Raw genomic sequence first — 57,671 nt, 5'->3', positions numbered from 1 at the left:
AAACTTGGAGTATTCTTTGCATTAATTGGCTCTGACATATGGTGGTTAGCTGTTGTATTAGTAATAATGAGTATTATTTCTGCAGGATATTATTTAAGGGTAGTATCTGTAATGTATATGTATGAGCCTTTAAAGAAGTTTGATTTTAATATAAACTTTACAGAAAAAACTATTCTTTTTGTAATGGCAATAATAGTGTTAATTCTTGGAATATATCCAACTCTATTTTGGTCATTCTCTACAAATCTAAGCACAATGTTAATAGCTCATGTAGGAATGTAATGAAAGGAGAAGTTTTTATAATATCTGCTCCAGCAGGTGGTGGAAAAACAACCATCACCTCTCTTCTATTAAAAGAAATACCAAATCTAACAAGGGTTATTACCTGTACAACTAGAAAGCCAAGAGAAGGCGAAAAAAATGGTGTAGATTATATCTTTTTATCAAAAGAAGAGTTTGAAAACTGGATAAAAGAAGGAAAACTCTTAGAATATGCAGTAGTTCATGGAAATTATTATGGAACTCCTAAGGAAGAAGTAGAAAAACTTTTAAAGGAAGGAAAAGATGTAATACTTGTTATAGATGTCCAAGGTATGAGACAAGTTAAAGGTAAAATAAAGCCTTTAACTACTATCTTTATAATTCCTCCATCTATAGATGAACTTATAAACAGAATGAAAAAAAGAGGAGATTCAGAGGAAGAGATAAATAAAAGGCTTAATACTGCTAAACAAGAGTTTAAACACTGGAAAGAGTATGATTATATAGTAATAAATGATATTTTAGAAGATGCAAAAGAAAAAATTAAAAACATTATACTAGCCCATAGAAACAAAACTTGTAGATTTGATTTAAATAAAGTCAAAGATGAAAAATTAAAAGATTTAATGGAAAATGGATAAATTATTAAAAATAATTTTCGTAGTTTATACATTAATAATATGTTTTTTATCTTTCTATCCAATAGAAGAAACACCTACTTCTGATAAACTAAATCATTTTATAGCATTTTTTGTATTTTCAGTTTTATTAAAAGTTTCTTTTAAAACAGGATATTTTGCTACTTTCTTTTATTCTTTAATATTTGGAACTTTTATAGAATTTGTTCAGTATTTTTTACCTTATAGAAGCTGTGAATTTGCTGATATAGTAGCAGATTCTTTTGGAGCTTTATCTGGACTTTTTTCTTACTTTTTTATTGTTTTTGGTAAAGAAAGTTTGGTAGAATTTGAAAAATAATAAATAGGGCAAAAGCAATGAAAATTTCAGAAAAATTAAAACAGGTAAATACAAGTATATCTTTTGAGTTTTTTCCTCCTAAAAATGAGGAAGGTGAAAAACAGCTATTTAATACAATTAAAGATTTAGAAAAGTTAAATCCAACTTTTGTATCTGTAACATATGGAGCAGGTGGTTCAACAAGAGATAGAACAAGAAATATAGTAAAAAAAATCCATGAAGAAACTTCTTTAACTGTTATGGCTCATCTTACTTGTATAGGTCATACTAAAAAAGAGTTAATAGAAATCCTTTCTGATTATAAAAATATTGGAATTCAAAATATTCTTGCTTTAAGAGGAGATATTCCTTTAGGACAAGAAGAGTCAGAAATTTATAAAAAAGATGGATGTAGATTTGCAAATGAACTTGTAAAGCTAATAAGAACTGAGTTTAAAGATTGGTTTAGTATAGGAGTTGCTGCTTATCCTGAAGGACATCCTGAAAGTCCAAATCTTGAAAGGGATATATTATATTTTAAGAAAAAGGTTGAAGCAGGTGCAGATTTTGCTATAACTCAGATGTTTTTTGATAATAGATATTTTTATGAATATCTAAATTTGTGTGAAAAAGAAGGAATAAATATTCCAATTATTCCTGGTATAATGCCTATTACTAATTTTAAGCAGATAAGAAAGTTTGCTTTAATGTGCGGTGCTACTATTCCTGAAGATTTAGTAAAAAAACTTGAAAAAGTTGAAGATAAACCTGAAGAGGTTGAAAAAATAGGAATAGAATTTGCTACAAAACAATGTGAAGATTTATTAAAACATGGAGTAAAAGGACTTCATTTTTATACCCTAAATAAATCAAAAGCTACAATAGAAATTTATAACAATATAAAACATTTAGTAAAATGAAAAAGGGCTAAAGCCCTTTTTAGCTTTTTAAAATCTGGAATGTTATTCCAGATTCAACATATCCAATAAGTCCACTTAATATTAAATATAAAATTATTAAAAGTATAATAAATTGGAAATTCTTAGAACCTTCTGAAGGTATTCCTAATATTTTTTCTGCTGCTATAAATATTAAATAAAAAGTATAAAAAGAAGCTAAAAATAAAACAAACATGGAGATTGGAGAGTTAACAGCATAAAATGCACCAGCTGCCCATGAAGGTATTAATGAAAATATAGCAACTGTAAAAGCTTTATTAGGATTTTTTATGCCACCAAAAGCACCAGATAAAAACATTATTAAAATAGCAACTACTACTGGCTTAAAAAGTTCAAAACCATAAGTTACAAGCATTACCATTATTTCTTTTGTTAAGTCATTATCTTGCAATGTATGTAAAAGAGCTTTCATATACTCTACTGTTTGAGGATTTTGTTGAGTATCTTTTTCTGCCATTTCAAGGAAATTTTTTATTCCTTGTATATAAACATTTTTAAAAACAGTAAAACCAATAAAATGACTTATTGCTGGTATAAAAGCAAATACTATGGCAAACCTTAGATAAAGTTCTTTAATTGTAAAATTTTCCTTAGCTAACTTTTCCCATCCTTGTTTTGGCTTAAAATAAAGTTCAAAAAAATAAGGTATCATCTCTTCCTCCATTTATAATGATTTAAAATTATTATATACTTAATTGACTAAAAATATTATTGGAGGTTAGATTTTGGAAGAGTTAAAAAGTTTAATAGTAGAAGTTTGGGAAAATAGAGAGCTTTTAAAAGAAAAAAAGTATCAAGATGCTGTAAGGGAAACTATAGATTTACTTGATAAAGGTAAAATTAGAGTTGCAGAAAAAAAAGATGGAGATTGGATAGTTAATGAATGGGTTAAACAAGCAATATTGCTTTATTTCCCTATCCAAGATATGCAAGTAATGGAAGTAGGTCCTTTTGAGTATTACGATAAAATTCCTTTAAAGAAAAATTGGCAAGATGCAGGTGTTAGAGTTGTACCTCCTGCAACAGCAAGATATGGCTCTTTTATTGAAAAAGGTGCAATTTTAATGCCTTCTTATGTAAATATTGGAGCTTATGTAGGTAGTGGTACTCTTGTTGATACTTGGGCAACTGTTGGTTCTTGTGCTCAGGTGGGAAAAAATGTACATCTTTCTGGTGGTGTTGGCCTTGGTGGTGTATTAGAGCCTCCTTCTGCTAGACCTGTAATTATAGAAGATAACTGTTTTATTGGCTCAAGATGTATTATTGTTGAAGGTGCAGTTATTGAAGAAGAAGCTGTTATTGGTGCAGGAGTTATTATTACAGGTTCAACAAGAATTATTGATGTATCTGGAGATGAGCCTATTGAATATAGAGGAAGAGTTCCTGCAAGAAGTGTTGTAATACCTGGTGTTATGAATAAAAAATTCCCTGCTGGTGAGTATGGAGTTCCGGTAGCTTTAATTATAGGAAAAAGAAAAGAAAGTACAGATAAAAAAGTTTCTTTAAATGAAGCTTTAAGAGAATTTGGTGTAGAGGGTTAATGTATTCCTCTTCTATAATAAATAATGTAATATTAGCTGGATTATTTATTTGGTTTACTACCAGCTTAGGTGCTATTGTTGCTGTAATTTTTAAAAGATTTCCATCTTCTTGGCTTTATATATCCTTAGCTTTTAGTGGAGGCATAATGCTTGTTGCCTCCTTTACATCTCTTATCTTGCCTGCCATAGATAAAGGTTCTATATACATTGTTTTATTGGGTATTATTTTAGGTTTTGTTATGATTTATATATTAGAAAAGTTTTTACCTCATGAAGAGCATTTTCTTAAATATAAAATTGCTACTGCTTATAAAGATAAAGTTAGAAGTATAGTACTTATAGTTTTAGCAATAATCATACATAACTTTCCTGAAGGAATGGCTGTAGGGGTTTCTATTGTTAATGATATACATAAAGGATGGGCTACAGCAATAGCTATTGGTATTCAAGATATTCCTGAAGGTCTTGCTGTATCTTTACCTTTAATTTTCTTAACAAACAGAGTATTTATTCCTATTTTTATAGGAATTTTAAGTGGTTTTTCTGAATTTGTTTTTGCTTTAGCAGGAGGATTAATATTTAGTTATTTAGATTTTTTCTTACCTTTAGGTATGTCCATTGCTGGTGGAGCAATGATATATGTAACAGTAAAAGAAGTATTTCCTCAGGTTTATTCAGAAAATAAAGAAGGGCTTGTTACTATAGGATTTTTAATTGGGTTTTTAACAATGCTTTATTTAGATACAGTTTTAGGTTAATCTAAATCCCTTCTAAATATGATAAAATAATACTCTTAAACAAGTTTAACGAGGTTATCCTAAATGTCTGAAATTTTTCAAAAACCTATAGAAGAAGAAGCAAAATCAGCATATCTAGATTATGCAATGTCTGTTATTGTCGGAAGGGCAATACCAGATGTTAGAGATGGTTTAAAACCTGTTCAAAGAAGAATTTTACACTCAATGAATGAACTTGGTCTTTATCCAAATAAACCATATAAAAAATCTGCAAGAATTGTTGGTGAATGTCTTGGTAAATATCACCCTCATGGAGATACATCTGTTTATGATGCTTTAGTTAGAATGGCTCAAGACTTTACATTAAGATATCCATTAATACAAGGACAAGGTAATTTTGGTTCAATAGATGGCGATCCTCCTGCAGCAATGAGATATACAGAAGCTCGTTTAACAAAACTTGCTATGGAAATGCTTGCAGATATAGATAAAAACACTGTAGATATGAAAGAAAACTTTGATGCATCTTTACTGGAGCCAGAAGTTTTACCTGCAAAATTTCCAAACCTTATATGTAATGGAGCATCAGGTATAGCAGTTGGTCTTTCTACAAATATTCCACCACATAATTTTACTGAGGTTGCAGAAGCTTTAAAATATCTTGCACAATTTCCAAATGCAACAGTAGAAGAGTTATGTCAGTTTATAAAAGGTCCAGATTTTCCAACAGGTGGAATTTTAACAACTTCTCATAAAGATATTATAAAAATTTATGAAGATGGTAGAGGCTCTGTAAAACTTAAAGGAAAAGCAAGAATAGAAAGACTTGCAGGAAATAGACATAGAATTGTTATTTATGAAATACCATATCAAGTAAACAAAGTAGAACTTATTAAAAGAATTGCAGAACTTGTAAGGACAGGAAAAGAAAAAGGAATCTCTGATCTTAGAGATGAATCTGATAGAGATGGAATAAGAATTATAGTAGAGTTAAAAAGAGAAGCAAATCCAGAAAAAGTATTAAAGAAACTTTATAAAAGAACACCATTAGAAAAATCAATTCCTATAAACTTAACTGTTTTAGTAGGTAAACAGCCTAAAACATTAGACTTAAAAGGTGTTTTATGGGAATTTATAAAACATAGAATTGAAGTAATTACAAGAAGAACATTATTTGAACTTGAAAAAGCAGAAAAAAGACTTCATATAATAGAAGGTCTTTTAAAAGCATTAGAAAATGCAGATAGAGTAATAGAGATAGTTAGAGGTTCTAAAGATACAAAAGAAGCAAAAGAAAAATTAACTGCAGAATTTGAGCTTTCAGAGGAGCAGGCACAAGCTATTTTAGATATGAGACTTGCAAGATTTACATCTTTAGAAAGTGAAAAACTTTATGAAGAGGCAAATGAGTTAAAAGTTCAAATAGAAAGATATAATCAAATATTATCTTCAGAAGAAGAAAAAATAAATGTTTTCATTGAAGAAATAGATGAACTTTTAGAAAAATATGGAGATGAAAGAAAAACAGTAGTAGCTACATATACAGGATTAACTTTTGAAGAAAATCATATATTAGCAGTATTAAGTAGTGGAAAAATCTTTAATTATAGAGTTGATAATATAGAAGATAAAGAAGAAGTCGATAAAATTTACAATAAAATAATAAATCAGATTTCATCTTCTTTAAATTATGGAGAAAAATTAATATCTATCCAAGAATTAACAAGTTCAACACCAATAGCATTTATTACAAATGATGGTAGAAGTATATGGTCTTTAGTATCAGATCTTCCAAAAGGTGAAGGAAAAATAAAATATATAGATGAAAATTATATTGTAGGAACTGCTTTTAAAGGTGAAGGTGATGAAGATAGATTATTTATTCTTACAAAAAATGGAATAATTAAAAGAATGACTTTTGAAGATATATTTTATAAATCTGTAAATCAAGAGATAATTCCTTTACAAGAGGATGATGAAGTTGTAATAGCTTTTGCAGACGATCATCCTTCACATATAGCTATATATACAGAAAAAGCAGACTTATTAATTTTTGAAAGAAATCAAGTAAGAATTACAGGGCCTAAAGCAAAAGGAGTAGAAGCTATAGATTTAGATGAAGGCGATAAAGTAAAAGGTGGATTTTTATTAAATAGTGAAGATTATATCCTTACAATTACAGAAAATGGGTATATTAAGCTAACTTCAAAAAAAGAGTTTCCAATTAAGAAAAGAGCCCAAAAAGGATTAATGGCAGTAAAACTTCAAAAAGGTGATAAATTATCAGTAGCTACATCTGTAAATATTGGAGACAATGTAATTTTAACAACTGATACTGGAAAAATTATGAAGCTTGAAATAGATGATAAAAGAATTCCTATATCAAAAAGAACTGCTATGGGAGAAAAACTTATAAATGAAAAAGTAATAGGAATTGTAAAGCCAAAAATAAATATAACTAAAGAAGGTCAAACAGAAGATAATGGATAATGAAAAATTTGTAATATGGGGTAGAAACCCGGTAATTGAAGCAATAAAATCAGGGAGAAATTTAGAAAAGATACTTATAGCCCATGATAGTAAATTCCCAAAATCTTTATTTAAACTTGCAGAAGAAAATAATATAAAAATACAAAAAGTACCAAGAAAAAAAGTAGAAGAGCTTGCAGGTACAAAAAAAACACAAGGAATAGTAGCATTAGTTTCACCTATTACATACTGGGAAATTAATAAACTTTTACAAAAAACAATTGATGAAAAAGGATTTTTAGTGTTTTTGGATCATATCACAGATCCTCAAAATGTAGGAAATATAATAAGAACATCAGAAGTTTTAGGAGCATCAGGAGTAGTCATTCCAAAAGAAAGATCAGCACCTATAAATGAAGTAGTTGTAAAAGGTTCTGCAGGAGCAGTTTTCCATATACCTATTTCTAAAGTTGGAAGTTTAAGAGATACATTAGAAAAATTTCAGAAACTTGGCGGATGGGTTGTAGCAATAGAAAAAGGTGGAAAACCTATACATAAATTAAAATTTCCTTTTCCAGTTGCTATTGTTCTTGGTTCAGAAGGAAAAGGGACATCAAAATCAATAATAAAGATGGCCGATATCATAGCAACAATACCAATGAAAGGTAAAATAACATCTTTAAATGTAGCTTCAGCAGGAGCTATAGGAATTTGGGAAATAGCAAAACAAAACTGGATAGAGGTAGAAAAATGAGCCGATTTGATGAACTTGCAAAACAATGGGATGAAAAACCTTTAAGAGTAGAAAATGCTAAAAAAATAGGACAAGCTATACTTGATAATATACCTGTTTCTACAGATTGGAATGTTATGGATTTTGGAGCAGGAACTGGTCTTTTAACATTTTACATTCAACCATTTGTAAAAAATATAGATGCCATAGATAACTCTACAGGAATGCTTGAAGTATTAAAAGAAAAAGCAGAAAAAGCTAATGTAAAAAATATAAATCCAGTTTTAAAAGATTTGGAAAAAGATGATTTAGGAGAAAATAAATATGAACTTATAATAAGCAGTATGACACTTCATCATATAAAAGATATAGAAAGTTTTTTAAAAAAACTTTATAAAGCATTAAAAAAAGATGGATATATTGCAATAGCAGACCTTGAAGAAGAAGATGGAACTTTCCATTCTGATAATGAAGGAGTTCATCATTTTGGATTTAATAAAGAAAATCTTAAAAAGATTTTAGAAAAAGTAGGCTTTAAAGATATAAATATATTAACTGTAAATTTTATAAATAAAAATGGAAAAGATTATCCAGTATTTTTAGCAATAGCAAGAAAATGAAAATTTCCCAAATTGCAGAAATAACAGAAGCAAAAGTAATAAATTTAAAAGATAAAGATATAAATCGTTTTATTATTAATTCAAAAGAAACTCAAGAAGGAGATTTTTTTGTACCACTAAAAGGAACAAAAACTGATGGACATAACTTTATAGAAGATGCATTAAAAAAAGGAGCTTATGGTAGTTTTTCAATAAAAGATTTAAATCTTGATAATATCCTACTTGTGGATAATCCATTAAAAGCACTTACAAAAATAGCAAAATATAATAAACAAAAAATAAAAACTAAAATAGCAATTACAGGAACGGCAGGAAAAACAACAACAAAAGAGATTTTATCTTTCTTACTTTCCCAATTTGAAGATATTTATTACACTAAAGGAAATTATAATAATCATATAGGTCTTCCTTTAACCTTAGCAAACATAGATAAAAATTATAATTATGGTATTTTTGAACTTGGAGCAAGCCAAAAAGGAGATATTGAATATCTTTCTGATATTCTAAATCAAGATATTGCAGTTATTACAAATGTTGGATATGGTCATACAGAAGGATTTGGAGGATATGAAGGAGTTTTAGAAGAAAAAACAAAAATATTAAATAATGCAAAGTTTAAGATTATTCCAGAGTATATAAATATAAATGATAAAAATACTAAAAGTTTTGGCTATAAAAATGCAGATATTTTAATAAAAGACATCAATCTAACTATGGAAGGTACTGAAGGTATCTTAAGTTATAAAGGAGAAAATATTAAAGTATTTGTTCCTGTATTTAATAAAAAGATTTTAGAAAATGTAGCTATTTCAGTGCTTATACTTGATTATTTAGGATTTGATTATAAAAATGCTTTAAAAAGATTAAATGAGTTTACAGTCTTAAAAGGAAGAGGAAATATTATAAAACATAAAAATCTTACAATAATTGATGATACATACAATGCAAATCCTATTTCTACAAAAAATGCTATTGAAACTTTATCTAATTTAAAAGGAAGAAAAATTCTTGTTTTAGCAGATATGAAAGAACTTGGAAAGTTTTCAAAAGAAAAGCATGAAGAAATTGGAAGATATATTTTAAACTCAGATATAGATAAAATATTCCTTTTTGGAGAAGAAGTTAAATATATTTATGATATTTTAAAAGAAAAAAAAGATGTTTTTATCTTACCAAAAGAAAAAATAGCAGAAAAAATAAAGGAAGAAAAACAACCAGCTTTTGTATGGATAAAAGGTTCAAGAAGCACAAAAATGGAAGAAGTTATTGATTTAATTACTGAGTAAAAATTTATAAATTGCCATTCTTGTAAATAATCCATTTTCAACCTGTTCAAGAATTAAACTTCTATTTCCATAAACAAGTTCACTTTCTATTTCAACACCTCTATTTACAGGTCCCGGATGCATAATTACTGCATCTTCTTTCAGCATATTTATTCTATTTTGATTTAATCCATACTTTATAGAATACTCATTTAATGTAGAAAAAAATGGTTTTGATTGTCTTTCAAGTTGAATTCTTAAGAAGATTACAACATCTTTATCTTTAATAGCAGAATCTAAATCGGTATATATATCTTCCAGTTCAAAAACATCTATATGCCTTGGCAACATTGTTTGAGGTCCACAGATTGAAATCTTCGCACCAAGTTTTTTAAATAATTTAATATCAGACCTAGCAACTCTACTATGAAGAATATCCCCAACTAATAATATATTTAATCCTTCTATTTTCCCTTTTTCTTCTAAAATAGTAAAAGCGTCAAGTAAAGCTTGAGATGGATGCTCATTTGCACCATCACCAGCATTTATTACATGTGATTTAACTTGTTTAGCAATTAAGGCAGCAGCACCTGACATATAATGTCTTATTACAATAAAATCAGACTGCATAGCTTCAAGGGTTTTTATAGTATCGTATAAAGTTTCCCCTTTTTTTACAGAAGAAGATGAGGAAGAAATATTAATAGTATCAGCTCCTAAAATCTTACCTGCAAGTTCAAAAGACGTTCTTGTTCTAGTTGAGTTTTCAAAGAATGGAAGAAGAACTGAATATCCTCTTAAATCTGAAAACTTTGTTTCACCATTTTTATATTTATTTTTATAATCTTTAAAAATTTCATAAATCTCATAAAAAGATTTTTCATTTATCTGATTTACAGATATTAAATCTTTCAATCTTTACTCCATAAATCTTTGATTTATTTTTAATTTTAAAATATTAAAATAAAAATCGTTGCTTTTTAGGATAAATAATCATATCATACTTCATATATCTGATACAAAATTAAAGGTTCTATGAAATGAAAATTACTAAGGTTTTCTGGATTGTTTTTATAGTATTTATAGTTGTTAGTATCATATTAATTATCAAGTATTATACGAATAATTATAGTGGCAAACCTCAATATTATAAAGGTAATATAAAAAATACTCCTAATTATTATCAAGGAGATATAAAAAACACACCGAGCTATTATAAACCGAATCCAAATAAAATTCCAAATTATTATAAGCCTCCTGAAAGTAAAACTACAACTAGTCCAAAAGGTAAATCAAAAGATGTCATGAAAGCTCTTGAAAAAGGATTTAAATGATAGTTTTGCTTTAACTAAGACTAGTTAAGATGTTTTCCAATACTATTTATGATGTGAAAAAACTTATAATTCAAAATAAAACTGAATATTTAGAAAAAATTTAAATTAACATATTTAGCTTAATCTGAAAGATGATAGTATATAAATAACTTAAAAAATTTTTTATAAACTTGATATTTAAAATTTTTCTGTTATATTAAAATTGAATAAATATTCATTGGAGGATAATAATAATGTGCAAAGATTGTGGTTGTTCTATAACCGATCATCACCATGAACATAATTATCAGAGTTATAATGAAAATCACATACATAATAATCCTACTCTTGAAGATAAAAAAACTGTAGAAGTTTTAACAAAAATTTTAGATGCAAATGATAAGCAAGCTGAAAGCAATAGAAAACATTTTGATGAAAATAAAATTCTTGCTATAAATCTTATGAGTTCTCCAGGTGCAGGAAAAACAACATTACTTGAAAAAACTATAGAGACTTTAAAAGATGAAATTAAAATTGGAGTTATAGAAGGTGATCTTGAAACAAACAAAGATGCTGAAAGAATTAAAGCAAAAGGGGTACCTGCTTATCAAATAACAACAGGCCAAGCTTGCCATTTAGATGCTTTTATGGTTCACGATGGTTTACATCATTTGCCATTAGAAAAACTTGATTTAGTTTTTGTTGAAAATGTTGGGAATCTAGTTTGTCCTGCTTCATATGATATAGGTACACATTTCAATGTTGTTTTACTTTCTGTACCAGAAGGAGATGATAAACCTGCTAAATATCCAGTAATGTTTAGAAGTGCTGATTTAGTTATTATTACTAAAATAGATTTAATTGAACATTTTGATTTTGATATAAACAAAGCAGTAGAAGAGTCAAGAAAATTAAATCCAAAGGTAGATATAATTTTATTGTCAACAAAAACTGGAGAAGGCTTTGAAAATTGGATTAATTTTATTAAAATGAAATTAAATCTTAGAAATTTTAAAAATATACAAAGAGGTAAGCAATTAAGTGAAAGTCTCTAAAATATCAAAGGAGCAAAAAAAAGAGGAGATAGTAAAAACTGCATGTAAATTATTTGCTAAAAATGGATATTACAATACAACTATTCCAGATATAGCTGAAGCATTAGGAATGAGTGTAGGAAATTTATATAACTATTTTAAAAGTAAAGAAGAACTTGCAAAATATATAATGCAATATTCTTCTAAATTATTAGGAGAAGAAATAAGAAATATTAATGAAATGGATTTACCAACTAAAGAGAAAATTTTTCTTTTAGTCAAAAGATTTATAGAAATTGCTGAAGAAAACCCAGAATTAATAGATTACTTTTTGAGAGTTTTCTTGTCTAATAGAGAAGTTTTTTCAAAAGGCTGTGAAGGATTTTTATGTGTCCAAGAAGTAGTAACAGAAATAATGTTATTTTTAGAAGAAGGAGTTAAAAAAGGAGATTTAAGGAATCAAGATTTATTTACTGCATTTGTAACAATAATGGGACCTCTTGGTGGGTTGGTTTTCTTAAAAGGTGAAAATATCTTAATGGATAATCCATTAAAATATTCAGAAGAACTTGCTGAAAATATATGGAGAGCGTTAAAAGCTTAATAAAAAATCATGAAAACTTTACTCTGGATTCAAGGATTAACATGTAATGGAAATACACATTCTTTATTAAATGCAGAAAATCCTTCTTTTTATGATATTTTTTCAAAAATAAAACTTTTATTTCATCCAGCAATCTCTTCTGATGAAGATTTAATTAAGATAATAAAAGATATAACTCAAAATAAAATTTCATTAACCTTTTTAGTTGTTGAAGGTTCTATTACAAAAAATAAAAGTTTCTGTAGAGTAGGAGATTTTTCTATAGCAGAAATAATAGATCAACTAAAAGATAAAGCTGAATTTATAATTGCAGTAGGGAATTGCGCCAGTTTTGGAAATATTCCAGCTTTATATAAAGAAAATACTAATGTAGTTGGTCTTCAATATATATTCACAGAAAAAAAGGGTCTTTTACCTCCAAATTTTAAAACAAAATCAGGATACCCAGTAATTAATATTAGCGGTTGCCCTATCCATCCTGCATGGTTTATGCAAACAATTTTAGCTTTATACTATGAAAAACCTCTTATTTTAGATGCTTTTAATAGACCAAAAGAGATATATATGTATTTACCCCATGATGGTTGTATAAGAAATGAATATTTCGAATGGAAGGAAGAATCAGAAGAATTTGGACATAAAGAAGGATGTTTATTTTATAACTTAGGCTGTAAAGGACCTTTAACACATGCACCTTGCAATAAAATACTATGGAATAGAACTTCTTCTAAAACACGAGCAGGTATGCCTTGTTTAGGATGTACAGAGTTTAACTTCCCTTTAAGGGAAAATTATTTTGAAACAAAAAAGAATATAGGTATCCCAGAAGAAGTTCCCTTAGGTGTAAGTAAAAGGGCTTACATAACAATTTCAGGGGTTGCAAAAAGTTTGAGAAACGAAAGAGTAAAAAAGAAATTAGAAGAAACTGATTAAAATGGTAAAAATTCAAAAGACAATATTAAGCAGAGTAGAAGGCGAAATAGAATTAAAATTAATATGGGAAAAAGGAATCATAAAAGATGCTTTTATCATAGCTCCTAATTTTAGAGGATTTGAATTTATACTTGAAGGAAAACCGATTTTAGATTCTCTTATAATAACTCCAAGAGTATGTGGTATTTGTGGACATGCTCATTTGATGGCTACAGTTAACGCTTTAGAAAATTTATATAAAAATGCAGGATATAATATTGAAATTTCTAAAAAAGCTAATTTAATTAGATTAATTACTCTTTCAGCAGAAATAGTACAAAATCATTTAAGGTGGTTTTATTTATTTGTTTTTCCTGATCTTTTAAAGTTAGAAACTTATACAGAAGATTTATCTGAATACATACCCATTAAAGGAAAACAATGGCAAAAGGCAATAGATTTTAGTTCTAAAATAGTCAAAGTTATAGCAATATTTGGAGGGCAATGGCCTCATACTTCATATTCTATTCCTGGAGGTGTAGTTTGTGATCCAACAACTTTTGATATAACAGAATCTATTTCAATAGTAGATAGTATGATTAAATATTATGAAGAAAATATTATCGGAATGAAATATGAAAATTATTTATCAATAGAAGATTATAAAGAATTCATTGAAAAATCAGATAAAGATTTAAGTAAATTTCTAAAGTTATGCTTTAAACATAATCTTCATAAAATAGGAAAAGCTTATAATAGATTTTTAACAGTATCTAATATATATCCTATTTTTTCTCAAGGAGCAACAAAAAGAAAAAAATACAACTTTAATATAAAAAAACTAGAAGAAATAGATACATATTCCTTTTTAACAAAAAAAGGGATAGATTTTAATGGAAAAAAATATTCGTGGGCTAAAGCAGTTAGATATGAAGGGTTTCCCTATGAAACAGGTCCTCTTGCAAGGAGAATAAACAATAAAGATAAATTATTTCTAAATTTATTAGCAGATTTAAAAGATACATATATACCAAGAATATGGGCAAGAATTGATGAAATAATTAAGCTTTTACTTGCTATGAAAAAATGGCTTCAAGAAATAGATATAAAAGAACCTTCTTATATAAAACCTAAAAAAAATATAAAAGAATTGGAAGGAATAGCTTATGGTTTATGTGAAGCTGCTAGAGGTTCCTTAATCCATAAATTAGAAGTAAAAGAAGGCAAAATAAAAAAATATGACATAATAACACCTTCAACTTGGAATTTAGGACCTCGTTGTGAGAAGTATTTATCTCCTGCAGAAAAAGCAATTATAGGATTAGATAATTCTTTAATTGCAGAAATGGTTTTAAGAAGCTTTGATGTTTGTTCTGTTTGCACTACTCATTAAATAATGATATTCAAATATTCTATTTTTTTTATAATCTTGACAATGAAAAATTATTCATTCAATATTATATTTACGAATGAATATTCATTAGGAGGAGTGTCATGCAGTTCTTTAGTAGAGAACATATGAAAAACATCTTCACCAAGCCTACCAATTATGTTGATACAAACAAAGGAGAAAAATACTATAAGTCCCTTTATGAAAAAATGAGAAAAAGGCTTGATGAACTTAAAGCTATGAAACCTGTAAGGGAACATGATATCAAATTTGAAAAAGCTCTTGATATGTGGGAATTATCAAGAAGAGATTTTTTAAAATGGGTGTCAGCAACTACTGCTCTTTTAATGTTACCTCCTACTTTTGAACCTCTTGTTGCAGAAGCAGCAGAAGTTATGAATAGAATACCTATTATATGGATTAATATTCAAGATTGTGATGGTAACTCTGAAGCTTTATTAAGATCATCTGCACCTACAGTAGATGAGCTTATTCTTGATTATTTATCTGTTGAATATCATGAAACATTAATGGCTGCAGCAGGAGATCAAGCTGAAAAATGCTTAGAAGATGCAGTTAGGGATTTTAAAGGTAAATATTTATTGTTTGTTGAAGGTTCTATACCTGTTGGTATGCCAGAAGCATTTACTATAGGAAGGCATCCTGAAACAGGGGTTGAAAGAGTCCAAAGACTTGCAAAAGATGCAGCTGCAGTTATAGCAGTCGGTTCCTGTGCTACTTTTGGAGGTATTCCTGCTGCATATCCAAATCCAACTGGTGCAGTTGGAGTTATGGATGTTGTAAAAGGAAAACCAATTGTTAACATTCCTGCATGTCCTCATAATCCTGCAAACTCAGTAGGCGTGATAATGCACTATATTTTAACAGGAGAATTACCTGAACTTGATTCACTTTTAAGGCCAAAATTTGCTTTTGGTTATAGAATTCATGATAACTGTGAGAGAAGAGCCCACTTTGATGCTGGAGAATATGTTGAAGAATGGGGAGATGAAGGTGCTAAAAATAATTTCTGTTTATATAAAATGGGATGTAAAGGTCCATTTACATTCAATAACTGTTCAATAATTAGATATAACGATGGTACAAATTGGCCTATTGGTGTAGGAAGAGGATGTATTGGTTGTGCGGAACCGGATTTTTGGGATAAATATGCAACAGAAAGACCTCTTGCAAATAGTGATATACATCCTCCTGGACTTTGGGGTGTAGAAGCTACTGTTGATAAAGTTGGTCTTGGAATTTTAACTGCTACTGCTATAGGTATAGGTATACATGCAGTTGCTAGTGCAGTAGCAGGTAAAAAAGAAGAAACAAAATAAGGAGGTAAATAAATCATGTCAAAAACTAAAGAAAGAATAGTTATAGACCCTATTACAAGAATTGAAGGACATTTGAGAATTGAGGTAATAATAGATGAAAATAATAGAATTGTAGATGCATATAGCTCAGCTACAATGTGGAGAGGTATAGAAATTATTTTAAAAGGAAGAGATGCAAGAGATTGTGGTCTTATGGCAATGAGAATATGTGGAGTTTGTACAGGAACACATTACCAAAGAAGTATTGAAGCAGTAGAACATGCCCTAGGAATTACAATACCTAAAAACGCAAGACTTGTTAGAAATTTAATTCAAGGATCCCTTTATGTACATGATCATTTAGTTCATTTTTATCATCTTCACGCATTAGATTGGGTAGATGTAATATCAGCATTAAAAGCTGATCCTTATAAAGCTGCTAAAGTTGCAGAGAGATATTCAGAAAATCCTTGGGAAAATTCTCCAAATAAATATAAAGCTGTTCAAGAAAGATTAAAAAGATTTGCTAAAGGTGGAAGACTTGGACCTTTTGCTAATGCTTATTGGGGAAATAAATCTTATAAATTTACTCCTGAGCAAAATCTTGTTGCATTAACTCATTATCTTGATGCATTAGAAGTTCAAAGATGGATGGCACAAATGATGGCTGTTTGGGGAGGTAAAAATCCTCATCCTCAATCATTAGTTGTTGGTGGGGTAACTTGTGTTAAAGATTTAAAAGATCCTTCAAGACATGCTCTATTCAAAGAACTTCTTGAAAAATCAAGAGATTTTGTTAATAGAGCATATCTTCCTGATATTTTAATGGCTGCCGATGCATATAAAGATGATGCATTAAACGGTGTTGGTAGTGGTCTTGGAAATTATCTTGCTTATGGTGGTTTCAGACTTGATGATAATCCTATGTATAAAGGAAAAACTTTATTCCCATCAGGAGTCGTATTAAATAAAGATTTATCAAGAGTAATACCTTTTGATCAAGAGAAAGTAGCTGAAGATGTTACTCATTCTTGGTATAAATATGAAGGAACAGACAAACCTTTACATCCATTTGAAGGTCAAACAAATCCAGATTATACAGGATTTGATAAAGATGGTTTATTAAAAGTTGAAGAAAAATATTCTTGGATAAAAGCTCCTATATACGATGATACAAGAGTAGAAGTAGGACCTCTTGCAAGAATGATTGTTGGATATGCTTCAGGAGATGAAAGAATTAAAAGTTATGTAAATAAAGCATTAAAAGCTGCAGGACTACCTGCAAAAGCATTATTCTCAACTGTTGGAAGGACTGCTGCAAGAGCTATAGAAACTCAACTTATGGCAGATATGATGATGGAATGGTCTGATGAGCTGGCTTCAAACTGTGCACAGGGAGATTTATCAACATGGACAGAATTTGATTATGAAGAACTTACAAAAGGAAAAGAGTTAAAAGGTTATGGATTAGAAGAAGCGCCAAGAGGAGCCTTAGGACATTGGGTAAGAATTGTTGATGGAAAAGTAGCTAACTATCAAGCGGTTGTTCCTTCAACATGGAATGCAGGTCCCAGAGATTATAAAGGAAGAATGGGTGCATATGAATCTGCAATAGTTAGTAATACAGTTGTTGCAGATAAAAATCAACCTGTTGAAATACTTAGAACCGTTCACTCTTTTGACCCATGTATAGCATGTGCAGTTCATATAATTGATACAAAAGGAAAAGAGCTTGGGGTTTATAAAGTAGACCCTGTAGGAGGTTTTTGCAATGTATGAAAAGCTAGAAAGAGTTAAAAGAATGACAGCAACTATGAGAATCATACATTGGACAAATGTATTTTGTATAATAGCAGCTGTAATTACTGGACTTTATATAGCACATCCTTATTATCAAACTCTCATATCTACACCAGCTGCTCTTAAGTATGTAATGGCTTATAATAGGTTGATACATTTTTTTGCTGCTTTACTTCTTGATGTTGTTTCTATTGTTATCTTTTATCTTTATTTTAGAAGCAGATTTGAAAAAGTTTATAAAAAAGTAATTCCTACTAAACAAAATTTAAAAGAATTTTGGGAAGTTTTTCTTAATCTTATAACATTAAATAGAAGAAAAAATTTTGATAGTTCTCATTTAGACAGCTTTAATGCTGTATATTTTACTATTCTACATCTTTTACTTTTATGGATGTTATTTACAGGATTTTATTTATATGTTCAAGGACTTGAAAGCGGACTTTCTGCAATTGGTAGTTGGTGGCCTGCATTACTACATTTAGCTACAGATTGGGTAGGTTGGCTACTTGGAGGGCAAGGTGGAGTAAGATGGTGGCATCACTTTACTATGTGGATAATTCTTTCTTGGGTAGCTTTTCACATATACTATCAAGTCTGGAGAACTATTTTCTGGAAAGAAGGAGATATAGCAATAGTATTTGGTGGATATAAATTTAGAAAACTTAAAAAGGAAGAGGTTTAAATTAGTATAAAAGATAGGAGGCCACCTCCTATCTTTTTTGAGGATTAAAATGAAGAAAATAGGAATAGTTGGTATTGGGAATATACTTTTCAAAGATGAAGGTATAGGTGTATTTGTTGTTAAGTACTTAGAAGAAAATTATCAGTTTAACCCTAATATAGACCTTATAGATGCAGGTACTCTTGGTTTTAGATTAATGGAATATTTAGAAGATTATGAACATCTTATTCTTATTGATACTATATCAATAAAGGATAAACCAGGAAGTGTATTTAGACTTACAGATGAAGAGCTTGTAGGTATTGGTTCTTATCATCAAACGGCCCACGAAGTAGAAGTTGTTCAAATGCTTGAACTTACTGCTTTAAAAGGTAATAGAGCAGAGGTTATTATTATTGGAATAATTCCTGAAAATATATGTTCTTCTGAAATAGGTCTTACAGAAACACTTGAAGATATTCCTTTTAAAACAGCTGTTGCTCAAGTACTAAAGGAATTAGAAAAATTAGGAATTACTTATAAAAAAGTAAACAATAAAACTTTAAAAGAGGTAGTCATAAAGAACTTTGGTTCTTATAATGGAGAACTAATAAATAAGAGGATAACAAATGAAGACTATAGACACAGTTAAAATAAAAATAGAATTTGAGTATTATAAAGGAAATGAGAACCTTTTTTATTTAATTAAATATATAGCTGATAAAAATAAAATTACTGGATATCTAAAAAGAGAAAATGATAAAGTAAAAATTTACATAAAAGATAGTTTCGAAAAAGTAGAAAAATTTGTAAAAGAACTTGGGGAAAAACTTCCATATTCAATATTTATGGGAACTGCAAATACAGTTTCTATTGAGAAGTTAGATATAGAAATAAAGGAAGGATTTAAATTATTAAAAGAGCCAAATCTTATACCTCAAAATTTATCAACATGTCCATCTTGTTTAGAAGAACTTTTTAATCCTGAGAATAGAAGATTTTATTATCCATTTATATCCTGCAATTATTGCGGAAATCATTATTCATATCTTTATGAGTATCCATTTAAAAGAGAAAAAACCGTATTCAAATTTTTTGTTCCGTGTGAAGATTGTAAAAGAGAATTAGAAAATAAAGAAAGTTTAAGATTCAATTACGAACTTATTTCTTGTCATAAATGTTTAACACCTATTTATCTAAAAAAAGGAGAACATGAAAGATATGGATTTGATAATGAAAAGACTGTAGGAGCTATAAATACAGCTACTGGAATAATAGAAAAAGGAAATTTAATTAAAGTCTATACAGGACAAGGATTAAAAATAATAGGATTAATAAACAAAAAGAATATATCAAAAGTAAGAACTTTTTTAAACATTGGTAGAAAACCAATTACTATTTTAATTACGAATCCTTCAATACTAAATGAAATTGCTTTTATATCTGATACAGAAATCAAAGCTTTAGCTTCCCAAGAAAAACCCATTGTTTACTTAACAGCAAAAGAATTTAAAGAAAAAGAACTTGTTTCTAATAATCTTGATTTTATAAAAGTTAAACTTCCTGATGAACCTCTCTTAATTCTTTTAGCACAACATTTAAAAGAAAGAGGTATAAATTACGTATTTATAGAAGAATTAAAAAATGAATTAGAAGAAGAAATTACAGAATTTGAACTAAATGCTGATTTACCAATTATAAACAAACAAAAAGATACAGAAGTTTTTGTTGCTCAAGGAAAGATAATAATTAAAGAAGGAGAAAAGGGTATATTACCTAATATAATAAAGTCAAAACAAACAGGAAATCTTGCTATAGCAAATGATTATGCAGTATTAGATTTAGGAAATGGAGAATATTTCATAGATAAAAAAGAAAAAATACTTTTCCAGCTTCCAAGTTTTGTAGATAAATTAAATAGTGTAAATATACTAAATGGAGAATATGAAGATATTAAAGTTCCATATAAAGAAAAAAAAGATTATAAAGCTTATGAAGGAGCTATTTTATCTATTCTTGGAGAATATAATAAAACTGAAGAAGGAGTAATCGGCTTTTACTTTTCTTCAAAGGTAAATCAAGATTTAGTTGCCGTAAAAACAAAAATAAAATCTATTAAACCTGCTATTTGGATTAAACCAATCAAAATTTTTAAAGATTTTAGAAAAACTGTAAAATGGGCTTTAGAAGAAATTAAAAGTTCTTCAGAAGAAGGAAGAAGATTAATTTCTAATTTTGAGAAAAAGTATCCAGACATATACAACAAATTTGCAAATATAAATTTAGATGAAAATGGAAAAACTGCTTATAGTATTACAGCAGTATTAAATATAGCTTCAATTCTTTTAGATATACATCCTTATGATGATATTTCATACTTTGAAGAACCATATATATATTTACAAAATGAAGCTTTAGATTTTAAAGATAATAGAGGATTAATGATAGATTACTTCTTATATGAAGAAAATAATGTATTTTATTTAAACTGGATTAAAACATTGCAAAGTATTCTTTCATACAAAATTGCAGATGTTGATAATAAAATGCTTGCTTTTTCAATATTTGAGGGTTTAGCTGATTGGATGATAGAACAGATAAATACAATTTCAAAGAAATTAAAAATTAATAATGTAGCTTTAGCAGGAGATTTCTTTAGTAATCCGATTTTAACAGGTAGAATCATAAAACATGCTAAAGGTAAATATCCAATATTAATAAATAGGAAACTTCCTATAGATAACCAGAATATAGCTTTTGGTGGAATTTTTATTTAAGGAGGTAAAAATGTGTCTTTCAATACCATCTAAAATTATTGAAATATTACCAGATAATTATGCAATTGTTGATACAATGGGAGTAAAAAGAAAAGTATCTTTAGATTTAATGCCAGAACCTGTTAATATTGGTGATTATGTTCTTATTCATGTTGGGTATGCTATGACAAAATTAAGTGAAGAAGATGCCATTGAAAGTATAAAAGTATATGAAGAAATATTAGAAAAATTGGATGAAGAGGAAGGTAAGTTGCATAAGGAGGTAGATTAAAAAAATGAGTCCTATTGATTATATAAAAGATTTTAGAGATTCAAAAAGGATAAAAGCTTTAGCTAAACTTATACAAAATGAAGTAGATAGACCTATAAATATAATGGAAGTTTGTGGCGGACATACCCACACTATTATGAAATATGGTTTAAAACAGCTGCTTCCAGATGAAATAGATTTTATTCATGGTCCTGGCTGTCCTGTTTGTATTATGCCTAAGGAAAGAATAGATCATGCTATAACTTTAGCTCAAGATGAAAATAATATATTAGCTACCCTTGGAGATATGATTAGGGTTCCTGGTTCTAAAAGTTCTCTTCAAAAAGAAAGAGCAAAAGGAAAAAATATAAAAGTTGTATACGCTCCTTTTGATGCATTGAAATTAGCAAAAGATAATCCTACTAAAAATATAATTTACTTTGCAATAGGTTTTGAAACAACTACACCGATGACAGCTGCTTTAATAGATAAAGTATTAAAAGAAAATATAAAGAATATATATTTTCATATAAATCATGTCTTAGTACCACCTCCAATAAAAGCAATAATGGATAGTAAAGAAGCAATAATAGATGCATTTATAGGGCCATCTCATGTTTCTGTTATAGCTGGAGCTAAAATATACCAAGAAATTGTAGATTTATATAAGACTCCTGTTGTTGTAGCAGGTTTTGAACCTCTAGATATTTTAGAAAGTATTTTATGGATAATTAGACAGTTTAAAGAGAATAGAAGGGAAGTTGAAATCCAATATTCAAGAGCAGTAACATGGGAAGGAAATATAAAAGCACAACAACTAATAAATAAATATATGCAACCTCGTGAGAACTTTAGATGGAGAGGAATAGGAGATATTCCTTATTCTGCTTTAAAACTAAAAGATGATTATGCTGAAATAGATGCAGAAAAAGTATTTTTAGATATATTACCAAATGAAGCTATAGATGATCATAAATTATGTATATGTGGTGATATTTTAAAAGGTACTGCTAAACCTTATGATTGTAAAGTTTTTGGAACAGCTTGCACACCTCAAAATCCTCTTGGATCCTGTATGGTATCATCAGAAGGAGCTTGTGCTGCCTATTATAAATATGGAAAAGTTAAGTTGGTAAAGGAGGTATAAAAAACAATGGAAAATCGTATACTTTTATCTCATGGAGGTGGTGGAGAAGAGACTCAAAAACTTATAAAAAATTTATTTTTTAAATACTTTTCTAATCCAATTTTAGAAAAAATGGAAGATGCAGCAGTTTTAAATACAAATTCCAAAATAGCTTTTACGACAGATTCTTTTACTATCTCTCCAATTTTCTTTAAAGGTGGAGATATAGGAAAATTATCAATAGCTGGGACAGTAAATGATATAGCAATGATGGGTGCAAAGCCAAGATTTTTAAGCTGTTCTTTCATAATAGAAGAAGGTTTCCCATTTGAAGATTTAGAAAAAATTGTTAAATCAATGTCTGAAGAGATGAAAAAAACAGAGGTAAAAATAGTTACTGGAGATACTAAAGTTGTTCCTAAAGGTTCTGTAGATAAAATTTTTATAAATACAACAGGAATTGGAGAGATTATATATGATGGTATTTCAGCGAGCAATTTGGAAGAAGGAGATATTATTTTAGTTTCTGGTAGTATTGGAGATCATGGAGCTTGTATTATGGCACAAAGAGAAGATATAGAAATGGAAAGTGAAATATCTTCAGATTGTGCATCTCTTTGGCCTTTAGTTAAGGATTTAATAAATTCTGGAGTAAAGATAAAGGCAATGAGAGACCCTACTCGTGGAGGATTATCTGCTGTTCTAAATGAATGGGCTAATCAATCAAAAATTGGGATAGAAATTGAAGAAGAAAAAATACCTATAAAAGATGAAGTACAAGGATTATGTGAACTTCTTGGTTTAGAAGCTTATACTCTCGCAAATGAAGGGAAATTAGTTTTAGTAGTTCCTAAAGGAGAAGAAGAAAAAGCATTAGATATTATGCTTAAAAGTCCTCTTGGGAAGGATTCTCAAATAATAGGAAAAGTAATATCAGATTATAAAGGGAAAGTTATTTTAAAATCTTCTTATGGTACAAGAAGAATTATGGAACCTCCTGCAGGAGAATTACTACCAAGGATTTGCTAAATGCATGAATTTTCAGTTGTTCAAAGTTTATTAAGTTTAATAGAAGAAAATGCAAGAAAAAATAATGCAAAATCAGTTTCAAAAGTAGTTGTAAAAATTGGAAAGATGTCAGGCATAGAGCCTCATTTATTAAAAATAGCATTTGATACATTTAAAGAAAAAACAATTTGTGAAAATGCCATTCTTGAAATGAATATTCAAGATATTATTGCTAAATGTGAAGACTGTGGTAAAGAATTTGTTATTGATGATAATAGGTTTATATGTTCTTCTTGTAATAGTTTTAATTTGAAAATTTTAGATGGGGAAGAAATGTACCTAATGAGCTTAGAAATGGAAATATAAATTTCGGAGGTATATATGCATATTCCAGATGGTTATCTATCATTGGCAACTTGTGCTATAGGATACGCTATAGATATACCGCTTTGGATAATAGGTTTAAGAAAAATAAAAAGTATACTCAATGAAAAAACTTTACCTTTACTTGCATCATTAACAGCTTTTAGTTTTATAGTTATGATGTTTAACATTCCTCTTCCTGGAGGAACAAGCGGTCATGCTACAGGAGATGCTTTATTGTCTATAGTTTTTGGTCCTTGGATAGCTTTTATTTGTATGAGTCTTGTTTTATTTATTCAAGCTGTAGTTTTTGGAGATGGCGGAATTACAACTTATGGTATAAATACATTTGCTATGGGTTGTATAGCTTCATTTTCTTCATATTGGATATTTCAATTATTAAAAAATTCAAAACTTTCAAAATTTGCTCCTTTTATAGCAGGTTGGTTTTCATTAGTTATGGCCTCTCTTTTTATTGGATTTATTCTTGGAATACAACCTTATCTTGCACATACTTCTGATGGAAAACCTATCTATTTTCCATTTGGTTTAGAAATTTCTATTCCAGCAATGATAATTCCTCATATGCTTGTTTTTGGTGTTGCAGAGGGTATTTTTACGCAAATTGCCTATGAATTTATTGTTAAAAAGGAATATCTTCTTAATGAAAAGGAGATTACACAATGAAAAGAATTTGGTTATTTTTATTAATACTTATTTTTTTAGTTCCCCTTGGCCTTTTAACGGATTATCCAGCTTGGGGTGAATGGTCTGAAAGCTACTTTAAGAAAATATTGGGTTTCGTTCCAAAAGGAATACAAGAGCATATAAGTTACACTGCACCAATACCTGATTATGATCTAAATGGATTAAATCCAATTTTAGGATATTATATAAGTGCCATTATAGGAGTAGGAATTATATTTTTAATATTTTATATGATTGGATATATAAAAAAGAATGATTGAAAAAATTTTATTCTTTATATATTTTTTTTCCGCTTTCTTATTAGTTTATTTTCAAAATATTTATATTTTAAGTATAGCTTTTATTTTATTAGGAGTATTAGCTTATAAAAATTTTTGGGAAATTTTCATAAAAACTCTTGTTATACTTTGGGTTTTTAATGGATTCGTTAGTTTATCATATATAATATTTTCATTAATAAAAAATGAAAATCCTTTGGACTTTATTATATTATTCAATCTTAGAGTTTTTGATATTACATTCATGAGTTTGCTTTTTTCAAAACGAGTAAATATTATAAAGGCTGTTTCTTTCTCAAAAACATTATCTTTTTTAACAACAGTTTCATTATTACAGATAAACAACTTTAAAAAAACTTTTAAAGATTTCCAATTTGCATTAAAAAGTAGAACAATAAAACCTATAAAAGATAGAAAAAAAAGAGAATTTATAGGAATGATGACTATTTATTTTTTTAAGAAAGCTAATCATAATGCAGAGGAGGTTTCTCTTGCCCTTAAATCAAGAGGATTTTTTGATAAAATGCAATAACTTAACTTATTATTTTGAAAATTCAATAGCTTTAAATAATATATCTTTTTCAGTAAAAAAAGGAGAAAGATTAGTATTACTTGGAGCTAATGGTAGTGGAAAAACTACATTACTTAGAATTTTGGCGGCTTTATACTTCCCACATAAAGGAGAGCTTATCTACAAAGGTAATATAATAAATAGAAAAACATCTAAAGATGTACTTAAACAGTTAAGAACTGAAATCGGTATTTTATTTCAAAATCCAGATACTATGATTTTTAATCCTACTGTATATGATGAAATTGCTTTTGGACTTCAGGAAAGAGATTATAAAAATATAAAAGATAAAGTATATGAAGTTGCTAAACTTTGTCAGATAGAACATCTCTTAGATAGATCACCATTAAAACTAAGTGGAGGAGAAAAACAGAAAGTGGCTCTTGCATCTATTTTAGCTCCAAATCCAGAGGTTTTACTTTTAGATGAGCCAACAGCCAACTTAGATCCAGGTTCTACAGGATGGCTTATAGATTTACTTTATGAATTAGATATAACACTTATCATAAGCACACATAATTTATCTATAGCCCCAGAATTTGCTTCACGGGCTTTAGTTTTAGACACATCGCATAATCTTATATTTGATGGTAGTTTAAAAGAACTTAAAAATGAATATGAAATATTAAAAAAAGCGAATTTAGTTCATAAACATAAATATCGCAATGATTTTCACTGGCATGATTGGTATTGAAAATGAAAAAACATTTAAAAATTAATTTTACAGGAGCAGTTCAAGGAGTAGGATTTAGGCCTTTTATTTACAATTTAGCCATAAAATATGGCTTAAAAGGATATGTAATAAATAGTACAGAAGGTGTAATAATAGAGGTTGAAGGAAAAGAAGAAAATATAAATCAGTTTTTAATATCTATATATAAAGAAAAACCTCCTTTAGCTCATATATTTTCTCAAGAAATTGAAGAACTCCCTATAACAAATTTTACAAAGTTTGAAATAAAAAAATCAGAAGAAAAAGGAAAAAAGGAAGTATTTATTCTTCCTGATATTTCAACTTGTGATGAATGTTTAAAAGAACTAATGGATCCAAATAATAGAAGATATAGATATCCTTTTATAAATTGTACAAATTGTGGTCCAAGATTCTCTATTATAGAAAAACTTCCTTATGATAGACCAAATACCACTATGAAATCTTTTAAAATGTGTCCAAAATGTAAAAAAGAGTATGAAAATCCAACAGATAGAAGATTTCATGCTCAACCAAATGCTTGTCCAGATTGTGGACCTTATATAACTCTATATACTGCAGATAAAGTATTTATAGCAGAAAAAGAAGAAGCTTTACGAAAAACAGTGAACTTTTTAAAAAAAGGGAAAATTTTAGCAATAAAAGGTATTGGTGGATTTCATCTTGTATGTGATGCTACTAATAATAATTCTTTACAAACTCTTAGACAAAGGAAGAAAAGAGGAGAAAAACCTTTTGCTATAATGTTTAAAGATATAAATCAAATAAAAAAATATGCAAATATTACCAAACTTGAAGAAGCCATAATATTATCACCAGAAAAACCAATAGTAATTGTAAAGAAAAAAATTAATACAGATTTAGGAGAAGAAGTAGCACCATATTTAGATAGAATTGGAGTATTTTTACCTTACTCACCTCTCCATTATTTACTTTTGAATGAATTTGAAAAACCTTTAGTAATGACTTCTGCAAACTTATCAGACGAACCTATTGTAAAAGATAATGAAGAGGCATTTAAAAAACTATCTATTTTTACTGATTATATACTTACTCATAACAGAAGTATAAAAAATAGAGTAGATGATAGCGTTATCAGAATTATAAACGAAAATATATCTTTTATTAGACGCTCTAGAGGATATGCACCACTTCCTATAAAATTACCTTTTAAACTACAAAAAAAAGTTTTAGCAGTTGGAGGACATCAGAAAAACACAATATGTATAGCTTTTGAAGATAAAGCTTTTTTAAGTCAACATATAGGTGATCTTGAGACTCTTGATTCTCAAAAAAATTTTGAAGAAGTAATATTTTCCTTTTTTAATCTTTATGATTTCAAACCTGAAATAATAGTTTCAGATTTACATCCTAGATATTATTCAACTCAATGGGCTGAAAATTTTTCCAATAAGAATAATATACCTTTAATCAAATTACAGCATCATTATACACATGCTCTTTCTTTAATGGTAGAAAATCAGTTAAAAGATGAAAAATTATTTGCTGTTTGTTGGGATGGTACAGGCTATGGAGACGATAACAATCTTTGGGGGGGAGAATTCTTAATTGCTGATTATAACAATTATCAAAGAGTATCTCATTTAAAATATTTTAAACTTCTTGGAGGAGAAAAAGCCGTAAAAGAACCAAGAAGAGTAGCTTTATCTTTACTCTTTGATATGTATGGAAAAAATTTCGATAATATTAATTGTATCCCAACTTTAAGAAACTTTTCAGAAAAAGAGTTAAATCTACTTTATACTGCTTGGGGGAAAAATATAAACTCTCCTAAATCTTCATCTATAGGAAGGCTTTTTGATGCAGTTTCATCTTTATTAGACATAAGACAAAAATTATCTTATGAAGGACAATCTGGGATGATAATGGAGAACTATTATGATTGGACAATTAAAGATTATTATCCAGTCGATATATATGAAGATATTATAGATTGGAGACCTATTATAGAAGCTATGATTAAAGATAAATCTGATTTAAAAACAAAGGTAAGTAGATTTATAAATACCTTAGCTAATATTGTTATTCAGATCTATAAGTATAAAGGTTCCGACCTTAAATTAGGCTTAACAGGTGGAGTATTTCAAAATAAATATTTAACAGAAAAAATTATTCAACTTGCTGAAAAAGAAAAAATACCAGTTCTTATTCATAAGAAAGTGCCACCTAATGATGGAGGATTAGCATTAGGACAGATTGCTTATTTACTAAAGATTAACTTATGATTCTTTGTTTTCAATTTTAAAAATTAAACTATAAATTTATGAATGAGTAATTATTCATTTTATTATATAATTAAATATATAATATATAATTAAATATGAAAAGGAGTTTTAAAGGTGAATAATAATGAATTAAAAAATATTAATTCTTGGCTAAATCTTACAAAACTTTCTTTACCTGTAAAAGTTTTATTTACTGGATATTTAATTGTTATAAGTATTGGCCTTGCAATAGCAGGGCTACAGATTTTATTAACTCATGGTATGGCAGATGGTAAATTTGGTATTTCAATAGAAGATATTGCATATAGTTATTATGGAAATAGAACAGGTTCAAAAACTTGAAAAAGCATTAAATGGTTCTATGAAACAGTATGCTTCTCCTGAAGATAGAGCAAAATTAATAGAATGGGTTAGAAAAGGTGCTCCAGATAAAGAATGGAAAAATGTTGTAAAACCAATTGTTGAAAAAAATTGTGCTAAATGTCATGGAGTAATTCCATCTATACCTGATTTAACAAAGAAAGAAGTCATTAAAGAACTGGCAAAGGTTGATACTGGTGCTACAATAGAGCAATTAACACGAGTTTCGCATATTCATTTATTTGGAATGGCTTTTATTTTCATGCTTCTTGGTTTTGTGTTTTCATTTTCAATAGGTATAAACAAGATAGTAAAATCTATTTTAATCTTTACACCATTTGCATTCCAGTTTATAGATATTAGTGCTTGGTGGCTTACAAAATATTGGCCAGATTTTGCATGGTTTGTGATAATCGGAGGTTTTGGATACTTTACTGCATCTGTAATTATGATACTAATATCTTTATATCAGATGTGGATTATGAAACCAAGAGAAGGAAATGCTTGGCATCAAGATTAGTAAAGAGTAGATATCTACACTTTTTTTTATTTAGATATTAAATCAAATTTCCCTATTACAGAAATTTAAGAAGTAAAAACAAGATTAACTGTATACTAACTGAATTAAGATGGTACATGCTTTTTATTAAGTATTATAAAAACTATTTCTTTTCTCTATAAATAAAACACTTAATGAACCTATTTCCATTTTATTTTCCTGACTTTTAATTATTAAGTTAAGATGAAAGTCATAAAAAAATATAAAATCTTAAAATTTATGAAATATAATAGACATTATATTCTAAACTACATAATAAAAACAGATATGTATAGAGATGAAAAACAAAGAAATTTTTTATATGATAAATTATTCTTAATTACATTTTAAAAGATTGAGGTGAAAATGAACTGGTCTAATATAATTTTTGTAGTTTTAATTGCTGGATTAGTTTTATTCTTTTTATACAAAAAAGGAATTATACTTGCAAACTTTGAAAAAGTAGATCCAAAAGAAGCTTATCAAATGATTAAAAAAGAAAAAGATATCTATATATTAGATGTTAGAACTCCTGCTGAAGTTAAAACTGATGGTAAAATCCCAAAATCTCATTTAATTCCTCTTTATGAGCTTCCTAAAAAAGTAGATAAAATTCCGAAAAATAAAAAAATTCTTGTTTATTGTAGGAGTGGTAATAGAAGTATTTCTGCCTCAAGATTATTATCTTCCCTAGGCTATAAAGTTTATAATATAAATGGTGGAATTATAGAATGGAAAAAAGAAGGACTTCCTATCTCAAAAAAATAGGTCTTGACTCTAGAAGTTTTATTGTATATGGATGCTTTGGATTTTCAAAAATTTCATAAACATTATTATGTTCTAAAATTTCTCCATCTTTTATTACATAAACATAATCTGCTACTTCTGCTACTACTCCAAAATCGTGAGTAATAAGAAGTACTCCTCTATCTTTTTCTTTTTGTTTTTTAAATAAATCTAAAATTTTTGAAGCAACTGTTACATCTAATGCGGTAGTCGGCTCATCAGCAAGAATAACAGAAGGCTCATTAACTGTGGCTATGGCTATAGCTACTCTTTGTTTTAATCCACCTGAAAGTTCATGGGGATATTGATAAAATCTTTTTTCTTCTTCTGGAATATGTACATCTCTTAGAGCTCTTAATGCTATTTCTGTAGCTTCTTCTTTAGAAACATTTCTATGGGCTAAAATAGTTTCTACTATCTGCTCTCTTATAGTTAATAAAGGATTTAATACTGAAGATGGTTCTTGAAAAATTAAAGAAATATCATAGCCTCTAATCTTTCTTATATCTTCATTATTTAGATTTAAAAGGTTATCTATATTATATCTTTTAGTATTTAAAGATATTTTTCCTTCTACCTTTGCATACCTTGGAAGAAGTTTTAAGATTGAATAACAACTTACACTTTTACCACTTCCTGATTCACCAACTAAAGCAACTATCTCATTTGGATAAACTTCAAAAGAGATACCTTTTAAGGCTGATATAGTTTGATTTTCTGAAATAAAATTAACCTTTAGATTTTTTACAGATAAGAGGGGATAATCCCCTCTTTTATATTTATTTGAGAGCATCTATTATCTTATTTAACATATCTGCTGGAATAGCTCCAGATATAACAATACCATGTGGGAATATTAACGTAGGAGTTCCTCTAATACCTAACTTTTGAGCAATTTCCATATTTTGATTTAATGCTTCTTCTGCTTTATCACAAGCTTTTTCTCCAAGCTTTTTAAATTCTTCTTTATCTGTTTGTTTTTCAAATGCTTTATTTAAAAGTTTAGCTGATGCCTCTTTTGTTGGCTGACATATTATAGCTTTAGATACAGGTTTCGCATATTTATGGAATGGAAGAGGAAATAGTATAACTCTAAACTGAACATCATTTCTTTTAGCAAGAACTTTTTTCATCTCTTCATGGAATCTTTTACAGAAAGGACATTGAGGATCTGTTATTTCATAAATTACAAATTTAGCATTTTTATTTCCTAAAATAACATCTGCTTTTGTTGGCATAGCATTTTCATCAATAAGTCTTATCCTTGATAAACCTCTTTCTCCTAATATTTTTTTAAGCTTTTCAGCTTTTTCTTTACCAATTCTTTTTTCTAACTTCGCTAATTTTTCTTTTAAATCTTGTTGATTTAGCTTTGTAACCTTTTCTCTTGTTAAACTTTTTCTTTCTTTTATAGATATAATCTCTCCACTTATTAAATATTCCATTGAACAATCTAAATATACAGGGATTTTTTTCCCATTTACTTCAACAATAACTTCATATAAACCATCTACTGGAGAATCAGAAACAGATAATACTTTTGCATTTCCAAGAAGTGGAGCTAAAGCCTTTTTTACATCTTTTATAGATACATCACTATTAGATAAACAAGATTCTTGTGCTTTTACTGAAATAGAGATTAAAGATAGAGCTAAAACAATAGAAAAGAGTTTTAAAACTTTCATAAGTCCTCCTTAATAATAAATGTTTTTTTATTATAGTATAATATTTTTTATGAAATTGCTGTGAAATATTTATATTTTCGGAGGAAATTTTGAAAGTAGCTATAGGCTCTGATCATGCTGGTTTTGATCTAAAAGAAGTAATTAAAAAACATCTTGAAGAAAAAGGTTTTGAAGTAATAGACAAAGGAACTTATTCAAAAGAAAGAGTTGATTATCCAGTTTATGGAAAAGCAGTTGCTGAAAGTGTTGTAAGTGGAGAAGCAGATAAAGGAATAGTAATATGTGGAACAGGTATAGGAATATCTATATCTGCAAATAAAGTAAAAGGAATAAGAGCCGCTTTATGCACAAATGAGTATATGGCAAGAATGGCAATTAGACATAACAACGCAAACATTTTAGCTCTTGGTGGAAGAGTATTAGGTCAAGATTTAGCTATAAATATAGTAGATGCTTTTTTCTCAGAACATTTTGAAGGTGGAAGACACGAAAAAAGAATTGAACTTATTCATCAGATTGAGGAAAGTTATTGTCAATAAATAATCTGGAGGTCAAATAATTGTTAGAACATTTAAAATCTGAAGACAAAGAAGTTTTTGAAGCAGTTTCAAAAGAGTTTAAAAGACAACAAGAACATCTTGAGATGATAGCTTCTGAGAATTATACATCTTATGCTGTAATGGAAGCTCAAGGTTCTGTTTTAACAAATAAATATGCAGAAGGACTTCCACATAAAAGATATTATGGTGGATGTGAATATGTAGATATAGTTGAAGATTTAGCTATAGAAAGGGTTAAAAAAATATTTGGTGCAGAACATGCAAATGTTCAACCTCATTCAGGTTCTCAAGCAAATCAAGCAGTTTATTTCTCACAGCTTAAAGCAGGAGATACTATAATGGGAATGAGCCTTGCTCATGGTGGCCATTTAACCCATGGAGCAAAAGTAAATCTTTCTGGGATAGTATTTAACTCTGTCCAATATGGAGTAAATCCTGAAACAGAATTAATAGATTATGATGAAGTTTATAAACTTGCAAAAGAACATAAACCTAAAATGATAGTTGCAGGCGCATCTGCATATTCAAGAATTATAGACTGGGCTAAATTTAAAGAGATAGCTGATGAAGTTGGAGCTTTATTTATGGTTGATATGGCCCATTATGCAGGGATTATAGCTGGAGGTGCTTATCCTTCACCGGTTCCTTATGCAGATTTTGTAACTTCAACAACTCATAAAACTTTAAGAGGCCCAAGAGGTGGATTTATTTTATCTAAAGCAGAATATGGAAAAGATATAGATAAATGGGTATTTCCAAGACTTCAAGGTGGTCCTTTAATGCATGTGATAGCAGCTAAAGCAGTAGCATTTAAACAAGCTTTAACAGATGAGTTTAAAAAGTATGCAGAGCAGACAGTTAAAAATGCAAAAGTTTTAGCAGAAGAGTTAAAAGCAGAAGGGCTTAGAATAGTATCAGGTGGAACAGATTCTCATATTGTTCTTGTTGATTTAAGACCTTTAAATGTAAAAGGAAATCAAGCAGAAGAAGCCCTTGGAAAAGCAAATATTACTGTAAATAAAAATGCAATCCCATTTGATCCAGAAAAACCAATGGTAACATCAGGAATTAGACTTGGTACAGCGGCTCTTACAACAAGAGGTATGAAAGAAAATGATATGAGAAGAATAGCTAAAAATATTGTTAAAGTATTGAAAAATATTGACAATGAAAAAGTTATAAATGAAGTTAAAGAAGATGTTTTATCTTTATGTTCTACATATCCTTTATATCCAGAATGGACTAAGTATTATTTAAGCTAAAAGGAAGGATTTTTTCCTTCCTTGGAGAAAAAAATGAAAGTAGAACTTTATCCTTTATTTAAAAAGGTAAATATTTTTACAAAAGCAAGTGAAGAAGCAAGACAGTTTTCTGTAAGACTTAAAAACTGGCTAAATAGTTATGCAATAGAATCTAAAATTTTTGAAAATTTAGCAGATTTAGAAAAAGAAGAAAATATAAAAGGAACAGAACTTCTTTTAGTTGTTGGAGGAGATGGTTCTTTACTTATAACAGCAAGAAGAGTAGCCAAATGGGGTATTCCTATACTTGGAATTAATTTAGGAAGACTTGGATTTTTAACAGAAGTAAATGAAGATGAAGCATTTGATGTTTTAGCTCAGATCTTATCTAAGCCTCTTTGTATATCAAGAAGAATGATGCTAAGAGCTACATTAATTAGAGATGGAAAAGAGATTTTAAAAGCAGATGTTTTAAATGATGTTGTTGTAAATAAAGCTATTTTAGCCAGAATTGTAGATGTGGCAGTTTATGTTGGAGATAGATATATTACAACCTATAATGGTGATGGAATAATAATAGCAACACCTACAGGTTCTACAGGTTATGCTTTATCTGCAGGAGGACCTATAGTTTATCCTATGATGGAAAACTTTTTAGTTGTACCAATATGTCCTCATACATTAACAGATAGACCTTTAATGCTACCACCATTTGAACCAATAACTATAGAACTTGTAGCAAAAGATAAAGATGCATGGCTTACCCTTGATGGACAAGAAGGTACAGAGCTTAAATATAAAGATAAAATAATTGTAAAACAATCACCTTATTATACATATCTTGTAAGAAAACCTGATAAAAATTATTTTGATATTTTAAGAGAAAAACTAAACTGGTCATAATGGATTTTAAAGTAGGAATAGGATTTGATATTCACAGATTAGAAAAAGGTAAAAAACTTATTATTGGTGGCATTGAAATTCCTTTTGAAAAAGGATGGGTAGCTCATTCTGATGGAGATATATTTTTCCATGCTTTAACAGATGCAATACTTGGAGCTATAGGAAAAGGAGATATAGGACAGCTTTTCCCAGATACAGATGAAAAAAATAAAAATCTTTCAAGTGATATTTTTTTAAGAAAAGCAGTAGAAATATCTGAAAATGAAGGATATGAGATAATAAATATAGATAGTTATATACTTCTTGAAAAGCCAAAACTTTTACCATATAGAGATAAAATTATAAAAAATACATCAAAAATAACTAAATGTAGTAATATATTTTTAAAAGGTAAAACATTTGAAAAACTTGGAGATATAGGACAAGGAAAAGCAGGTGCGTGTGAGGCCATTGTTCTTTTAAAAAGGAGGAATACATGAAAAATATAAAGTTAACTACTACCATAGAAGAAGTTTTAAATAGATTTCCGGAAACAAGAGAGTTTTTTGAGAGTAAAGGAATGTACTGCTGGACTTGTAAAGGAAAAAAACATGAAACAATTTTTTATTCAGCTACCTATTATGGTTTAGACCCAGAAGAGTTTTTAAACCAATTAAAAGAATTTATAAAAAGTAAACAATCAAAAATAAAGAAGATTAAATGATGAAAATATTAAATGATTTTTTAAACAATTTAGAACAAAAATACAAAAATATTGATAATTTATCAGAAAATCAGCTAAATAGTCTTGAAAAAGATATTGAACAATTTTATTTGGAACATTTTAAAGAAGCACCTATTGAACAGATAAGAAATAATTTTTTCCATTTTTCAAGAACAGTAAAAGAACCTGTTAAATTTTTATTTTTAACGAAAATAGTAGAATTTATACAAAAAGTAAGACCTTCAGCTTTTCCTATTCCTTTAGTAGAAAATTTAGATATTGAAAGTTTTTTAATTACTGTAAATCATCCAATATTTGAGTTTTTAATAATAGAAAAAGAGCTTTTACCTGTTTTCCCTATTTCAGAGCTTTATATTGTAGATGATGAAACTATTTTTGAACTTACAGAAAGACTATTTTTAAAAGATACAATAATAAAAAATGGTTTATTTTATCAAGGAAAAGTCTTATTTAAACTTTTTGATTATATCTTTAACAAAATTTTATATTACTATCCAGAAGATTTTCCTCATAAAGTTCTTAAAAAGAAAGGCAAAGATTTTGTTTTAAATGAAAACTATATTAAAGATGTTTATGAAAATATACTCAATGAGTTTTCAATTAGGTATCTAAAAAAAGATTTAAAACCAAAAAAAATAGAAAAAGAGTATTTAACTGTTATTCAAGATAATATAGAGAATATCTCAGAACTTCAATTTCTTATAAAAGTAGCACAGCTTGAAATGGTGTTTTATACAATCTTTGAAGATGAAGAAGAAGAGATATTCCAGATAGAACAAAATAATGAAGATGGAGTTTATAACTTAGTTTACTTTTTTGGACTTGAAAATATAAACTTTCATCTTTTATCTATATTCTTTGATTATGATTTAATACTTTCAAATACATTACAAATAGTAAAAGAGCTAAAAAATAATGAAAATCTAAAAGAAAATTTAGAAAATTTTGTTTTATCTATATTAGACCTTCCTTATATATCAAAAAAGTACCAAAATAAAGATATTTTGTTTGAGATTATTAAAGAAACAGGTTTTAAAGAAAGCCTTTTAAAAGAACTTTCTCTAAATGCTTATTTTAGGACATTTCAGCATGAGAAATTTTTAGAAAATTTTGAGGAAAATGAAAATTTTTACATAGATACTTTTATCCAGTTTGAACTTTCTAAACTATTTTTAGAAAAACAAACAAAAGAAGAAACTGCTAAAAATATAGAGAAAGTCATAGGAAAAGATGAAAGTATAGATGAATTAAAGTTAAATGCTATTAAATTTTTAATCTATTATCTTAAATCAGACTATTCTAAAATAGATGAAAAAAATATGAATCTTTTTGTATTTAATCTTTTGTTTGAAGGAAAAGAAAATATAGAAAATCTAATTCCTGAAAATATCCTTGCAGAAATTATCCTTGATGAAATTTTGATAGAATCAAAAAATTTAGCTATAGAACTTATAGCTTTTTATCCATTTGAAGAAAGATTTTACAAAATAGCAGGTATTAATTTTAAATATGAGATTCCAAAAATTAAATAAATTTGACAAAATATTTGTAGCAGAAATTACACAAGATATTCCCCTTTGGCTTTCTTTAATTATGGGATTATATCCAAAACTTCAAAATGAGATAGTTTATTTTTTATCACTAATAATTGGTAGTATAGCATCTATTTATATAATTAAAATGATAAAAGATGGAGAATATAGCCCTGGTTTAATTGCAGAGAACTCATCTGAAGCTTTTGCTTTCTCAATATATAGTATAGCTTTAATTATTATTTTGATAATAGCTTCATATAAAAAAGTCCTTTATATGGAAACATTTATGTGGAGTTATCTAATTGTTTTTTCATTGTTTGAGCTTATATTCTTTATAAAAAATAAAAACACAGACTAAATGGAAAATATAGAAAAAGCAAAGAATATAATAAAAAAAGTTTTACAATATGATGACAATACTATTGAAAAAGTAAAAATCTCAGAAGCTTTAGAAACTCTTTTAAAAAATGAAGAAATTCCAAAAACTATAAAAGATGATATTAAATATATAGATGGTCTTTCTTCAGCAAAAAAGAGAGCTTTTTTAAAATATATTCTAAATATTTTAGAGACTATAAAAAAAGAAGAAAAAGAGAAAGAAACAATTTTCTTTGAAAAGCTATCTATAAATGAACTTGAAAAAATATTAATAGAAAACCTAAAAATATTAAAACCTATAGAAAAAAAAGCCTTAAAAAAAGTAGGAGCAACAAATATAAGAAAAGCTTTATACTACTTTCCAGTAAGATATGAAGATAAAAGAATAAAAAAGATAAAACAGGTAAAAGAAGGTGAATCAGGGGTTTTTAAAGTAGAAGTTGAAAGTATAAAAAAAGTAAATAGAGGAAGAATAAAAGTAGAAGTTTTATTAAAAGATGATACAGGGAGTTTAAAAGCCTATTTTGTCCATGATAAGCCATTTTTATTTAATATATTCACAAAAGGAAAAAAGCTTTTAGTAGGTGGAAAAGTAAGTATATTTAGAGGAGAAAAAAATATATTCCAGCCTGAAGTTTATAATATTGAAGATAGTATAATCATAGATAGAATTGTACCTGTATATTCTTTAAGAGGAGATAGCTCAATAAAAACAAGTTCCCAAACTATAAATCACTTAAGAAGAGCTATTTTTAAATTACTAAAAAGATACTCAAAATATATAGATGAGTATATGCCTAAGTATATCCTAGAAAAATATAAACTGCCAGAAATAGTTGAAGCTATAAGAAGAATACATTTTCCTTTAAGTAGTGAGAATATAGACCTTTTAAATGATTATGAAACAAGATACCAAATAAGATTTATATTTGAAGAGTTATTTTTACTTCAGCTTGCCCAAGAGTATAGAAGATATATGTTAATGCAGGAACAAGCAGAGCAGATTATAACAAATGAAGATTTTATAGAAAAGTTTGAAGAAAAACTTCCTTTTGAACTTACAAATGCCCAAAAAAAAGCAATAAAAGAGATTTTAGAAGATATAAAAAAGCCTATTCCTATGAATAGGATGGTGCAAGGAGATGTTGGAAGCGGTAAAACAATAGTAGCAATGGCAGCAAGCTATGCTACGGCTTTAAATAAAAAACAAGTAGCAGTAATGGCACCTACAGAGATACTTGCAAAACAGCATTTTAATAATTTTAAGAATATACTTGAACCTCTTGGAATAAAAATAGCCCTTTTAACAGGAAGTATAACCGGAAAAGAGAAAAAAAATCTTTTAAAACATATAAAAAATGGAGATATAGATATAGTAATAGGAACCCATGCATTAATACAAGATAATGTAGAATTTAAAAATTTATCACTTGTAATAGTTGACGAGCAACACAGATTTGGAGTAGAACAAAGAAAAATCTTAACAGAAAAATCCCATAAATCACCACATACATTAGTAATGACAGCTACACCAATTCCAAGAACCTTAGCAATGACATATTATGGAGACTTAGATGTTTCAATTATAAATGAACTGCCAAAAGGGAGAAAACCAGTTAAAACATTCCTTCTTTATGAAGATGAAAGAAAAAACTTATACAAAATGATGAAAGAAGAACTTGATAAAGGAAGACAAGCATTTGTAGTTTACCCTTTAATTGAAGAATCAGAAAAAACAGATTTAAAATCAGCAGAAGAGGGTTTTAAGCATTATCAAGAAGCTTTTCCAGATAAAAAAGTAGTTATGCTACATGGAAAAATGAAACAAGAAGAAAAAGATAAAATTATGGAAGATTTTAAAAATAAAAAAGCAGATATTCTTGTTTCAACAACTGTAATAGAAGTAGGAGTAGATGTACCAAATGCATCTATAATGGTAATAGAAGAAGCTCATAGATTTGGACTTTCTCAGATTCACCAGCTTAGAGGAAGAATAGGAAGAGGACAGTATGAAGGATACTGTTTTTTAATAATACCTTCAGAATTTAGGAAGCCTTCAGAAGACAAAACTAAAGAAAATCAAAGAAGAAGAACCTTAGAAAGATTAAAAGTATTAGTAAAAACGACAGATGGATTTAAGATAGCAGAAAAAGATTTAGAGTTTAGAGGAAGTGGAGATTTAGTAGGAACAGCCCAATCAGGAAGATTTAATTTTTCTATAGCAGACTTAGATAGACCTTTAGATAGAAGAATAATAAAATTTGCAAAAGAAGAAGCGAAAAAAATTATAGAGGAAGACCCTCAATTAAAAGATTATCCCCAGCTAAGACAGCTTTTATTTGATAAATATGGAGATAGATTTGAACTTTCAACAGTTGCTTAAAAAAGAGGAATATTAATCCTCACTTTAAGCTTTTCCATATTTTCTTTTTCCAGCTATAAGTAAGAATTACTCCTATTAACATATATATTAAAACCCACATTCCTATTTTATTTCTTTCTTCTTTATGAGGATCTGCTATATGTTCAAGGTAATTAACAACTTTTTCTGTTGATTCTTTTGTTAATCCAAGTCTTGGCATAGAAGTGCCAGGTAAAACAGTTTGAGGATTATTTATGAAAGCAACTAAATATTCTTTATCTCTTGATTTACCTTTCAAAGAAAGATCTGGAGGTATTTTACCAAGGTATTTTTTTAGATTTTCAGGGTTTGTATGAGCTTCTATCTTTTGGTATTTTATGTTATGACATCTAGTACATGCATCTTCTATAATTTCTTCTCCTTGAATATCTTTTTTAGCTACTGTTTTTAAAAAAGATACTATATCTGTTATCTGTTTATCTGTAAGTTGTGGTTGAGGAGGCATTGCAAATTTAGGGTTTTTTGTAGCATTTTGAGGGTTTTTTATAAAATTAAATAAAAAATGTTCTTCTACAATATTTGCTCTATTTGATAAATCTGGTGGAACTACATTAAAAGCGTGCATAGCAGTATTTTCATCCATCATAGCTTTTAGATTTTTAACTTTTAAACTATGACAAGATAAACAGTTTTGTTTAAATAAATTTTCCCCATTTTGAGGATTACCTTTTTCTTTTATATCATATTGAAGATCAAGATAATTAAAATCAGGTTTAGGTATGTTTCCATACATTTCATGGTGAGCTAAATCTTCAATACCATAGTAGCCAATAAGTACTATTACTACTATAGCAAATAAAATTTTTAATTCTTTTATCATTTTTTATCCCCTTCAAGCTGTTTCTTTTCTATTCTTGCAATTATTGGAAGTGATATAAAAAATCCAAAAAAAACTAAAGCTGCAAAAAACCCAACCCATGCATAAAGGCCTGTTGGAGGAAGTTTACCTAGAATTGTTAAAACAAGAACATCTATCACAAAAATCCAGAATGCAATCTGGAATAAAGGTCTATTTTTTCCACTAACCGTAGGGGATTTATCAAGCCATGGTAAGAATAATATCATTACCATACTTAAAGCAAAAGCTATCAAACCTAAATTCTGACTAAAGAAAAAACCTCTTAATACTTCATAAAATGCTAAAAAATACCATTCAGGATATATATGAGTTGGAGTTTGTAAAGGATTTGCAGGTTCAAAATTAACTCTATCCATTGCAAAATCAAATTTGAAAAATACTAAATAAAAGAAAAATAACAAAAATACACTCATTACAAAAAATTCCTTAGACATAAAAACAGGCCAAAATGGAACTCCTTCTTTTTTCTTATCAATTGGTTTTCCATCTTCATTATTACTTCCAACAATTCTTACTGAATATAAATGAATACCCATAACTATCATTATAAGAACCGGTAGTAAAGTAACATGCAAAGCAAAAAATCTTGTAAGAGTTGGATCTGAAACTGCATAATCTCCTCTTAACCATATTACAAGTTGTGGACCAATAAAAGGAATTTTCTCAAATAAGGTTGTTATTGTTTGAGCTGCCCAATATGACATCTGCCCCCAAGGTAATAGATAACCTGTAAAAGCAGTAGCTGCAAATAATATAAAGAGAATATAACCTGTTATCCATACTATTTCTCTTGGAGATTTATAAGAACCATAATAAATACCCCTCCCAATATGTATAAACATAAGTAAAAAGACAATACTTGCGGCAACTGCATGGACATGTCTAAAAAGCCATCCATAAGAAACATCCATTATAATAGTTTTATTTACACTATCAAAGGCAAGCTTTGCGTCAGGTTTATAATACATTAGGAGAAAAAGGCCGCTGATAAACAAAATTGCAAAAGTTAAAACAAGAAGCATTCCAAAAGACCAAAGAAAGTTTATATTCTTAGGCACCTTATAGTCTGTAAGGCTTACTTTTATTAATTTTCTAATTTCAAGTCTTTCATCAAGCCAGTCTATAAATCTCATATACTCTCCTCCTTATCCAGATACCATTTGTTTGTATTCAGGCCCCTCTTCTCCAAGAACGATTTTTGTTCCTTCTAATTTAAATGGCGGGATATATAAAGGCTTTGGAGGAGGACCAAATATATTTATACCACAAGCATTATACTTTCCACCATGACAAGGACAATGCCATATATTATTTTCTGGCTCCCAGTTCGGAATACATCCAAGATGAGTACATATTCCAATAACAACTGTGTATTCACCTGAAGAGGTTTTTATTGTTCTTTTTGTACAGTCTTCTTTCATTTCTGGCGTTCTATGAAGTATAAAAACTGGTTTTTTTCTCCATTCTATAACTTTTACTTCTCCCGGTTTTACGGTAGCCAAATCAAATTCAACAATTCCAGCTGCTTTAACTTCAGGAAGTGGCTCCCATGTTTTATACATTGCATATAAAGTAGCTCCTGCTCCAACAGCAGCCCATCCTCCTATTGCATATAAAAGAAAATCCCTTCTGGAAACCTTTTTTTCACTCATAATTGCTCTCCGAAAGATTTTTATAACAAATATAATTAGTATCAAAGATATACTTAAGCTATATTTTATACTAATTTTATACTAAATTGTAAATTGAAAGTTAAACCATAAATTCATACTTAAACTTATTAACTTTGATAGTAGTAGGATAAACAGATATTTTTAAAAGTTCCAATATCCTTTTTAAAGTTTAAAACTGGAAATATGAAGAAAAAACTTACGTTTTTTATCTTAAAGATCTATAAAGACCAAATTATAATATGCTTGAAATTTATTTTTCTTTTATAAAAAACTCTTTTTCAGCAATAATATTTCCTCTTTCATCTTTTACTATTACTTTCCATTTTCCAGTCCAGATAGGAAGTATCCTTTTTGAACTCCAAGTTCTAAATATGTAATAAGTGATAGGAAGTTTAACTGATGCCATTAATCTATTATTGTAATACCATTCATGAATTACAAATGTTGGTATTTGATAAGCTTTAATCTTTGTCCAGCAATAAATCTTTTTAATATCTTTTGGAAATTCATCATATATATTAATAGGTTCTCTATTTTCTATTTTAGTAGCAAATTTTATTTCTAATACCTCTGCTAATATTTTCTTTTCTTCAGCGAAGGATATATTTAAACTAAATAATATAGCTAATAAAAAAGCAGTTAATCTTAAAACCATAAAATACTCCTTATAAAATTGATATAATTATATTTTAACAAATGTTGGAGGAAATAAATGCCTGAAGAGATTATAGAAAGTAGAAAAGAGTTAGTTGAAAATATGAAAAAAGAAGGGAAAAATCCATATCCTTATAAGTATGAAATAACAACAACCTTAGATAAAATAAGAGAAAGATATGAAAAATCTGTTCCAAAAGATAAAGTATTTAAAATAAAAGGAAGAATAAAAAGAGTTTCAAAAAGAGAAGATAAATACTTAATAAGACTTGCAGATTTAAATGAGCCTATAGAAATTCAAGTTTCTATACCTCAATCTGTAGGTAAATTTGCCCCAAAACAAGAAGTAGCTTTTGAAGGAAAATTAGAAAGAATAGATGGGAAATTAACTTTAATTGCAGATAAAGCTATTCCTGTAGAAGAAGCTGAAGATGTTATTGCTATAAAAAATCAGTTTGACCTTGATCCAAATAGGGAAAAAGTTTCTGTTGCAGGAAGATTAATAGCATTAAGAGATCAAGGAAAAGCAGCTTTTGGACATATCCAAGATGCAGATGGAAAACTTCAGGTTTACTTTAATAAAGATAACTTAGGTGAAGAAAAATATAAAGAAATAATGGATATTTTAGATATTGGAGATATTATTGGTGTAAAAGGTGAACTTTTTAGAACAATGACAGGAGAGCTTACTGTTGAAGTTAAAGAAGCAACTCTTTTAGCAAAATCTTTAAGAGCTTTGCCTGAAAAATGGCATGGATTAAAAGATGTAGAACAAAGATATAGACATAGATATTTAGATTTAATTGCAAATAAAAAAGCACGAGAGATATTTAAAATAAGATCAAAAGCAATAAAAAGTTTAAGAGAGTATCTTGATAGTAAAGGATTTATGGAAGTTGAAACTCCTATTCTACAATCAGTAGCATCAGGAGCAATGGCAAAACCATTTATTACTCATCATAATGCCCTTGATATGGATCTATTTTTAAGAATTGCTCCAGAGTTATATCTTAAAATGCTTGTTGTTGGTGGATTTAATAGAGTTTATGAAATAGGTAGAAATTTCAGAAATGAAGGTATAGATACAACTCACAATCCAGAATTTACAATGGTTGAGTTTTATGGAGCTTATCTTGATTATAATGATTTAATGGAGATGACAGAAGAATTGATTAGAAAAATATTACTTGATACAGTTGGAACATTGAAAATTACCTGGGAAGGACAAGAACTTGATTTTGAAAAGCCATTTAGAAGATTAAGATTTTTTGATGCTTTAAAAGAAAAAACAGGTAAAGATAAAGAATTTTTCTTAGATGAAGATAAAGCAAGAGAATTTGCTAAAGAATTAAATATTCCAAAAGCAGAAAGTTTAACCCATTCTAAACTTCTTGATAAACTTTTTGAACATTTTATAGAAGAAGATTTAATACAACCAACATTTGTAATAGATTTTCCAAAAGTTTTATCGCCACTTGCGAAAACCCATAGAGAAGATGAAGATTTAGTAGAAAGATTTGAGCTTATAGTAAATAAAAAAGAGATAGCAAATGCATATACAGAGCTTAACGATCCAGAAGAGCAAAGAAAAAGATTTTTACAACAATTAAAAGAGAAAGCAGAAGGTGATGAAGAAGCTATGGAAGTAGATGAAAACTTTCTTATGGCTCTTGAATATGGACTACCGCCAACAGGTGGGGAAGGTATTGGAATAGATAGACTTGTAATGATGCTTGTAGATACGCCTTCTATAAGAGAAGTTATACTTTTCCCAACTTTAAGACCAGAAAAAGATTAAGAGGTATAAGTTTTGAAAAACAGATTTGTAGGAGCTTTACTTGGAGCGGCAATTGGAGATTCTATGGGAATGTGTGTAGAAGAACTTCCTATAGATGAAGTAATACTTCATTATGGTAATAAAATTTCTGATCTTGAAAAACCTCATCCATCTTCTCCTGCTTCATTTTTAAGAGAAGGAGAAACTTCAAGTGAGTTTGAGATTGTAAAAATGATAGCTACTTCATTAGTTGAAAAAGGCAGGCTTGATATAAGAGATATTATAGAAAGATATATAAAATGGGAAGAAAAGGAAGAGATTCATAATTATGCAGATCCACATTTTTTAGTAGCTATTGAAGCCTTAAAAGAAGGAAAAGATATATCAAAAGGTGGTTTTTCAATAGAAGGAGCTTTACCTGCAATCCCTATAGGTATGTATCATTATACAAATCCTGCTCTTGCAGTAGAAGGTACAAAAGCAGTTGTTATGCTTACCCATAGACATGAAATAGTTTTAGATGTTGCCTCTGCCATGGCAGTTTCTATAGGAGAAATTTTAGAAGGAAAGTTCTATCTTGAAGATGAATATCATTATTTTTTAGAGCTTTTAAAGACTTTTGTTTCTCAAAGAGATACTATTAAATATTTAGAAAAAGTAGAAAATCTCTTAAAAGAAGATGCATCTTATGAAGAAGCTATTAATGAACTTGGGAATGGTTCTTTTGCCCTGGAAGCTTTTTCTCAAGCTTTATTTATATTTTTAAAAACTCCTTCTCAAACAGAAACAGTAATAATTAATGCAGCAAACTCTTATGGTAATTATGGAGGAGACACAGATTCAATAGCTTTAATAGCAGGTGCTTTTGCAGGAGCTTATAATGGTGAAGAAAGTATACCTGAAAAATGGAAAAAATCTTTAAAAGAATATAAAAAGATTGTAGAACTTGGGAAAAAACTATATCACGTAGCACCTCATAATTAATTAGCTATTGGTTTAAATTTTTCTATAAAGATATAATAGCTTGGGAAAGGATAAAATCTAGGATATATAAGATATATTTTCATTTTGTATTTTATATTAGGTTTTATAAAAATAAAATTATTATCATGAATTCCTAAAATATGATAAAAAGGTCCTGATCTACTCATTTTTTTAGTATATAAAAGTATATTTTCTTTATAAGGTTGTTCTATCCAACCTATTACTTCTTTCTTTTTAGGACATTTATAATTTTTTATTTTCATATTTTTATACTTAATTAGGTCTGCTTTTAATTTATCCAGTTTATATTTAATATCTTTCTTACTTAAAGCTCCTTGAGATAAATTTTTTTCAGGCATTTTTAACCATTCTTGGAATCTTTCTATCTCTAAATTTATTGCTTTAATAGTAGCTTGGAGGCATTCTTTATTTATATCTTCTGAATTCTTTATTTGATTATTTTTATGAATACAACTAGATATGCTTAAAAAAGTAATAAAAATAAAACCTATAACAAAAATTTTAATAACATTTTGCTTATAATCCATTATACTAATAATAAGGTTTTAAAAAAGAAAAATAAAGTTTTTAATTTTATTGGAGGAAATTATGAAAATAGCTGAGTTTCATAGAATGTGTCCTAACTGTAAAGGCATAATCTCTGATGAAAGGTTGAAATTAGGACTTCCTTGTGAAAAATGTTTACCAAATGAAATAGATTATACTGAAAAAAAAGATATATGTGATGCTCTTAATGGAAAATTAAAAGAGTTTAAACATATATGCTGGTTAGAAGAATTCACAGAGGATTTTACAAAATTTTTCAAAGAAAAAACAGGTTTTACTCCTTGGACTCTTCAAATAATGTGGGCAAAAAGGGTTGCTTTAAAAAAATCATTTACAATGATTGCTCCAACAGGTGTAGGAAAAACTACTTGGGGTTTAATTACATCTGCATATATAAAAGGTAAAGTATATATATTAGTTCCAACAAAACTACTTGTAATGCAAACTGTAGAAAAACTTTCTAAAATTACAGATAAAAAGATTATTGCATATACAGGAAAAAAACAAGAAAAAGAAGAAATACAAGCTGGAAATTTTGATATTTTAATTACAACTACAAATTTTCTTTATAAAAATTTTGATAATATTCCTAAACCTTTTGATTTTGTATTTGTTGACGATGTAGATTCTCTTTTAAAAAGTGCAAGGAATGTTGATAAGGTTATAAAACTTCTTGGTTTTACAGATAAAGATATAGAAATAGCTTTAAAGCTTTTAGATTTAAAATCTAAGGTTGCAAAGCTTGGAGAAAAAGCTAATGAGAAGTTGTTTGAAACAATAAAAAAACTTGAAACAATTCTTGAAAAAAGAAGAAAAGAGATAAACAATGTTCTTGTTGTTTCTTCTGCAACATCTCAACCTAAATCAAAAAGAGTAAAACTTTTTAGAGAGATTTTAGGTTTTGAAGTTGGGAAATCAGGAGCATCTCTTAGAAATGTAGAAGATATTCTTATATATACAGATAAAGATTATTTAGAAGAGTCTGTAAAATTTATAAAAAAATATGGAAATGGCGTTTTTGTTTTTATATCTGAAGATTTAGGTAAAGATTATGTAAATGTTGTTGTTGATTATTTAAATAAAAAAGGAATTTCTACTCTATCTTATGAAAATTTTACACCAGAAAATCAAGAAAAGTTTATTGAAGGTAAAATTCAGGCGGTAGTTGGAATAGCAAGCTATAGAAATCCTCTTGCAAGAGGGATTGATCTTCCTCAAGCAGTTAGATATGCTATCTTTTTAGGAATTCCAAAAATGGAATTTAGTGCTAATCTTTCTTTATCTCCTATAAAGCTTTTTGGAATGCTCCTTGTTTTAAGAGGGCTTATAGAAGATAAAACTAAGGTAATGTCTTATCTTACTTATTTAAAAAAATATTTAACATTAAAAGAGGAACTTGTTGATAAATATCCAAAAATAAAAGAAAAACTTGAAGAAATAAAAAACTTTATTGAAATACATTTAAGCAATCCTGAATTTTTAGAAAAAATTAAAAATTCTGAAGATATTTCTTTAAAAGAAAAAGATGGAGAGCTTTTGGTAGTTATAGGAGATGCTACTGGATATATTCAAGCATCAGGAAGAACATCAAGGATGTTTGCAGGTGGACTTACAAAAGGTGTAAGTCTTATGTTTGTTGATGATTTAAAAGCTTTAAACTCTCTTAAAAAAAGACTTTCTTTCTTCCTTGAAGATATTAGTTTTAAAGTTTTAGATTATGATAAAGGAAAAGAACTATCAGAAAGATTAGGTTTTGAGTTAATAAAAGAAGAAGACCTAAATAAAATATTTGAAGTAGTAGATAAGGATAGAGAAAGAGTAAAAGAGATTTTAGAAGGAAAAATAAAATCAGAAACTAAAAATCTGGTAAGAACTGCTCTTGTAGTTGTAGAATCTCCAAATAAAGCAAGAACAATAGCTAACTTCTTTGGAAAACCTATAAGAAGAAAAGTTTTAGATATAGATGCTTATGAAATAAATATTGGTAATAAACTTCTTTTACTAACTGCATCAAAAGGCCATGTTTTTGATATTACAACACGAGATGGAATATGGGGAGTTAAAGAAGAAAATCATTACTATATTCCAGTATATGACACTATAAAATACTGCAGTAAATGTAATGAACAAACAACAGAACCATTTTGCACAAAATGTAAAGGAAAACCAGATATTGATAAGATAACAATAGTTGAAGCATTAAGACAGCTTGGGCTTGAAATAGATGAAATTTATATAGCAAGTGATCCTGATACAGAAGGAGAAAAAATTGGTTGGGATGTTGGAACAGTACTAAAACCTTATCAAAATAAAATGAAAAGAATGGAATTTCATGAAGTTACAAAATGGGCCTTTATGGAAGCTTTAGAAAATCCAAGAAATATAGATGAAAATCTTGTAAAGGCTCAGATTGTTAGAAGAGTAGCTGATAGATGGGTAGGTTTTTCACTTAGTCAACATTTATGGAAAGTTTTTAAGAAAAACTGGCTTTCTGCAGGAAGAGTTCAAACACCAGTACTTGGCTGGATTATAGATAGATATAAACAAGGAAAAGAAAAAAAAGGAGTAATAAATGTAGAAACTAAAGCTGGTAAATTTAGATTTGAGTTTGAAGATTTAAAAGAGTTTAATAAAGTAATTCCTGAGAAAATAGAGATTAAGCTAAAGGAAAAATCTATAATAGAAAAAAATCCACTTCCACCTTTTAATACTGGAGAGCTTTTAAGAGAATCCTCAAATAGATTAGGACTTTCAGCAGATGAAACTATGAATATTGCACAAGACCTTTTTGAAAGTGGATTTATTACATACCATAGAACAGATTCAACAAGAGTTTCCACAGCAGGAATGGGTATTGCAAAAGAGTATATATCAGAAAAATTTGGAGCAGATTTTGTCAAATTAAGACCATGGGGTGAAGGTGGAGCCCATGAATGTATAAGACCTACAAGAGCGTTAGATACAGAAGAACTACAATCCTTAATAATGGTTTCTGGTTCAACTTCGAAAATAACAAAAAATCATTTTAAAGTTTATGACTTAATATTTAGAAGATTTATAGCATCTCAGATGATACCTGTAGAAGTTGAGAAAATCAGCATCATTGTAAAACTTTTTCCTATTGGAAAAGAGATAGAAGAAGAAAGATTAACAAAAATCATAAAAAATGGATGGAATTTAATTGAGTATTTAAAATTAGAACCTTTACCAATAGACTTGGATGAAGGAAAAGCTTATTCTTTTGATGTTATTTCATATACAAAAAGAGAAATTCCTAAGGTATATCCATATACTCAAGGAGAACTTGTTGAAGAAATGAGAAATAGAAAGATAGGAAGACCTTCAACATATGCAAAAATAGTTCAAACTATTCTTGATAGAAGATATGCAGTAGAAAAAGGTAGATTCTTATATCCAACAAAACTTGGAATAGAAATTTACGAATATCTTTCTAAACATTTTCCAGAATATACTTCAGAAGAATTTACAAGAGAGCTTGAAGCTATAATGGATAAAGTTGAAACAGCAGAAGCTAATTACCAAGAAATTATAGATAGCCTTAAACCTATTTTAAAAGTAAGTAAGAAAAAATTATAAAAAAGTAGAAAATAGTTATCTTCATAAAGATAGCTTTTGTTGAGGATTAGGAGATATGATTGCTTGGACTATCATATCTTCTAATGCTTCAAATCCATGAGGTTGCTGAGGTTTATAATATATTGATTGTCCAGTATTAAGAATTTCAAAATTTTCTTCATTATCTATAAAAAACTTTCCTTTTCCTACCAAGACTGTTGTCAATACATGTGATTTTGATGCATGAAGATTTACTTTTTGCCCTGTCTTTAAATAAAAATGAACCAATCTAAACTCATTTACAGATATAATCAGTTCTGTTAAAACCTTTTCATCTGAAAATTTAGTTATATCTGGTTTTATAATCATCTTTATCTCCTAATTTTAAGATTTAATACTAATTAATCTTAAAATATATTTATGCAAATAGAATGATATTCCTCACAATAAAATTAAATAGCTTTTAAAAACTTAGTTAAAAGCTCTTTTTCTCCTACTTTTTCAAATATTACTTTTGCTTTTGGCGGTTTTAATTCTTTTACAACACCTTTGCCAAAAACTTCATGCTTTACAAGAGAACCTACTCTAATTCCTGTATTTGTAGAAGTGGCTGATAAAGAATTATCTGTTTTCTTCTTCGGTTTACTTGATAAAACTTTAAGATATTCTTTTATATCTTTTATAAATCTTGAAGGTTTTGTTTCATTAAAGCTATTTCCAAAACTACTTCTATATTTTGCAAGTGTTAGGTAAACATGCTCTTTTGCTCTTGTGATAGCAACATAAAAAAGCCTTCTCTCTTCTTCCATCTGTTCTACATCTTCAAAAGCTCTTCCACTTGGAAATATTCCATCTTCAACACCTGCTATAAATACAACTGGATATTCTAAACCTTTAGATGCATGAACTGTCATTACTTTTACAGAGTTTGAATCTTCTATATTGTCTTGGGCTTGTTCTAAAGAAGTTTCCTCTAAAAATTCTTGTAATGTTTTTCCTCTTTTTTCTATTTCTTCAAATGCAGTAAAAAGTTCTTGTACGTTTGCTATTCTATCTTCATAATCTTTTGGATACTTAGATATAAGATATTCTTCGTAATCTATACTGTCATAAAGATATTTGGCAGTTTCTGCCGGCTTTTCATTTCCATATTTTTTTATAAAATCAATAACTTCAAAAAAGGTTTGCAAATTATATTTAACTTTTTTAGATAATGTTTCATAGCTATCTTTTAAAGCTTGATACCAATCTTCTACATAAGATTTTTGTATTTTATTTAGTGTAGATTTCCCTATTCCTCTTGATGGAAGATTTATTATTCTTTTAAATGCTTGAGTATCTTTTGGATTAAATGCAAATCTTAAATATGCAAGAATATCTTTAATTTCTGCTCTTTCATAGAATTTTAAACCTGCTATAATCTGATAAGGGATAGACATTCTTACAAATGCTTCTTCTATATTTCTTGATAAAAAAGACATTCTCATTAAAACTGCTATATCTGAATATTTATATCCTTGTTTTATAAGTTCTTTTATCTGATAAGCAATAAATGCTGCTTCTTGTTTATCTGATTCAAGTTTTACAAGTTTTAAGTCTTCTCCTTTATTTTTATCTGTCCAAAGTTTTAATACTTTTTCTTTCCATCTTCCTTTTGAATGAGATATTACTTTATTTGCTGCTTCTAATATTTTTTGAGTTGAGCGATAATTTCTTTCAAGTTTTATAATTTTTGTATTTGGAAAGTCTTCTTCAAAAGAAAGTATATTTTCCGGATGAGCTCCTCTCCAAGTATAAATACACTGCTGAGGATCTCCAACTACTGTAATACAATCTCTATTTCCAACAAGAAGTTTTAAGATCTGATGCTGAATTTTATTTGTATCTTGATACTCATCTACAAGTATATAATCAAATTTATTTTGCCATTTTTGTTTAATATCTTCATTTTCTGTAAAAAGTTTAACTACATTTAAAAGTAAATCATCAAAATCCATAGCATTTGAAAATATTAAACCTTCTTGATATTTTTGATATATTGCTTTTATATGTGGAAGTTGCATTGCATAAAAATCAAGAACTGATTCATCTAAATTCTGTTTTATTTGAGAAATTATATTTTTTACTCTATCTGGTTTGTATAAATCTTTATCTAAGTTTGATTCTTCAACAATATCTTTTATAAGTTTTTTGCTATCTTCTTCATCATATATTACAAAATCTTTTCCATATCCTATATTTTCTGCTTCATATCTTAATATTTTTGCTGATAAACTATGAAATGTTGTTATCCATTGAGGCTCTTCCTCAAGATTTAAAGCATTTACAACTCTTTCTTTCATCTCTTTTGCTGCTTTATTTGTAAAGGTAATGGCAAGAATTCTATTAACAGGTATTCCAAGTTCTTTATTTAAAAACATTATTTTATGGGTTATTACTCTTGTTTTTCCTGAACCTGCTCCTGCGAGCACAAGTAAAGGTGATGAAAAATATAAAACTGCTTCTTTTTGAGATTCGTTTAATCCTTCTAATATATCACTCATTATTTTATTTACTCCTTAATATTTTCTATTAATTCTTCACTCAAAGTTCCTTTGCATATTTCTTGAACTTCTCCAGTCATTTTAATATTAAAATCCTTATCTAAGGATATTTTTAATTCTCCGCCTTCCATTTTTATTGTAATATCTGAATCTGTTAATCCTTTTTTATATAAAACAGATGCTACTGCTGAAGATGAGCTTCCTGATGCTAAAGTATATCCTGCTCCTCTTTCCCATATTTTTATCTCTGCAGTATTTTTATCTATAACCTTTACAAACTGAACATTTGTTCTATTTGGAAATATTGGATTATTCTCTATCTTTGGTCCATATTTTTTTACTTGTTTTTCATCAAACATTTCAGGTACATTATCTACTAATATTACACAATGAGGATTACCTACTGAAACACAGTTTATTTTAAACTCTTTATCTTCTACTTTTAAAGGGTAATCTATGCATTCTTTATCATTTATATTCACAGGGATTTTATCTGTATCAAATACTGCTTTTCCCATATCAATAGTTATTATTTTTGCTTTTCCTTTTTCTTCTTTTTCTATTTTTGCTTTTACTATTCCACCTTTTGTTTCTACTGAAAACTCTTTACTCCCTTTTGTAAAGCCATAATCATATAAAAATTTACAAAATATACGAAGTCCATTACCACTTTTTTCTGCTTCTGAACCATCTGGATTAAATATTCTAAGTCCAAAATCTGCTTTTTCAGAAGGAACTTTTAGTAGAATTCCATCACTTCCTATTCCAAAATGTACATTACATAATGTTTGTATTGCTTTTTTTGTCAATTCAAAATCTATATTTTCTTTATCTAAAACTATATATTCATTACCAAGTCCATGGGATTTTACAAAAAAATTTTTTTCCATCTTCTCTCCTTTATAAAAATTTTCTCATTAATATAGCATTACTTTTGTTTTTATAGTAGTTTTTACGAATTGAGTATTCTTCAAATCCAAATTTCTTATAAAGATTTATAGCTTTTTTATTTTTCTCATCTACTTCTAAAAATATAGTTTTTTTATTTTTTTCTTTTAACTCATTTATAAAATTTTCTAAAATAAAACTTCCTATCTTTTTTCCTTGAAAGTCTTTTCTTACAACTATTAAATTGATTTCTGCTTCATCAAAAATTATATTTGAATCTAAAAACCCTACTATCTTGTCCTTTATAAGATAAACTTTTTTGTATGAAAATCTATTTTTATTGATTAATAAATATTTATTCCAAGGTTTATCAAAATTTTCTTTTATTATATTTAGAACTTCTTCTATATATTTATCTTCAAAATCTTTTATTAAAATTTTATGTTTACTGATTTTATTAACTCTTTCTGTTTTTTCCACGATAATTTTCTTAATACTTTTATATTTACCTTATCAAAATCTTCAAAGGTTATAAATTCTATCTTTTTGGGTTTCTTATATTCAAGGGCATACTTAGGTGTAATTACTTCAGTAAAATTTTCTTTTTTTTCTCCATTTTTATAAGTTGTTGCTAAAACATAAAATTTAGGGTTTCCATTATCTGCAGTAGGAAGATTATGGGGAATAGAAATATTTTCTAAGATAATTATTAACGAATCTTCAGTTTTCTTTGCTGTTAAATGTAAATCTTCTTGCTTTGCAATTGTAGTAGGGAAAGAATGATTATAAACCTTTTTTGCTAAATGAAATAAATCAAAAGGAAATTTTTGTATTAAATCCATTTTTTTAACTGGTTTCATATGACATTCTTGACAGGTTTTAGATACATTAGACTTTTTCCATTGTTTGTAAGTTTCTTGATGACAAGAAGAACAAACTATAGATTTTTTAAAGTTTTTATCTTGCATTGATGGATGTGGTGGTGAGAAAACATCATAAGGTCCATGCATTGCTTTATCCTTTGATGAAAAATGACATGATACACAGTTAATTCCATCTTCTCTATGGATTTCTCTAATCTCAGGTTTTTCTGCTATGCTCATTTCAAGAGGAATATGGCATGCTAAACATTTTGTCTTTGCATAATGATTTGTTGCTTTTTTATAATCTTCACTTATATAAGAAACTGCATGTCTTGATTTATTCCATTGTTTATAGATTTCTTGATGGCATTCTGCACATCTTTTTGCTGGTGGATGCTCTAAAAGATCATCTTCTCTAAAGATAGTCCATATTTTGCTATTACTATCACAAGATAAAAGAAAAAAGGATAAAAATATTAACAAACTAATCTTCCTTTTTGTTAACATCATAAATATGACCTAACTTATCTCTTTTTGTAAAAATATAACATGCATTATGAGGATTTGGCTCAATTTCTATTGGAACTCTTTCAACTATCTCAAGATCAAAACCATCTAATGCTACTATTTTTCTTGGATTATTTGTCATTAATCTCATTTTTCTAACACCTAAATCAAGAAGAATCTGAGCTCCTGTTCCAAAATCCCTTAAATCTGTACCAAACCCAAGTTTATGATTTGCTTCTACTGTGTCATATCCTTCTTCTTGCAGTTTATAAGCTTTTATTTTATTTACAATTCCTATTCCTCTACCTTCATGCCCTCTCATATATACAAGAACACCTTTTCCTTCTTTTGCTATCATCTCAAGAGCTTTATGAAGTTGAGATTGGCAATCACATCTTAAAGAACCAAAAACATCTCCTGTTAAACATTCTGAATGAACTCTAACCAATACAGGCTCATCTTCCTTTATTTCCCCCATAACAAGAGCTACATGTTCTATTCCATCTACTAAGCTTTTATATCCATAAATTTTAAATGTTCCAAATTTTGTAGGTAGAAAAGCCTCTGCTTCTCTTTTTACTAATTTTTCTTTTTTTAGTCTATAATGTACTAAATCTGCTATTGTTATTATTTTTAAATTATGTTTTTTTGCAAATTTTATTAAATCTGGAAGTCTTGCCATAGTTCCATCTTCTTTCATTATTTCACATATCACACCTGCCGGATACAAACCTGCAAGTTTAGCTAAATCAATAGATGCTTCTGTATGCCCTGTTCTTTCTAAAACACCTCCTGATTTTGCCATTAAAGGAAACACATGACCTGGTCTTACAAAGTCCTGAGGTTTTGCATCTGGACTAACTGCAAGTTTTATTGTAATTGCTCTATCATGGGCTGAAATTCCTGTTGTTGTTCCAAATTTTGGATGAGCATCTATTGAAACACAAAAAGCAGTTCCTTTTGGATCTGTATTTTCCTGAGTCATTAAAGGTATATTTAATTCTTCACATCTTTCTTTTAATAAAGATAGACATATTAATCCTCTTCCTTCTTTTGCCATAAAATTTATAGCTTCTGGTGTTATTTTTTCTGCAGCTATAACTAAATCTCCTTCATTTTCTCTATCTGGATCATCAACAACTATTACCATTTTTCCATTTTTTATATCTTCTATAGCTTCTTCTATAGTACTAAATGGATTTTTTTGCATTTTTCACCTCATTATAAAGATTTATTCAATAATTTTATATCTTTTTTTTTATAGTTCAAATGCTTTAAAATTATTTACATTCTTTTTTATTGATAATTTAGTAGTATATAGTTTTGATTAAATTTTATATAAAAGGACTAAAATTATTTGACAAAATAATATTAATAGTTTATCTTATATAAAAAAACAAAATGGAGGTATCTAAATGATAATCAGAAAAGAACATGCACTTGCACTTTTAAATGCAAAATCTCAAGAAGAAAAAGGTCTTGCATGTCAAATAAGAGTAAAAGCAGAAGAAGAACCTTATGTAGAATTAGAACTTCAAAACTTGCTAGAACAAGGTTCAAGTCCTATAGAATTTACTTTAACCTATTGGGGTAGAAACCTTGTTTATCTTATGGAAGAAATGATTCAAAAAGGACTTATTAAACATCCTTCTGAATGGGATGAAAGATTTAGATGGATAGGTTCTGAAGTAATAGCAATGATAGAAGCTTCTATTAGAAGTGGTGATTTAACCGGTGAAGAAATTTTTGATGCTTTAAAAGAAAGAGGTTTTGCTGAAGAAGTTCATGAAGAGAAAAAAGGTTGGTTTAAAAAGATAAATGATTATGCTAAAGCCGTTTATGAAATTTATCAAAATGCAAAACCAAGACTTGAAATATCTAAAGAACTTGCAAGCTACATAACAGGAATGCCTACAGGTCCTGCTGAAACAAAAATGTTACCAGAACACGGAAGATTTCCTTTATTACTTGAGTCTATGAGATTAATATCTTTCTCTGTTCCAAACTCAGATGTATATACTTTATCTGGTCTTGGTCAAGCAGTTCAAAAAGCTTTACAAACAATGGCACCTGCTTATGAAACAGTAATAAATGAAGATTATATGTATTCATTATTAAAAGTTTTAGATTCAGGAATAGAAGCTTTATCCGAGCAAGAAAAAGAAATTCTTGAAAGCTTAGCTTTAATAGATGATGAAGGTGAATTATTACCTGCAGGTGAAGCTTTATTAGAAGTTTATAAACTTTGGAGTGAAAAAATATACAGACCTGTTAAAACATTTAATCTTGAAACCTTAGATGAAGAACTTTTAATTGGAATAGAAAAAGTTTGGGAAAAACACAAAGAAAATCCTGAAATTGTTCCTACTGATGAAGAGATAGTTCATTTCTTACTTGAAAAACCTTTAAAAGAGTATAAACATCTCAAAGAATATTATGGAAGAATGCTTAATCAAGCTATGGGTTATCAAAAGAAAGAGGAACTTAACAAAAAATGGTCAGAACTTAAAAACATTGAAGAATTATTCAAACATTTCTGGGAAAAAGGAAATGAATGGTATGAAAAATTATTTGATACAATAAAAGAATCTCTTTATTCCTTAGAAGCTTTTAACCTCATAAAAGCAGAGTTAGACGAAAAAACAGGAAAAACAGTATATAAATTTACTAAACATGGAATAGAAGTATTAAAAGATATTAAAGAAAGAGGAGTAAGAGAAATAAAATCAACTGCAGTAAAAGCTATTTCAATTACAAAAACTCAGTTTGGTGTTCCAAACTATGAATGGTATGAAGAAGCAGTAAATGAACATCTTGTTGGTGGAGGTTATCCAACAAAAGCAGGACAACTTTATGAGAATTTAGCATATAACATTTATAGACTTCCACACTTAACAAGATTTGAACTTATGGTTTTACATAAAATTCCTGAATATGGAATGTTTTTAAATGATTTATTTAAAGAATTTGATGAAACTTTAAAAGAAGAAGTTCAATATGCAGTTAATAAACTTGAAGCAAGATATATATTAGA

General features: G+C 28.1%; 60 protein-coding genes (2 of these 60 cut by a window edge). 45 read left to right on the top strand and 15 right to left on the bottom strand.

All coding sequences use genetic code 11. The features are described 5' to 3' along the window. The 4 genes in view from CLV39_RS02460 to metF are tightly spaced (at most 17 nt apart) and all read left to right on the top strand, a layout consistent with a single transcriptional unit that may run on beyond the window. Window positions 1-282, top strand: the end of a protein-coding gene (locus tag CLV39_RS02460) for an NADH-quinone oxidoreductase subunit N (RefSeq protein WP_121922636.1). Its footprint begins 1,212 nt before the window's first position; the window shows 282 of its 1,494 coding nt (coding positions 1,213-1,494); its start codon lies beyond the left edge, outside the window; it ends in the stop codon at window positions 280-282. After that, on the top strand, window positions 282-902 hold the full coding sequence (gene gmk, locus CLV39_RS02455; RefSeq protein ID WP_121922635.1) for a guanylate kinase: 621 nt from the start codon (window positions 282-284) through the stop codon (window positions 900-902). The genes CLV39_RS02460 and gmk overlap by 1 nt, the downstream gene beginning before the upstream one ends. Beyond that, a complete protein-coding gene (locus tag CLV39_RS02450; protein WP_121922634.1) occupies window positions 895-1,239 on the top strand; it encodes a VanZ family protein in 345 nt (114 codons plus the stop codon). Before gmk ends, CLV39_RS02450 begins: the two co-directional genes overlap by 8 nt. Window positions 1,240-1,256: 17 nt before the next feature. Beyond that, window positions 1,257-2,138 (top strand): methylenetetrahydrofolate reductase [NAD(P)H], encoded by an 882-nt coding sequence (gene metF / locus CLV39_RS02445; RefSeq protein ID WP_121922633.1) that lies wholly within the window; start codon window positions 1,257-1,259, stop codon window positions 2,136-2,138. A gap of 19 nt (window positions 2,139-2,157) precedes the next feature. On the opposite strand, the gene CLV39_RS02440 is transcribed toward metF, so the two are convergent. Then, on the bottom strand, window positions 2,158-2,829 hold the full coding sequence (locus CLV39_RS02440) for a YIP1 family protein (RefSeq protein ID WP_170145585.1): 672 nt from the start codon (window positions 2,827-2,829) through the stop codon (window positions 2,158-2,160). Window positions 2,830-2,902: 73 nt separating this feature from the next. Between CLV39_RS02440 and CLV39_RS02435 the strand changes: the two genes are divergently transcribed. From CLV39_RS02435 to CLV39_RS02410, 6 genes are all read left to right on the top strand, one after another. Beyond that, on the top strand, window positions 2,903-3,718 hold the full coding sequence (locus CLV39_RS02435) for a 2,3,4,5-tetrahydropyridine-2,6-dicarboxylate N-succinyltransferase (protein WP_121922631.1): 816 nt from the start codon (window positions 2,903-2,905) through the stop codon (window positions 3,716-3,718). Continuing rightward, window positions 3,718-4,476: a ZIP family metal transporter gene (locus tag CLV39_RS02430; RefSeq protein ID WP_121922630.1), complete on the top strand. Its 759-nt coding sequence runs from the start codon at window positions 3,718-3,720 to the stop codon at window positions 4,474-4,476. Before CLV39_RS02435 ends, CLV39_RS02430 begins: the two co-directional genes overlap by 1 nt. 63 nt (window positions 4,477-4,539) lie before the next feature. Then, a complete protein-coding gene (locus CLV39_RS02425) occupies window positions 4,540-6,945 on the top strand; it encodes a DNA gyrase/topoisomerase IV subunit A (protein ID WP_121922629.1) in 2,406 nt (801 codons plus the stop codon). Then, complete coding sequence (gene rlmB, locus CLV39_RS02420) at window positions 6,938-7,678, top strand: 23S rRNA (guanosine(2251)-2'-O)-methyltransferase RlmB (RefSeq protein WP_121922628.1); 741 nt, start codon at window positions 6,938-6,940, stop codon at window positions 7,676-7,678. Before CLV39_RS02425 ends, rlmB begins: the two co-directional genes overlap by 8 nt. Further along, window positions 7,675-8,277, top strand: a complete 603-nt coding sequence (locus CLV39_RS02415) for a class I SAM-dependent DNA methyltransferase (RefSeq protein WP_121922627.1) — start codon at window positions 7,675-7,677, stop codon at window positions 8,275-8,277. The genes rlmB and CLV39_RS02415 overlap by 4 nt, the downstream gene beginning before the upstream one ends. Continuing rightward, complete coding sequence (locus CLV39_RS02410; RefSeq protein ID WP_121922626.1) at window positions 8,274-9,563, top strand: UDP-N-acetylmuramoyl-tripeptide--D-alanyl-D-alanine ligase; 1,290 nt, start codon at window positions 8,274-8,276, stop codon at window positions 9,561-9,563. The genes CLV39_RS02415 and CLV39_RS02410 overlap by 4 nt, the downstream gene beginning before the upstream one ends. On the opposite strand, the gene CLV39_RS02405 is transcribed toward CLV39_RS02410, so the two are convergent. Continuing rightward, window positions 9,549-10,457: an aspartate carbamoyltransferase catalytic subunit gene (locus CLV39_RS02405; protein WP_121922625.1), complete on the bottom strand. Its 909-nt coding sequence runs from the start codon at window positions 10,455-10,457 to the stop codon at window positions 9,549-9,551. The genes CLV39_RS02410 and CLV39_RS02405 overlap by 15 nt on opposite strands. A 125-nt stretch (window positions 10,458-10,582) precedes the next feature. Here CLV39_RS02405 and CLV39_RS02400 point away from each other — a divergent pair, with 125 nt between their 5' ends. The 23 genes from CLV39_RS02400 (at window position 10,583) to CLV39_RS02300 (ending at window position 30,280) form a co-directional block, all read left to right on the top strand. Continuing rightward, window positions 10,583-10,876 carry a hypothetical protein gene (locus tag CLV39_RS02400; RefSeq protein WP_121922624.1) on the top strand — a complete coding sequence of 98 codons (294 nt, stop codon included), beginning with the start codon at window positions 10,583-10,585 and terminating at the stop codon, window positions 10,874-10,876. Between the two features lie 233 nt (window positions 10,877-11,109). Beyond that, the gene (hypB, locus tag CLV39_RS02395) at window positions 11,110-11,910 is read left to right on the top strand and encodes a hydrogenase nickel incorporation protein HypB (protein ID WP_121922623.1); all 801 of its coding nucleotides are present in this window, start codon (window positions 11,110-11,112) and stop codon (window positions 11,908-11,910) included. Continuing rightward, entirely contained in the window at window positions 11,897-12,493 is a 597-nt protein-coding gene (locus CLV39_RS02390; protein WP_121922622.1) for a TetR/AcrR family transcriptional regulator, read from the top strand. Before hypB ends, CLV39_RS02390 begins: the two co-directional genes overlap by 14 nt. Window positions 12,494-12,502: 9 nt before the next feature. Beyond that, entirely contained in the window at window positions 12,503-13,426 is a 924-nt protein-coding gene (locus CLV39_RS02385; RefSeq protein ID WP_121922621.1) for an NADH-quinone oxidoreductase subunit B family protein, read from the top strand. Between the two features lies 1 nt (window position 13,427). Then, window positions 13,428-14,798: a nickel-dependent hydrogenase large subunit gene (locus tag CLV39_RS02380; RefSeq protein WP_121922620.1), complete on the top strand. Its 1,371-nt coding sequence runs from the start codon at window positions 13,428-13,430 to the stop codon at window positions 14,796-14,798. Between the two features lie 101 nt (window positions 14,799-14,899). Further along, window positions 14,900-16,135, top strand: coding sequence for a hydrogenase small subunit (locus tag CLV39_RS02375; protein ID WP_121922619.1), 1,236 nt, complete (start codon window positions 14,900-14,902; stop codon window positions 16,133-16,135). A gap of 15 nt (window positions 16,136-16,150) precedes the next feature. After that, on the top strand, window positions 16,151-17,893 hold the full coding sequence (locus tag CLV39_RS02370; protein ID WP_121922618.1) for a nickel-dependent hydrogenase large subunit: 1,743 nt from the start codon (window positions 16,151-16,153) through the stop codon (window positions 17,891-17,893). Next, window positions 17,886-18,596: a cytochrome b/b6 domain-containing protein gene (locus CLV39_RS02365; RefSeq protein ID WP_121922617.1), complete on the top strand. Its 711-nt coding sequence runs from the start codon at window positions 17,886-17,888 to the stop codon at window positions 18,594-18,596. Before CLV39_RS02370 ends, CLV39_RS02365 begins: the two co-directional genes overlap by 8 nt. Before the next feature lie 49 nt (window positions 18,597-18,645). Then, a complete protein-coding gene (locus CLV39_RS02360) occupies window positions 18,646-19,227 on the top strand; it encodes a HyaD/HybD family hydrogenase maturation endopeptidase (RefSeq protein WP_121922616.1) in 582 nt (193 codons plus the stop codon). Continuing rightward, the gene (locus CLV39_RS02355) at window positions 19,205-21,352 is read left to right on the top strand and encodes a Kae1-like domain-containing protein (RefSeq protein WP_121922615.1); all 2,148 of its coding nucleotides are present in this window, start codon (window positions 19,205-19,207) and stop codon (window positions 21,350-21,352) included. The genes CLV39_RS02360 and CLV39_RS02355 overlap by 23 nt, the downstream gene beginning before the upstream one ends. A 10-nt stretch (window positions 21,353-21,362) precedes the next feature. Then, complete coding sequence (locus tag CLV39_RS02350; protein ID WP_121922614.1) at window positions 21,363-21,623, top strand: HypC/HybG/HupF family hydrogenase formation chaperone; 261 nt, start codon at window positions 21,363-21,365, stop codon at window positions 21,621-21,623. A gap of 4 nt (window positions 21,624-21,627) precedes the next feature. Continuing rightward, window positions 21,628-22,749, top strand: a complete 1,122-nt coding sequence (gene hypD, locus CLV39_RS02345; RefSeq protein WP_121922613.1) for a hydrogenase formation protein HypD — start codon at window positions 21,628-21,630, stop codon at window positions 22,747-22,749. 6 nt (window positions 22,750-22,755) lie between these two features. Continuing rightward, window positions 22,756-23,757 (top strand): hydrogenase expression/formation protein HypE, encoded by a 1,002-nt coding sequence (gene hypE, locus CLV39_RS02340; RefSeq protein WP_121922612.1) that lies wholly within the window; start codon window positions 22,756-22,758, stop codon window positions 23,755-23,757. Then, the gene (hypA, locus tag CLV39_RS02335; RefSeq protein ID WP_121922611.1) at window positions 23,758-24,102 is read left to right on the top strand and encodes a hydrogenase/urease nickel incorporation protein HypA; all 345 of its coding nucleotides are present in this window, start codon (window positions 23,758-23,760) and stop codon (window positions 24,100-24,102) included. A 15-nt stretch (window positions 24,103-24,117) separates the two neighbouring features. Continuing rightward, window positions 24,118-24,786 (top strand): cobalt transporter CbiM, encoded by a 669-nt coding sequence (cbiM, locus tag CLV39_RS02330; protein WP_121922610.1) that lies wholly within the window; start codon window positions 24,118-24,120, stop codon window positions 24,784-24,786. Next, entirely contained in the window at window positions 24,783-25,067 is a 285-nt protein-coding gene (locus tag CLV39_RS02325; RefSeq protein WP_121922609.1) for a PDGLE domain-containing protein, read from the top strand. The genes cbiM and CLV39_RS02325 overlap by 4 nt, the downstream gene beginning before the upstream one ends. Further along, window positions 25,060-25,617, top strand: coding sequence for a hypothetical protein (locus tag CLV39_RS02320; RefSeq protein WP_121922608.1), 558 nt, complete (start codon window positions 25,060-25,062; stop codon window positions 25,615-25,617). The genes CLV39_RS02325 and CLV39_RS02320 overlap by 8 nt, the downstream gene beginning before the upstream one ends. After that, the gene (locus CLV39_RS02315) at window positions 25,601-26,350 is read left to right on the top strand and encodes an energy-coupling factor ABC transporter ATP-binding protein (RefSeq protein WP_245960285.1); all 750 of its coding nucleotides are present in this window, start codon (window positions 25,601-25,603) and stop codon (window positions 26,348-26,350) included. The genes CLV39_RS02320 and CLV39_RS02315 overlap by 17 nt, the downstream gene beginning before the upstream one ends. 2 nt (window positions 26,351-26,352) lie before the next feature. Continuing rightward, entirely contained in the window at window positions 26,353-28,614 is a 2,262-nt protein-coding gene (gene hypF, locus CLV39_RS02310; protein WP_121922606.1) for a carbamoyltransferase HypF, read from the top strand. A gap of 114 nt (window positions 28,615-28,728) precedes the next feature. Continuing rightward, window positions 28,729-28,956 (top strand): hypothetical protein, encoded by a 228-nt coding sequence (locus tag CLV39_RS08665; protein WP_211325031.1) that lies wholly within the window; start codon window positions 28,729-28,731, stop codon window positions 28,954-28,956. Next, on the top strand, window positions 28,928-29,494 hold the full coding sequence (locus CLV39_RS02305; protein ID WP_211325029.1) for a hypothetical protein: 567 nt from the start codon (window positions 28,928-28,930) through the stop codon (window positions 29,492-29,494). Before CLV39_RS08665 ends, CLV39_RS02305 begins: the two co-directional genes overlap by 29 nt. 222 nt (window positions 29,495-29,716) lie before the next feature. Then, window positions 29,717-29,863 (top strand): hypothetical protein, encoded by a 147-nt coding sequence (locus CLV39_RS08575; RefSeq protein WP_170145584.1) that lies wholly within the window; start codon window positions 29,717-29,719, stop codon window positions 29,861-29,863. Window positions 29,864-29,878: 15 nt separating this feature from the next. Further along, window positions 29,879-30,280, top strand: a complete 402-nt coding sequence (locus CLV39_RS02300; RefSeq protein ID WP_121922605.1) for a rhodanese-like domain-containing protein — start codon at window positions 29,879-29,881, stop codon at window positions 30,278-30,280. On the opposite strand, the gene CLV39_RS02295 is transcribed toward CLV39_RS02300, so the two are convergent. Next, entirely contained in the window at window positions 30,264-31,091 is an 828-nt protein-coding gene (locus tag CLV39_RS02295) for an ABC transporter ATP-binding protein (RefSeq protein ID WP_121922604.1), read from the bottom strand. The genes CLV39_RS02300 and CLV39_RS02295 overlap by 17 nt on opposite strands. After that, window positions 31,078-31,983, bottom strand: a complete 906-nt coding sequence (locus CLV39_RS02290; RefSeq protein WP_121922603.1) for a DsbC family protein — start codon at window positions 31,981-31,983, stop codon at window positions 31,078-31,080. The genes CLV39_RS02295 and CLV39_RS02290 overlap by 14 nt, the downstream gene beginning before the upstream one ends. Window positions 31,984-32,072: 89 nt before the next feature. On the opposite strand from CLV39_RS02290, the gene rpiB reads away from it, so the two are divergent. The 8 genes from rpiB to recG are packed head-to-tail and all read left to right on the top strand — an operon-like array spanning window position 32,073 to window position 39,707. Further along, the gene (rpiB, locus tag CLV39_RS02285) at window positions 32,073-32,522 is read left to right on the top strand and encodes a ribose 5-phosphate isomerase B (protein ID WP_121922602.1); all 450 of its coding nucleotides are present in this window, start codon (window positions 32,073-32,075) and stop codon (window positions 32,520-32,522) included. Window positions 32,523-32,542: 20 nt separating this feature from the next. Then, the gene (glyA, locus tag CLV39_RS02280; RefSeq protein WP_121922601.1) at window positions 32,543-33,805 is read left to right on the top strand and encodes a serine hydroxymethyltransferase; all 1,263 of its coding nucleotides are present in this window, start codon (window positions 32,543-32,545) and stop codon (window positions 33,803-33,805) included. Window positions 33,806-33,838: 33 nt separating this feature from the next. After that, window positions 33,839-34,687 carry an NAD(+)/NADH kinase gene (locus tag CLV39_RS02275; RefSeq protein ID WP_121922600.1) on the top strand — a complete coding sequence of 283 codons (849 nt, stop codon included), beginning with the start codon at window positions 33,839-33,841 and terminating at the stop codon, window positions 34,685-34,687. After that, window positions 34,687-35,166: a 2-C-methyl-D-erythritol 2,4-cyclodiphosphate synthase gene (gene ispF / locus CLV39_RS02270; protein ID WP_121922599.1), complete on the top strand. Its 480-nt coding sequence runs from the start codon at window positions 34,687-34,689 to the stop codon at window positions 35,164-35,166. The genes CLV39_RS02275 and ispF overlap by 1 nt, the downstream gene beginning before the upstream one ends. Then, on the top strand, window positions 35,163-35,390 hold the full coding sequence (locus CLV39_RS02265) for a DUF1858 domain-containing protein (protein WP_121922598.1): 228 nt from the start codon (window positions 35,163-35,165) through the stop codon (window positions 35,388-35,390). Before ispF ends, CLV39_RS02265 begins: the two co-directional genes overlap by 4 nt. Beyond that, entirely contained in the window at window positions 35,387-36,943 is a 1,557-nt protein-coding gene (locus CLV39_RS02260; RefSeq protein ID WP_170145583.1) for a hypothetical protein, read from the top strand. Before CLV39_RS02265 ends, CLV39_RS02260 begins: the two co-directional genes overlap by 4 nt. Beyond that, complete coding sequence (locus tag CLV39_RS02255; RefSeq protein WP_121922596.1) at window positions 36,921-37,304, top strand: hypothetical protein; 384 nt, start codon at window positions 36,921-36,923, stop codon at window positions 37,302-37,304. The genes CLV39_RS02260 and CLV39_RS02255 overlap by 23 nt, the downstream gene beginning before the upstream one ends. Beyond that, window positions 37,305-39,707 carry an ATP-dependent DNA helicase RecG gene (gene recG / locus CLV39_RS02250; protein WP_121922595.1) on the top strand — a complete coding sequence of 801 codons (2,403 nt, stop codon included), beginning with the start codon at window positions 37,305-37,307 and terminating at the stop codon, window positions 39,705-39,707. It abuts the gene before it with no gap. A gap of 19 nt (window positions 39,708-39,726) precedes the next feature. On the opposite strand, the gene CLV39_RS02245 is transcribed toward recG, so the two are convergent. The 4 genes from CLV39_RS02245 to CLV39_RS02230 all read right to left on the bottom strand — a co-directional run bounded on the left by CLV39_RS02245 (window position 39,727) and on the right by CLV39_RS02230 (window position 42,933). Beyond that, window positions 39,727-40,566, bottom strand: coding sequence for a cytochrome c1 (locus CLV39_RS02245; protein ID WP_245960284.1), 840 nt, complete (start codon window positions 40,564-40,566; stop codon window positions 39,727-39,729). Continuing rightward, window positions 40,563-41,738, bottom strand: coding sequence for a cytochrome b (locus CLV39_RS02240; protein ID WP_121922594.1), 1,176 nt, complete (start codon window positions 41,736-41,738; stop codon window positions 40,563-40,565). Before CLV39_RS02240 ends, CLV39_RS02245 begins: the two co-directional genes overlap by 4 nt. A 12-nt stretch (window positions 41,739-41,750) precedes the next feature. Next, window positions 41,751-42,257, bottom strand: a complete 507-nt coding sequence (locus tag CLV39_RS02235; protein ID WP_121922593.1) for a Rieske 2Fe-2S domain-containing protein — start codon at window positions 42,255-42,257, stop codon at window positions 41,751-41,753. Window positions 42,258-42,528: 271 nt separating this feature from the next. After that, a complete protein-coding gene (locus CLV39_RS02230; RefSeq protein ID WP_121922592.1) occupies window positions 42,529-42,933 on the bottom strand; it encodes a DUF2914 domain-containing protein in 405 nt (134 codons plus the stop codon). Between the two features lie 57 nt (window positions 42,934-42,990). Between CLV39_RS02230 and lysS the strand changes: the two genes are divergently transcribed. Then, the gene (gene lysS / locus CLV39_RS02225) at window positions 42,991-44,730 is read left to right on the top strand and encodes a lysine--tRNA ligase (RefSeq protein ID WP_121922591.1); all 1,740 of its coding nucleotides are present in this window, start codon (window positions 42,991-42,993) and stop codon (window positions 44,728-44,730) included. Between the two features lie 12 nt (window positions 44,731-44,742). Further along, a complete protein-coding gene (locus tag CLV39_RS02220) occupies window positions 44,743-45,693 on the top strand; it encodes an ADP-ribosylglycohydrolase family protein (protein WP_121922590.1) in 951 nt (316 codons plus the stop codon). On the opposite strand, the gene CLV39_RS02215 is transcribed toward CLV39_RS02220, so the two are convergent. After that, window positions 45,690-46,241, bottom strand: a complete 552-nt coding sequence (locus CLV39_RS02215) for a hypothetical protein (RefSeq protein WP_121922589.1) — start codon at window positions 46,239-46,241, stop codon at window positions 45,690-45,692. The two genes, CLV39_RS02220 and CLV39_RS02215, sit on opposite strands and share 4 nt — an antisense overlap. 61 nt (window positions 46,242-46,302) lie before the next feature. On the opposite strand from CLV39_RS02215, the gene rgy reads away from it, so the two are divergent. After that, window positions 46,303-49,857: a reverse gyrase gene (gene rgy / locus CLV39_RS02210; protein ID WP_121922588.1), complete on the top strand. Its 3,555-nt coding sequence runs from the start codon at window positions 46,303-46,305 to the stop codon at window positions 49,855-49,857. A 21-nt stretch (window positions 49,858-49,878) separates the two neighbouring features. Here the strand turns inward: rgy and CLV39_RS02205 are convergent, their stop codons facing one another. The 6 genes from CLV39_RS02205 to CLV39_RS02180 all read right to left on the bottom strand — a co-directional run bounded on the left by CLV39_RS02205 (window position 49,879) and on the right by CLV39_RS02180 (window position 55,847). Beyond that, window positions 49,879-50,205: a cupin domain-containing protein gene (locus tag CLV39_RS02205; protein ID WP_245960283.1), complete on the bottom strand. Its 327-nt coding sequence runs from the start codon at window positions 50,203-50,205 to the stop codon at window positions 49,879-49,881. An 83-nt stretch (window positions 50,206-50,288) separates the two neighbouring features. Beyond that, window positions 50,289-52,379 (bottom strand): ATP-dependent helicase, encoded by a 2,091-nt coding sequence (locus tag CLV39_RS02200; RefSeq protein ID WP_121922586.1) that lies wholly within the window; start codon window positions 52,377-52,379, stop codon window positions 50,289-50,291. 8 nt (window positions 52,380-52,387) lie between these two features. Then, window positions 52,388-53,269 carry a diaminopimelate epimerase gene (gene dapF, locus CLV39_RS02195; protein ID WP_121922585.1) on the bottom strand — a complete coding sequence of 294 codons (882 nt, stop codon included), beginning with the start codon at window positions 53,267-53,269 and terminating at the stop codon, window positions 52,388-52,390. 10 nt (window positions 53,270-53,279) lie between these two features. Further along, window positions 53,280-53,747, bottom strand: a complete 468-nt coding sequence (rimI, locus tag CLV39_RS02190) for a ribosomal protein S18-alanine N-acetyltransferase (RefSeq protein WP_170145582.1) — start codon at window positions 53,745-53,747, stop codon at window positions 53,280-53,282. Beyond that, window positions 53,699-54,613 (bottom strand): multiheme c-type cytochrome, encoded by a 915-nt coding sequence (locus tag CLV39_RS02185; RefSeq protein ID WP_245960282.1) that lies wholly within the window; start codon window positions 54,611-54,613, stop codon window positions 53,699-53,701. Before CLV39_RS02185 ends, rimI begins: the two co-directional genes overlap by 49 nt. A 1-nt stretch (window position 54,614) precedes the next feature. Beyond that, window positions 54,615-55,847, bottom strand: coding sequence for a bifunctional 3,4-dihydroxy-2-butanone-4-phosphate synthase/GTP cyclohydrolase II (locus tag CLV39_RS02180; RefSeq protein ID WP_121922583.1), 1,233 nt, complete (start codon window positions 55,845-55,847; stop codon window positions 54,615-54,617). 205 nt (window positions 55,848-56,052) lie between these two features. Between CLV39_RS02180 and CLV39_RS02175 the strand changes: the two genes are divergently transcribed. Continuing rightward, window positions 56,053-57,671, top strand: partial view of a DUF505 domain-containing protein gene (locus CLV39_RS02175; protein ID WP_121922582.1) — the 5' portion only. It continues 334 nt past the right edge of the window; the window shows 1,619 of its 1,953 coding nt (coding positions 1-1,619); the start codon lies at window positions 56,053-56,055; the stop codon falls past the right edge of the window.

Source organism: Hydrogenothermus marinus (genome assembly GCF_003688665.1).
Classification (GTDB): Bacteria; Aquificota; Aquificia; order Aquificales; family Hydrogenothermaceae; genus Hydrogenothermus; species Hydrogenothermus marinus.
The sequence above is the reverse complement of the archived record's forward strand: the minus strand, read 5'-3'. Positions and strand labels throughout refer to the sequence as shown.

What these genes read in the sequence shown, in the direction of transcription:
- gmk (WP_121922635.1), top strand. Translation starts at nt 282, where the DNA reads ATGAAAGGAGAAGTTTTTATAATATCTGCTCCAGCAGGTGGTGGAAAA.
- CLV39_RS02450 (WP_121922634.1), top strand. Translation starts at nt 895, where the DNA reads ATGGATAAATTATTAAAAATAATTTTCGTAGTTTATACATTAATAATA.
- metF (WP_121922633.1), top strand. Translation starts at nt 1,257, where the DNA reads ATGAAAATTTCAGAAAAATTAAAACAGGTAAATACAAGTATATCTTTT.
- CLV39_RS02440 (WP_170145585.1), bottom strand. Translation starts at nt 2,829, where the DNA reads ATGATACCTTATTTTTTTGAACTTTATTTTAAGCCAAAACAAGGATGG.
- CLV39_RS02430 (WP_121922630.1), top strand. Translation starts at nt 3,718, where the DNA reads ATGTATTCCTCTTCTATAATAAATAATGTAATATTAGCTGGATTATTT.
- CLV39_RS02425 (WP_121922629.1), top strand. Translation starts at nt 4,540, where the DNA reads ATGTCTGAAATTTTTCAAAAACCTATAGAAGAAGAAGCAAAATCAGCA.
- rlmB (WP_121922628.1), top strand. Translation starts at nt 6,938, where the DNA reads ATGGATAATGAAAAATTTGTAATATGGGGTAGAAACCCGGTAATTGAA.
- CLV39_RS02415 (WP_121922627.1), top strand. Translation starts at nt 7,675, where the DNA reads ATGAGCCGATTTGATGAACTTGCAAAACAATGGGATGAAAAACCTTTA.
- CLV39_RS02410 (WP_121922626.1), top strand. Translation starts at nt 8,274, where the DNA reads ATGAAAATTTCCCAAATTGCAGAAATAACAGAAGCAAAAGTAATAAAT.
- CLV39_RS02400 (WP_121922624.1), top strand. Translation starts at nt 10,583, where the DNA reads ATGAAAATTACTAAGGTTTTCTGGATTGTTTTTATAGTATTTATAGTT.
- hypB (WP_121922623.1), top strand. Translation starts at nt 11,110, where the DNA reads ATGTGCAAAGATTGTGGTTGTTCTATAACCGATCATCACCATGAACAT.
- CLV39_RS02385 (WP_121922621.1), top strand. Translation starts at nt 12,503, where the DNA reads ATGAAAACTTTACTCTGGATTCAAGGATTAACATGTAATGGAAATACA.
- CLV39_RS02380 (WP_121922620.1), top strand. Translation starts at nt 13,428, where the DNA reads ATGGTAAAAATTCAAAAGACAATATTAAGCAGAGTAGAAGGCGAAATA.
- CLV39_RS02375 (WP_121922619.1), top strand. Translation starts at nt 14,900, where the DNA reads ATGCAGTTCTTTAGTAGAGAACATATGAAAAACATCTTCACCAAGCCT.
- CLV39_RS02370 (WP_121922618.1), top strand. Translation starts at nt 16,151, where the DNA reads ATGTCAAAAACTAAAGAAAGAATAGTTATAGACCCTATTACAAGAATT.
- CLV39_RS02365 (WP_121922617.1), top strand. Translation starts at nt 17,886, where the DNA reads ATGTATGAAAAGCTAGAAAGAGTTAAAAGAATGACAGCAACTATGAGA.
- CLV39_RS02360 (WP_121922616.1), top strand. Translation starts at nt 18,646, where the DNA reads ATGAAGAAAATAGGAATAGTTGGTATTGGGAATATACTTTTCAAAGAT.
- CLV39_RS02355 (WP_121922615.1), top strand. Translation starts at nt 19,205, where the DNA reads ATGAAGACTATAGACACAGTTAAAATAAAAATAGAATTTGAGTATTAT.
- CLV39_RS02350 (WP_121922614.1), top strand. Translation starts at nt 21,363, where the DNA reads ATGTGTCTTTCAATACCATCTAAAATTATTGAAATATTACCAGATAAT.
- hypD (WP_121922613.1), top strand. Translation starts at nt 21,628, where the DNA reads ATGAGTCCTATTGATTATATAAAAGATTTTAGAGATTCAAAAAGGATA.
- hypE (WP_121922612.1), top strand. Translation starts at nt 22,756, where the DNA reads ATGGAAAATCGTATACTTTTATCTCATGGAGGTGGTGGAGAAGAGACT.
- hypA (WP_121922611.1), top strand. Translation starts at nt 23,758, where the DNA reads ATGCATGAATTTTCAGTTGTTCAAAGTTTATTAAGTTTAATAGAAGAA.
- cbiM (WP_121922610.1), top strand. Translation starts at nt 24,118, where the DNA reads ATGCATATTCCAGATGGTTATCTATCATTGGCAACTTGTGCTATAGGA.
- CLV39_RS02325 (WP_121922609.1), top strand. Translation starts at nt 24,783, where the DNA reads ATGAAAAGAATTTGGTTATTTTTATTAATACTTATTTTTTTAGTTCCC.
- CLV39_RS02320 (WP_121922608.1), top strand. Translation starts at nt 25,060, where the DNA reads ATGATTGAAAAAATTTTATTCTTTATATATTTTTTTTCCGCTTTCTTA.
- hypF (WP_121922606.1), top strand. Translation starts at nt 26,353, where the DNA reads ATGAAAAAACATTTAAAAATTAATTTTACAGGAGCAGTTCAAGGAGTA.
- CLV39_RS02305 (WP_211325029.1), top strand. Translation starts at nt 28,928, where the DNA reads ATGGAAATAGAACAGGTTCAAAAACTTGAAAAAGCATTAAATGGTTCT.
- CLV39_RS08575 (WP_170145584.1), top strand. Translation starts at nt 29,717, where the DNA reads ATGAAAGTCATAAAAAAATATAAAATCTTAAAATTTATGAAATATAAT.
- CLV39_RS02300 (WP_121922605.1), top strand. Translation starts at nt 29,879, where the DNA reads ATGAACTGGTCTAATATAATTTTTGTAGTTTTAATTGCTGGATTAGTT.
- CLV39_RS02295 (WP_121922604.1), bottom strand. Translation starts at nt 31,091, where the DNA reads ATGCTCTCAAATAAATATAAAAGAGGGGATTATCCCCTCTTATCTGTA.
- CLV39_RS02290 (WP_121922603.1), bottom strand. Translation starts at nt 31,983, where the DNA reads ATGAAAGTTTTAAAACTCTTTTCTATTGTTTTAGCTCTATCTTTAATC.
- CLV39_RS02275 (WP_121922600.1), top strand. Translation starts at nt 33,839, where the DNA reads ATGAAAGTAGAACTTTATCCTTTATTTAAAAAGGTAAATATTTTTACA.
- ispF (WP_121922599.1), top strand. Translation starts at nt 34,687, where the DNA reads ATGGATTTTAAAGTAGGAATAGGATTTGATATTCACAGATTAGAAAAA.
- CLV39_RS02265 (WP_121922598.1), top strand. Translation starts at nt 35,163, where the DNA reads ATGAAAAATATAAAGTTAACTACTACCATAGAAGAAGTTTTAAATAGA.
- CLV39_RS02260 (WP_170145583.1), top strand. Translation starts at nt 35,387, where the DNA reads ATGATGAAAATATTAAATGATTTTTTAAACAATTTAGAACAAAAATAC.
- CLV39_RS02255 (WP_121922596.1), top strand. Translation starts at nt 36,921, where the DNA reads ATGAGATTCCAAAAATTAAATAAATTTGACAAAATATTTGTAGCAGAA.
- recG (WP_121922595.1), top strand. Translation starts at nt 37,305, where the DNA reads ATGGAAAATATAGAAAAAGCAAAGAATATAATAAAAAAAGTTTTACAA.
- CLV39_RS02245 (WP_245960284.1), bottom strand. Translation starts at nt 40,566, where the DNA reads ATGATAAAAGAATTAAAAATTTTATTTGCTATAGTAGTAATAGTACTT.
- CLV39_RS02240 (WP_121922594.1), bottom strand. Translation starts at nt 41,738, where the DNA reads ATGAGATTTATAGACTGGCTTGATGAAAGACTTGAAATTAGAAAATTA.
- CLV39_RS02235 (WP_121922593.1), bottom strand. Translation starts at nt 42,257, where the DNA reads ATGAGTGAAAAAAAGGTTTCCAGAAGGGATTTTCTTTTATATGCAATA.
- CLV39_RS02230 (WP_121922592.1), bottom strand. Translation starts at nt 42,933, where the DNA reads ATGGTTTTAAGATTAACTGCTTTTTTATTAGCTATATTATTTAGTTTA.
- lysS (WP_121922591.1), top strand. Translation starts at nt 42,991, where the DNA reads ATGCCTGAAGAGATTATAGAAAGTAGAAAAGAGTTAGTTGAAAATATG.
- CLV39_RS02215 (WP_121922589.1), bottom strand. Translation starts at nt 46,241, where the DNA reads ATGGATTATAAGCAAAATGTTATTAAAATTTTTGTTATAGGTTTTATT.
- rgy (WP_121922588.1), top strand. Translation starts at nt 46,303, where the DNA reads ATGAAAATAGCTGAGTTTCATAGAATGTGTCCTAACTGTAAAGGCATA.
- CLV39_RS02205 (WP_245960283.1), bottom strand. Translation starts at nt 50,205, where the DNA reads ATGATTATAAAACCAGATATAACTAAATTTTCAGATGAAAAGGTTTTA.
- CLV39_RS02200 (WP_121922586.1), bottom strand. Translation starts at nt 52,379, where the DNA reads ATGAGTGATATATTAGAAGGATTAAACGAATCTCAAAAAGAAGCAGTT.
- dapF (WP_121922585.1), bottom strand. Translation starts at nt 53,269, where the DNA reads ATGGAAAAAAATTTTTTTGTAAAATCCCATGGACTTGGTAATGAATAT.
- CLV39_RS02180 (WP_121922583.1), bottom strand. Translation starts at nt 55,847, where the DNA reads ATGCAAAAAAATCCATTTAGTACTATAGAAGAAGCTATAGAAGATATA.